This window comes from Runella sp. CRIBMP, from assembly GCF_009905605.1.
GTDB lineage: Bacteria > Bacteroidota > Bacteroidia > Cytophagales > Spirosomataceae > Runella.
In genome coordinates this window covers 519,042-576,712 of record NZ_JAAAKZ010000001.1, presented here as the reverse complement: position 1 = coordinate 576,712, position 57,671 = coordinate 519,042, and the positions used below count along the sequence as shown (strand labels likewise).

The window sequence follows — 57,671 nt, the reverse complement described above, 5'->3', positions numbered from 1 at the left end:
GACAAAGCGGAAGCGCTGAATGTGCTCAACGAGCGCTTGTTCTACTACGAAGATGCCATGAAGAATATCTTCACGGCGCAGTAGTGGAGGAGTATTAACTGGAGTGTCCACGCTGACAAAAACAAAAACGAATGCTACAACTGAATTTTATCCGCGACAACCGCGAACTTACCATTGCTGGTTTAGAACGCAAATATTTTAAAGGAGCCACCGAAGCCGTTGATAAGCTTTTGGGGTTGGATAAACAACGACGCGATACACAAAGCGAACTAGATGCCACTTTATCACAATCCAACACGCTAGCCAAGCAAATCGGGCAGTTGATGAAGGAAGGCAAAAAGGAAACTGCCGAAGCCGCCAAAGCCCAAACCGCCACGCTAAAAGTACGCGCTAAAGCCCTGGAAGAGAGCCTCAAAGAAGTAGAAGAGCAGTTGCAGGCTACCTTGGTTCTGTTGCCCAACCTTCCCCACGAAAGCGTACCGCCAGGTCGCACCCCCGAAGAAAACGTGGAAGTGTACACGTGGGGCGAAAAACCAAGCCTTCATGAAGGCTCCAAGCCACACTGGGATTTGATTGAGCAATACGACATCATTGATTTCAAACTCGGTACAAAAATCACGGGCGCGGGTTTTCCCGTCTATAAAGGCAAAGGCGCTCGGTTGCAGCGCGCCATGATTCAGTTTTTTCTGGACCAAGCCGTAGAAGCAGGATATTTGGAAATTCAACCGCCGATCCTTATCAACGCTGAATCAGGCTTTGGTACGGGACAGTTGCCCGACAAAGAAGGCCAAATGTACCACGCCACCGTCGACGATTTATACTTGATTCCTACCGCCGAAGTTCCGATAACCAACCTGTACCGCGACGTCATCGTGGCAGAAAATGACCTGCCAATCAAAAACGTAGGCTACACACCTTGTTTTCGTCGTGAAGCGGGTAGCTGGGGTGCGCACGTGCGCGGTCTGAACCGTTTGCACCAGTTTGACAAAGTAGAAATTGTGCAGGTTCGCAAAGCCGAAGAATCATATCAGGCGCTCGACGAAATGGCCGAACACGTAAAAGGTTTGCTCCAAAAGCTGGAATTACCTTTCCGCATCATCCGTCTCTGCGGCGGCGATATGGGCTTTACGTCGGCGCTTACCTTTGACTTTGAAGTGTGGTCTGCTGCGCAAGCCCGCTGGCTGGAATGTAGCTCGGTTTCTAATTTTGAAACCTATCAGGCCAATCGTCTGAAACTTCGTTACAAGACTGAAGGCAAAACACAATTGCTTCATACCCTCAACGGCTCGGCGTTGGCCTTGCCCCGTATTTTGGCGGCTCTACTCGAAAACAACCAAACGCCCGAAGGCATTCGCATTCCGAAGGCATTGGTTCCGTATTGCGGTTTTGAAGTAATTCAATAAATTGGGGATGAGGCCGGTTGCTCACAACCGGCCTCACTGCTGGTGTCGGTTGCTCACAACCGACACTTTTTTACAGCTTTTTCAACGATTCCAATAAAGAAGATAACACCTTAAATGCCGTTCCGTGGCGTATTCCTTCGGGGAATTTCACTTGGTCAGATACATCTTCCCACGTTTTCAGGTCTTTTGAGCGCACCGCCCCATATTTATGTTGGGTGTATTTGTCGAAGTACACATACACGTATTCTCCCACTTCGATGGCCGTTGGGCCTTCGGCCCAGTAATCACCCGTAATGGGCGCCGAAACCTGCGTAGGAAAAGGCCCTAGCGCGCTGTTGGCCTTTGTGATACGAATATTTTTCTCGGCAGGCTTCGGGTTTTCGTTTTTCAAAAACATGTAGTAATCTTTCCCTTTTTCAAAAATCGTGGCATCAATCACACTAAACTCAGGGTTGAAATACATTTTTGTTTCGCTGAAAGTTTTAAAGTCGGGCGTGGTGACGTAATACATACGGTGGTTTAATCCTTTTTCTTTCTCAGAATCTGCTACATCGGTATGCCGTCCTGGAATAGTAGTCGCCCAAAAAATCAGGAATAACTTTGTTTTTTTATCGTACGCAATCTCAGGAGCCCAACTATTTTTGGCGGTGGGTTCATGCTCCATGACCGAAATGGCTTTTTGTTCTGACCAGTTCACCAAGTCTTTAGACGACGCATAACCCACGATTTTATCCCACCAACCGCTCGTCCAAACCATATGAAAAGTACCGTTTTTATCTTGATAAATACACGGGTCGCGCATGAGTTTATCTTTCCCGATTAGGGGCTGTAAAAAAGACTTTCCGCCTTTTAAGGCCTGCCACGTGAGGCCATCGGTGCTGTAAGCAAAGTGAAGTCCGTCTTCCCCATTTTTTATAAAATACGAAAAAAGATAAGCTTCTTTTTGAGCAATTGCTACAAAAGGAAAAAGCATTAAAAAGACCAAAGACCTGATTTTCATTTGGATAGAGGTTTTAATATCAATTTATTTCGTAAAAATCTTCAGGGTTACTCCTCATAATTCTCCTGCACCGTACTGTTGGTCGTTAGTTTTTAAGTACCAAAACGCCCCCCACGATAATCAGCCCAATACCAAATATTCGCCAAATATTCATGGGATGAACGGCAAAACCCACCCACCCAAAATGGTCAATCAACACCCCCGCCACTAGCTGTCCTGCTATGATAAGACACAGCAGATTGGCGGGCCCGATTTCTTTCACTATCAAAATAACGGTCAGAACGTAGAATGCCCCAAACACCCCTCCTAGCCATTTCCACCAGCTGATACTTCTGAAAGTTTCAAAGCTTGGAATAGAATCTTTGTTGAAAAGCATGTAGCAAACCAACAAAACACATAAACCTGTGGCAAACGAAAGAATGGAAGATAAAATGGGGTTTTGGGTAGCAAGACGCAGTTGTGAATTAACCCCAGATTGAAACGTATTGGTTACGCCAATCAAAAAAGCCAACAATAGAAAAAAGTAATTCATGGGAAGTTAAAGCCAGATGAGTTCTGCAAACTTCCCAAAAAAATGGCGGAATAAAAAACAGTTTACTTGGCTCGAATCGCCTCAACAGGGTCCATACGGGCGGCTCCGAAGGCGGGCACGATGCCCGCCAAAACACCGATTATACTTGAAACACTCAGTCCGAGAAAGATGTTTTTGGGCGAAAGAACAATCTCCAAAGTGCCCAATTGGATAAAAGACATTACGTAAACCAGTCCAATTCCAACCAGCCCGCCGATGAGGCTCAGGAAAATGGCTTCAAACAGAAATTGAAATAAAATGAAGTAATTTTTGGCGCCTAACGATTTTTGGATGCCGATGAGGTTGGTGCGTTCTTTGACTGACACAAACATAATGTTGGCAATCCCGAACCCTCCCACTAAAATAGAAAAGCTACCAATCACCCAGCCTACCAGCGTAATCACCCCAAACAAACTTGAAACTGCCTTTGTGGCGGCCTCTGGGCGATTGATGGAGAAGTTGGTAGTCTGGGAAGGTTTCAAGCCGCGCTTAGTACGTAGCAATCCTACAATTTCGGCCTCTAGCTCTACCAATCCTTCGTCTTCGGGTTTGCCTTTGACCACGATGGATACAGAACTACTGATGCGGTTTTGGAATGATTTTGCAAACGTTAAAAACGGCAACAAAACTTTGGTGTCGGGATTTCCCGCAATATCAAACAGCCCTTTTCCTTTTTTCTTTTGAACACCGATAACGGAATAGTTCAATCCTTTAATTTTAAAGCTTTTTCCGATGGGTTCGGGATCATTGGGAAATAGTGTTTCGGCAATTTCGGCCCCTATAATGGCAACGCTCCGTCCAGCGTCTATTTCTTGCGGTGTAAAATACCGGCCCTTTTCAATTTCTACATCAGAGACTTTGTTGAAGTCATAAGTCATCCCCTGAATCAACGCATCCATGCTATTATTGCCGTTTTTGGCCGTCAATCCGCCTTTAAATCCCATCGCCACTACCGCCTCTGCCCCTTCCATTCGTTCGGCCAAAAATTTGTAATCACTGTAAGAAGTTTCTGGCCACTGAAAATACTTCCACCACTGAAACTCCCCTCCGAAATTCCACGGCCATTTCTGCACATACACTACGTCGGTACCGATGGTTGCCAAACTTTGGCGAATACTCCGCTCCAGTGAATCAACGATGGTAAAAACGCCAATGATGGCAAAAATTCCGACCGTTACCCCCAGCAACGATAAGGTGGTACGCAAAAGATTGGAGCGCAATGCCTGCCAAGCAAAACGCAGACTTTCAAACGTTTGACGGAAAAACTTCATGGCCTTTGACGGTTTATTTTAATCAGTTTGAGGGGATTGACAACAAAAATTCTACATCCAATTCATATTTAACCAACATTTTACATGAATGGCAATCGGCCGGTTTGATTGGTGGCGAGTCAGGCGCGTCATTTACTAACCTTCTGTTGTTCAAAAGATAGCACAACCCTATCTCCATACAAATTCGAGCGTATTTTACCGCCAATTCAGAAATTTAGATTTTCTTTGCAGTAAACTCATAGCATGACTATCAAGAGGTGATTGGAAGGATGAGTTCCTTCAAAAATTTGCCGTTCATTCGGCCCATTCAATCCATAATTTTTGTATGAAAATCAGCACAAATTCGCGTACCGATCTTTTTGTTCATATCAGTCTTGTCGTAGCGCTTGTTGTGGCACTATTTTTGGGGTTCTTCTTTTTGTATTTACCATTTACAACCAATCACGGACAAAGTATTACGGTACCAGACCTAACGGGCATGAGTACGCAACAATTGGAAGATTACCTCGAAGAGCGTAATCTACGCTACGAAGTAGTTGATTGTACGTTTGTTGTGGGTCAAAAACCTTTGACGGTGATTCGCCAAAACCCCAAGTCGGGTTTACGCGTCAAGGAAGACCGCAAAATATACGTTTACATCACGGCCCTAACCGCACCAAACGTCAAAATGCCTCAATTGGAAGACCGTACCTTAAACAGTGCCAAAGCAGAGTTAGGACGGTTGGGATTGCGCTTAGGCGAAATAAAATATGTTCCTGACCCAGCCCAAAACTCGGTGATGGCCCAATTGTTCAACGGAAAACGCATCACACCGGGCACGCTCATTCCGCAGGGTTCCATCATTGTTTTGGAAGTCGGAGATGGCATCGGAAATACTGAATTTGATGTTCCAGACGTTGTAGGTAAAACACTCGAAGAAGCTGACTTTGTCCTAAAAGCCTCCAGCCTCAAACGTGGACTTGTTATGCCCGTAGAAGACCCTACCAAAGCACCAGGAACGGTCATTCGACAAAATCCAGAAGCAGGGGCAGGAAATAAAATCCATGTAGGCGAGGTGATTGACTTATGGGTAGTTGGCGGACAGCCTGATACGCAACCTGAACAACAGAATGAATAATTTTAGCGGAGCAAGAAATAAAAAATTAACCCTTACCAAAAACAGGACTTCCGTTATCGGATATTTCTTAACGAATACGCCTAACGCAGCCTTTTGTGCAAAAAGGCTGCGTTGTATTTTGTTACTTACGCTTTTGAGCTGTACCGCTCATGCCCAACTCATTGGGTTTCCGATTGCTCCAACACAGGCTCCTTCCACTGCCAAAAACGCCCGTACTCAGGCAGTTTCATTGCCTTTTTTTGATGATTTTTCATTGACCAACGGTAGCGCTCCCTCCCCTGCTTTATGGATTGCTGGCGGCGGAACCTACGTCAATAACACAAATACACTCAACCACCCCACGGTCAATGTAGTTACATTTGACGGGGCCAATGCCGCTGGTCAACCGTATAATTTGGTCAACCAAAACGCGCAGGGCAACAGCGACACCCTCACTTCCCAGCCCATCAATCTGACGGGCCTTACCGTTGCTGATTCTATTTATCTCAGTTTCTATTGGGAATTGCGCGGTTTGGGGGAATTTCCCGATGCTGATGATTCTTTACGAGTTCAGCTTTTAAATGATAAGGGAGTTTGGCAAACCATCTGGAAACAAGCCGGCGGAGTACCTAATCCTAACTTTAACTACGTGCAGTTGGCTATTCGAAACAGCGCTTATTTTCACGCAAATTTTCAATTCCGCTTTCAGGCATTTGCGCGTCAATCGGGGCCATTTGATTCGTGGCACGTTGATTATGTATACCTCGACAAAGGCCGGCGTTTAAACAGATACATTCAGGATGTATCCGTCAGCCTGCCCGTCAGTTCTTTTCTGAAACGATATTCGGCCATGCCGCTCAAGCAGTATTTGGCTAATGCTGGAGCCGAAACTGCCGATTCGGTGTTCACCCGCATCAACAATCTTCACAATATTTTTAACTCGACGGCCTTTTCATACACCTTAAAAGACGAACTGAGTGGGCGAACGTTTCAAACAATTCTCCGAGACAATTCTGTATTTATTGATCAGTTCAGTGCCCAAAATAAAAGTGTTAAGCCTCAAGCTATCCGCGTTGACACCAACGTTACCCAACGCCTTTCACTCGTCAATCGCTTCCAAATTCTAACCACCGACGACCGAAATCCTTCCATTCCAGGCATTGATTTACGTCGCAATGACAGTATTTCGGGCAAAACCGTTCTCGATGATTATTACGCCTACGACGATGGCACCGCCGAATTTGCCGTGTACATGAATCGGACGCTGGGCAGAACAGCCGTAAGGTACTTTTTAAACAAACCCGATGTGGTATCGGCCGTAAGAATGAACATTGTCCCGATCTTGAAGGATTTGACGGGGCAATCCATCACCGTTCAGGTATGGAGCAACAAAGACGGGCGCCCTGGCACGGTGCTTCAGCAAAAAGCCTTTCGGGTAGAGTACGCCAAGGCTCGAAACGGTTTTATTGAGTTTCCGTTTGATTATGGCGTGGCAGTTCGCGACACGTTTTATGTGGGCTGGCTTCAAATCGGCACAGATGGCATCGCCGTAGGTTTGGACCGAAATACGCAACATGAAGACCAAATTTTTGTCAATTTAGGGCAGGAATGGGCACCTTATCCTTCGTTCAAAAATGACCCAAATTTGGCGTATTTTCAAGGTAGTTTACAGGTTCGGCCGGTCATGGGCGGCAAGGCTCTGCCTCCAATCACCTCTATAGAGCCCGAAAAAGTAACCGAATGGGAGGTGTACCCTAATCCCTCCAACGGACTGATTCAATGGAAATCTGATGAAATTCAGCGCATTGAAATCTACCATCTCACGGGCGCTTTGGTAAGGCAGCAAACCGTGCAGTCTGCCAACAAAACCATGGATTTATCAGAACTGCCCAATGGACTTTATTTGGTGAGATTATCCAACGACGAGAAAACCGTTGTGAAGAAAATTTTGTTACAACGCTAACACCGCGTACGTATTGAGTAACATTTTTACCATATTTGGCCTTTCAATTCCGTTCCTCTTTATCTATTTTACTTAAAATCAAGCTACCACAATGGATATTACCGTAGAAGAATTAAAAAAACGCATTGAAAGCGGCGAGAAAATCAACCTCATCGACGTACGTGAAGATTACGAATACGAAGATGACAACATCGGAGGGCAGCTTATCCCACTGGGCGAGCTTCCTCACCGAATCCACGAAATTGAAGACCTCAAAGACGAAGAAATTTTGGTACACTGCCGCTCAGGCAAACGCAGCGAAACCGCCCAACGGTTTATGCAAAGCCAAGGTTTTACCAACGTTCGCAACGTCATTGGCGGCATGTTGGCCTACCGCGAATTGGACTAGTTTGGAAATTTAAGTATAGCGTATCAAGTAGTTGGTATTGAGACCTAGGCATTCACTCAATACCAATTACTTGATACTCAAATTCAAGGCTTATACCGACATAATATCCTGCTCTTTAGCGGCAAAGATTTGGTCTACTTTTGAAATAAAACCGTCGGTTAGTTTCTGAACACGCTCTTCACCAATTTTTACTTCATCTTCCGAAACACCTTCTTTGGTCAGTTTACGAATATCGCCGTTGGTGCTTTGACGGATGTTCCGGATATTCACCTTTGCGGTTTCGATTTCTTGTTTTACACGTTTTACCAAATCGCGGCGACGCTCTTCGGTCAGCATCGGAATACTGAGGCGAATGTTTTCACCGTCGTTGTTGGGAGCTAATCCAACGTTGCTGTTCCGAATGGCTTTTTCTATTTCCCCAATCAGTTTTTTCTCAAACGGCTTTATGGTAATCGTACGCGCATCAGGGGTTGTGATGGAAGCTACGTTGTTGAGCGGCGACATTACTCCGTAATATTCCACCTGAATTCCGTCCAACATCGACGGCGAGGCTTTTCCCGCACGGATTTTTGCTAACTCGATGGTCAAGTGCTTGATTGCCCGGTCCATCGTATCTTTGGCGTCTTCGAGATAAAATTCGACTTCTTCCATTGTTACTGTTTTAATTTTTATTCGTTAACTGTGAGATATAGGGGCTATCCCTGATTAGTTTGGTAAAATTAAAGCTTCTTATTCGTTCGTTACCAACGTCCCCACCGATTCGCCATTGATGAGGCGCAGTAGATTGCCTGGTTTGTTCATATCAAAAACGATGATTGGCAAATTGTTTTCTTTGCACAACGCAAAGGCCGTCAAATCCATGATTTTAAGGTTTTTAGCCAATGCTTCATCGTACGAAATTTTCTCATAACGCGTTGCGTTGGGGTCTTTTTCGGGGTCGGCGGTGTAGATTCCGTCCACGCGTGTTCCTTTCAAAACGGCATCGGCGTTGATTTCAATGGCCCGGAGCGCACCTGCTGAGTCGGTCGTAAAATAGGGATTACCCGTGCCCGCGCCAAAAATCACGATACGGCCTTTTTCTAAGTGGCGCACCGCCCGGCGACGAATCATTGGCTCGGCTACCTGCTCCATCTTAATGGCTGAAAGCAAGCGAGTTACCATGCCAAATTTTTCCAGTGAACTCTGAATCGCCATGCTATTGATGACCGTAGCGAGCATTCCCATGTGGTCACCCTGTACCCGGTCAATGCCTGATTTTTCAACCGAGGCTCCGCGAAATATATTACCTCCTCCAATGACCACTGCCACTTGTACGCCAGCATCAACGATTGTTTTTACTTCTTTGGCAAACTGCTGGAGAATGTCAAAATCAATCACCTGCTTTTTGTCAGCACCGCTGAGTGCTTCACCGCTGAGTTTGAGAAGAATACGTTTATATTTAGGTTGAGACATGGTTGATATATTAGTTAGTTTGTATTGTGCAACTTAAGTTCATAACGTTGGTCAATGAACTCATTATTTATTCAAATTCAATCAAGATTTGGTTTTTATCCACCGTATCTCCTTTGTTTATTTTAATACTTTTTACGACTCCTTCTCCTGGTGATTTGAGGGCATTTTCCATTTTCATGGCCACCAATACAAGGACCACATCGCCCGCTTTGACCACATCGCCCACCTGCACTTTGATGTCCCAAATCAACCCCGGCATGGGTGCTTTGAGGTTATTGACTTTATTTTTTGCGGCGCCAGTCATGCCCATTTGCTCCAACAATAAATCAAAACGGTCTTTGGCGGCTACGGTGTAAGTGCTTTGGTTGATTTTGACCTTAAAACTTTTTTCGGCATAATCAGCTTCAATAACTTCGGCATTGTACGAACGACCGTTTTGCAAAATATGAAAACGTCCGTTGTCCAACGCCACCAAGTCCCACTGAAAAGGCTGACCGTTTAGGGTTGTTTGCCCTTTATTAGAATCAATGTCAAAGGTTTGTCGTTCGTTGATGGTTACTTTTAACATAGTAATATTGGTTAAAGAGAAAGGTATTTCGTGTCAATTTTTGGCAATACTAAGCCGCTCTCGACGATTGACCAGATAAATGCCCGTTAGGATAATGGCCATTCCGAGATATTGTTGAAAACTAATCCGCTCACCGTCAAAAAGCCCCCAGCTGATGGCCACAATCGGAATTAAATACGTAACCGACGCCGCAAACAGGCCAGAAGCCAATTGCACTATCCGGTTAAACAACACCGACGCCAAGCCCGAGCCTACCAACCCCAACGCCAATAAAATAAGGCTCGGTTGGAAATTTTCAGCGAGGGTGATTTTGGGAAAGAAATCCGTAAAAAACAAGATAACAAATGAAATAGGGCCCGTAAAAGCAAACGTCCAAGAGGTCATGGCCAAGGACGGTAAATGACTCAAATGGCGTGAAATAGTATTGATATTAATACCATACAACACCGTGGCAAGCAAAATCAAAAACGCGTAGGGATTAGCGATATTTAAAGCCCCCGCCCCTTTGGAAAAAATCAAAAAAGAAGAACCCAACAACCCCAGCAAAATGCCTATAATCTGCACAGGACGACGCGGTTGTGCAAAAAACAACACGCCAATCACGAGTGTAAACAACGGACTCAGGGAATTGAGCATTCCTGACAAAGAGCTGTTTAGTTTTGTGCCCGCTAAGGCAAACAAAAACGCTGGAATGACAAACCCCGTCAGAGAAGATATTAATAAATAAGGATAACGGTCAACGGGAATTTTGCGGCGTGAGCTAACCATGATAGGAATAAAAAACAGCGAAGCCAAAAACAATCGCCCCGCTGCTACTTCCGTTACGCTAAAGGTAATCAGGCTTTTTTTGATTAAAAAGAACGATGTTCCCCAAGTAAGGGCTACTAATACCAACAGTATCCACGCCTGAAGGGGACTTTTAGAAGAATCGTTCACTTTTGAAATGATTAGCGTTAAGACCCACGGCAAAATCGTCATAACTCACAATACATGACATTTTGCCGCTGCAAAAATAGTGGGTTTATTTGATTTCAAAGTGCTTATCGGCAAAGTTCATGTATTGTTGCCAATCATACAGCAGAATATCATGTTTCCCCTCGCGAATGTGATACCCAATGGTTTTTCCAACTGGACTGTTTGGCATGGGCATTGTATTGGTTCCCAAACCCGTTTTTTTGTACAATTGATAGACCTTTTCCGCTTCTACTGCTCCCAAAAACTCACCTTTGGGGTCGGCCCAAATATCTTCGGTGGCACTGGCTACGTACAGCGGACGCGGGGCCATCAGGCCCAGTAATTCGTGCGAATCTACGGGCAACTCCGCCACTGCTTTATTGTATTTTTTGTAGTTAGCACAAAACCAATGCGGAAATTGTGTGTTGAGATGCTCTACCGTTTCGCCAATCCACCGTCGCGACAAGGCCGCCCCACCTTCACCAGAATCGTTGGAGATAACGATCGCAAAACGCGGGTCTTCTGCGGCTGCCCAAAGCGTGGCTTTTCCGATGCGCGAGTGGCCCAAAGCAATCACTTTGTGACCGTCAATCAAGGATTCATTTTTGATTAAATAATCCACCATGCGGCTCATGCTCCACGCCCAAACCCCAATGGCACCCCATTTTTCGCGCTGTTCGGGCGTCAATACTGAGCGAAGGCCCGTTTTCCAACCTTCGGTATGGTCAGCTTCGAGGTCACCGTAGTAAGCGGTGGCAACCGCGTAGCCGCGCGCTACGATGGCTTCCATGGGCCATCTCCGTTCGGCAATTCCGCGAGAGGCATCCGTTGCTCGATTGTTCACAAAGGTTTTATCAAAACCAGAATTCACCCATTTTTCGGTTACAAATACGTCTTTTTCGTACGTAGTGGTGTGATTTCCCGTAAAATTGAGGCTGACAAAAACGGGGGCTTTTTTCACATTCTTGGGTAAATACAGCAAAATATCGAGCGTCAACGTGGGGGAAATTTCGGGAAACCGCAAGGTAATTTGCTTAGATATGGCTTTTCCATTCAACGCATTTTCGTTGACGGTTTTCACCTCAGAAGCAATTTTTACCGCCCCCGAAAATGGATTGACCCCGTACACATTTTCTGCGAATAGTTTCAACACCGCTGGCCGGCCTGCTTTCTCCCACACGTCTTTTGATTTGATGGGCTTGCCGTTGGGGAGCACCAAAGGGTCGGGCAATGTATATACGGGCATTTTTGACTCGTCATAATTGACGGGAATCTTTTGGGCAAAACCATTTAGCGACATCATTACACCTAAAACAGTGTGGATTACGGCCTTAATTGTGGATAACTTGTGCATAAGTATCGGTCTTTGGGTATAACTTTTCTTTTTCATAAAATATACCTGCTTTTTACCCAAAAGACGCTGGTTGTATGATTCTATTGTTTGTTGGGTAATTACCGAAAAAATTGACCTGTTCTCTATTAATCAAAACTTTTGTAAAGCTCCTATTAACCCGAATAGTTGGTAACTTTGCGCCTTCGTTTTGCGTTACCAATTCATGGACAATCACAAACCTACCCTTACAGACATTGAACTCACTGGCCACGACCTCATTGAGGTCATGGGTGCCCGCGAGCACAACCTTAAAAATATTGACGTCACCATTCCGCGCAATAAACTCGTCGTGGTGACGGGCATCAGCGGCAGCGGTAAGTCTTCCTTAGCATTTGACACCATTTATGCCGAAGGACAGCGCCGTTACATGGAAAGCTTTTCGGCTTATGCCCGTGGTTTTCTGGGCAATATGGAGCGCCCAGATGTGGACAAAATCGACGGACTCAGCCCCGTGATTAGCATTGAACAAAAAACCACGTCACGCAATCCGCGCTCTACGGTCGGCACCGTGACCGAGATATACGACTTTTTACGCCTCCTGTACGCTCGCTCCGGCGATGCCTTCAGTTACGTGACGGGACGACCCATGGTGAAGCAATCGCAGGACCAAATCATTGACCAGATTCTGAATCAATTTGAGAATCAAAAAGTAACGTTATTAGCCCCCGTCGTCAAAGGGCGAAAAGGTCATTACCGTGAGTTGTTTGTTCAAATTGCCAAACTCGGCTATACAAAAGTCCGCGTAGACAACGAGGTGCTGGACATTACGCCCAAAATGCAGCTCGACCGTTACAAAATTCACGATATTGAAATTGTAGTGGATAGGCTCATTCCCAAAGCTGATGCCGGGGACTCGCAGTCACGTTTCCGCTTGAGTCAATCGGTCGGCACAACCCTGAAGCAGGGCAAGGGCGTGATGATGTTGCTGGACAAAAAAAATGAGGTGCATTATTTCTCCCAAAACCTCATGGACCCCGTCGCGGGTATCAGCTACGACGACCCAGCGCCCAATAGTTTTTCGTTCAATTCCCCTTATGGTTGGTGCCCGACCTGTCAAGGCTTGGGCGTGGTAGAAGAAATTACGCCCGAAAGCGTTATTCCCGACAAAAGCCTCAGTCTGAGCCGGGGGGCCATTGCGCCCATTGGCGAATACCGCGATCTGTGGATTTTCAAACAATTGGAAATTCTGTTAAAGCCCTTCAAAGTAACCCTCAGTACTCCCATTGATAAGTTCCCGCCCGAGGCCATAGACCTCATGCTCAACGGGACCGATGAGCCCGTGCCCGTTCCTTCCAAAAAATACGAAGGCACCGAATGGAACACCAAATACGAAGGCATCATTACGTTTTTGCGCCGCCAGCAGGAAAATGGCTCGGAGAAGATTCAGGATTGGCTCAAAGATTTTATGACCATCAACACTTGCCCCGATTGTCAGGGCGCGCGTTTGAAAAAAGAAGCGTTGTGGTTCAAAATTGATAATAAAAATATCGCTGATTTAGCCAATATAGACATTCGGGAATTGGCTAATTGGCTCAATGGTCTGGAAGACCGTATCACCGAACGTCAGCAGTTGATTGGTCGAGAAGTGTTGAAAGAGATTCGCAAGCGCGTCGGATTTTTGTTGGATGTTGGCTTGGATTACCTAACGTTGAACCGTCCGCTGAAAACGCTTTCCGGCGGGGAAGCGCAACGCATTCGATTGGCCACGCAAATCGGTACGCAGCTTACGGGCGTGTTGTACATCATGGACGAGCCAAGTATCGGACTGCACCAGCGCGACAACGTGCGCCTTATTGATTCCCTGAAAAAATTACGTGATTTGGGTAATACTGTTTTGGTCGTCGAACACGACAAAGACATGATGCTCGAATCCGATTACATCCTCGACATCGGCCCCGGTGCTGGCCGCCACGGCGGGCAGGTAGTAGGGTACGGTACACCCGAGGTATTTTTAAAAAACGGCTCATTGACCGCCGATTATTTGAGCGGTCGAATCGCCATTGATGTTCCTAAAAAACGCCGCGAAGGCAACGGAAAAACCATTGTTTTAAAAGGGACAACGGGCAACAACCTTAAAAACGTTACCCTTAATCTGCCCTTGGGTAAAATGCTCTGCGTAACAGGCGTGAGCGGAAGCGGCAAGTCGTCGTTGATCCACGAAACGCTGTTTCCGATCCTGAACCGTCATTTTTATAACTCCAAACGTGAACCACTGCCCTACAAAAGCGTGGAAGGGCTGGAGCACATCGACAAAGTGATTGAAGTAGACCAATCACCCATCGGGCGTACGCCGCGCTCCAATCCCGCTACGTACACCAATCTTTTTTCTGAGATTCGGTCGCTGTACGCCGAACTGCCCGAAGCCAAAATTCGGGGCTACAAGCCGGGACGTTTTTCGTTTAACGTTAAAGGCGGCCGCTGCGAAGATTGCGAAGGCGCAGGCATGAAAAAAATCGAAATGGAATTTCTGCCCGATGTATACGTAGATTGCGACACCTGCAAAGGAAAACGTTTCAACCGTGAAACCTTAGAAGTGCGTTTTAAGGGAAAATCCATTGCCGATGTGCTCGACATGACCGTGGAGCAGGCGTTGGAATTCTTTGAAAGTATCCCTAAGATCTTGCGTAAAGTATCAACCCTCAACGACGTAGGCCTCGGCTACATTACCCTCGGCCAACACGCCACCACCCTCTCGGGCGGTGAAGCGCAACGGGTGAAACTGGCCGAAGAACTTTCCAAAAAAGACACAGGCCAAACCCTCTATATTCTCGACGAGCCCACCACCGGGCTGCACTTTCAAGACATCCGACATTTATTGGATGTGCTGAACAAACTCGTCGACAAGGGCAATACCGTTTTGATTATTGAACACAATATGGACGTTATCAAAGTATCTGATTACGTCATCGACCTCGGCCCCGAAGGCGGCAATGCCGGCGGGCGTATCGTTGCCGAAGGCACCCCCGAAAAAGTAGCGAAGGTGATGGAGAGTTTTACGGGAAAATATTTGAAATTGGAATTGCAAGCGTAGAAAAATGTAATTTTGAAAAAAACAGGCAATAGTTATGGAATCAACCTTTGTGCTGCGTCGCGACGAACTTACGAGCGAGTTTATCGAAATTATCAAAGCCCTTTTCAAAAATCAGGAAGAGTTACAAATTACCGTAACCGCCTCACAAGACTTTGGTCTAAATCAACCCGAAGATAGAGAAGCATATTGGGCACGTTTAAAGAATGCCGCCGCTAATGTTGAATCAAGAACTCAAGTAGTGGAAATCTCGGAAGTTGAATTGGATGACCTCGCTAATCGGTTTTTGCAAAAATGAGAAAATTACTATTTGACGCCGATGCTTTTGATGACCTTGCTGATTGGGGGATATATAATCGAAATACATTCAAACGAATCTATGAACTCTTAAAAGATATTCGTCGTCATCCTTTTGAGGGAATCGGTAAGCCGGAACCGCTGAAAGGCGACTTAAAAGGGTATTGGTCTCGTAGAATTACCGATGAACATCGTCTGGTGTACAAAGTAGAATCTGACGATTTGATTTTAGTTATTTCAGTTAAAGGACATTATGGAGATAAATAACCTAACAAAACAAAGGGCCGAAAATTTCGGCCCTTTGTCGCTACTCACCATCCTCTACGTTGACCATTGCGACCGTAGTCGTCATAGGTCGAACGCTCATTATCCCGTTTCTCATGGGTTATTTCACGGTTAAGCGCCGCCAAATCTGCGGTTAACTCACGACGTTCGCGGGGGTTGAGCACCCGGTCACGCCAGAAGATTTGCTCTTTGCGCTCAATACGCTCCACATCACGCATTAAATGTTTTGCCTCCCGAGACGATATAGACCCTTGCGCGATTCCGTCGGCTATCCGGCGACGGGCTTCGCGCTGAAAATCATCAATGCGGTCGCCCATATTTCCGCCCCTTCCGCTGCGGGAGTCATAGCCACGATTGTCATCACGATTACCATATCCTCGGTCGTCGCGGCGGTTATCATATCGGTCATCGTACCGGCGGTCGCGGTCATTGTTACCCCATTGGGCATTGGCACTTCCGAAGGCTACTAAGATCATGGCGGCTGCAAGCACTAACTTTTTCATGGCATTTATTTGGTTTAATGGTACAATGATTTTGCTTATTTTACTCTTAGAACGCAGAAAATCGTAAAGGTTTATAAAGGCTTGGTTAATGATTGTTAACACGTTTTTAAAAGATTTTAGTAACTTGCTACACCAACCTGAACTACTGCGAAAAACGCTCTTAAAATGCTCAATTGGGGCTTTTTTATGTTTTTTCAGTCAATCCGGCCAATGCTGAATTTCTTTTAAACCTAACTAACGCTCATCAACTTTCTCCCTTATGAAACACACCTTTATGGCAGGCAGCCTGTTGCTTTGCGGCCTGTATGCCCACGCCCAAAAATCCATCAGTGGTTTTTCGGTTGCCAATCAATCGAAACAAGAAAAGGTCGAACAAGAATACCGGACCAAACAATCTGCCGAGCGTTTTAAAAACCACCTTCAAAAACTCACCAGTGTACCACACTTGGCGGGCACGCCCGAAAATGAGAAAGTGCGTGATTACATCGCCGATGTGATGCGCAAGGCAGGGTTACAGGTCGAGATTTTTCCCCACGATATTTATCTTTCCAAAACACCCGGCGAAAGTCTGGTGGAAGTAGTGGAACCCATTCGGATGCCGCTCAACAACCGTGAGTTTATCATCAAAGAAGATAAATATTCAGCTGACGCGCGCCTTACTCCTGGTTGGAATTCTTACTCAGGCTCTGGCGATGTTACCTCAGAAGTGGTATATGCCAACTATGGCCGTATCGAAGACTTTGAGAAATTGAAAGCGATGGGCATTTCGGTCAAAGGCAAAATCGTGCTGGCGCGTTATGGCGGCAATTTCCGTGGTTACAAAGCCAAACACGCCGAAGCCGCTGGAGCAGCGGGCGTCATTATCTATACCGACCCCGCCGACAATGGCTACATGAAAGGTGTAACTTTCCCTGAAGGCTCCCAACCCAACGACAACACCATTCAGCGCGGTTCATTATTGACCGTCGATTATACTGGCGACCCATTAACTCCTTTTGAACCAGCGCTACCTTTGGATGGCCCTAAAAAAATCAAACGCCTCGACCCCAAAGATGCGGCATTTCACAAAATCCCCGTCACACCCCTGCCGTGGGGCTCGGCCGTTGAAATCCTGAAACGCATGACGGGCAAAGCCGTTCCAGCTGGCTGGCAAGGCGGATTGCCATTGGCCTATCGTTTAGAAGGTGGCTCGGAGTTGAAAGTTCGGTTGAAAGTAAAACAAGACAAAGAGTTTGTACGTATTTATCAGGTAGTAGGTACGCTGACGGGGAGCGAATTTCCTGATGAATGGATCATTGCAGGCTGCCATTATGATGCATGGTCATTCGGTTCTACCGACCCCAACAGCGGCACTGCTATGCTCTTAACTTTGGCTGAATCTTTGGGGAAATTACCTCAAAAACCGAAACGTACGGTCAAAATCTGCCACTGGGATGCGGAAGAACACGGCGTAATCGGCTCAGCAGAATGGGTGGAGCAAATGCGCGATGAGCTAAGCGCCAAAGCCGTAGCCTACATGAACTACGACGCGGCGGTTTCGGGGAAAATATTCGGCGGCAGTTCTTCTCCTTCGCTGAAAAAATTACTCATTGAAGCTACGCAAGCCGTTCAATATCCCGATTCGAACAAAACCGTTTATGAACACTGGATGGCCCAAAAAGGAGGCAAAAGAGGTAGCACCGTAGGCATCAACAGCGCCGCTCCCGTAGCCGTAGCCGATGAGCCAACAATTGGCAACTTAGGCGGTGGCTCAGACCACATTGCTTTTTATATGCACGCAGGCATTCCTTCATTGAGCGCTGGCGTAGGCGGGCCTACGCTTTACCATTCGCAATATGATGACCTGTTTTTCTACAATAAATTTGTGGATTCTACCTACACAATGGGTCCGATGGTAGAGCAAGTCGTAGGTACAATGTCACTGCGGTTAGCCAATGCCGATATTTTGCCGTATGATGTTTCTCGCTACGCAACGGATTTAACAACGCACCTCAAAACCGCTGAAAAGGCCATTAAAGCCTACCAACCGGCGTATTCGATTGATAAATTATTGGCGCAAGTAGAAACCCTGAAACAAAACGCCGAGCAGTTTGAAAGCCGCATAAAAACCCTATTGGCTTCTGAGCAACTTGACAAAGTTAAAGTGGCGGCCATTAACAAAGAATTGCGAAATTTGGAAAAGGCTTTCCTAGACCCCAAAGGCATGGCTTACGGTTCGTGGTACCGCTCGTTGTACGCTTCTTCTGACCCGTACAGCGGCTATGCATCGTGGATGTTGCCCGCATTTCAGTATGAAGCATCGCTCAAATCAACGGCCAATTTGCCCGATATTGAAGGGAGACACGCCAAAGCCATTGAAACACTGAATACGAAAATTGTAACAATGAACCAACAATTAGGAGGAAGTCCCTCCTCGTTGGGAGGAGCCAAAAATTAAGATTGGCAAATCTAAGACTTTGAGTATCTTAAGCTCATTTCTGCCTTATTAAGTAGAGTGATTTATAATCTTATGTAACGCATGAAATGGCCCAATAATAAGGTCTTACTGAGTGTATCAGCGCTGGTTTTTGTCGGGGCTTGGTTAGCCATTGGCCCCAACAATCACGTTGATTTCAACACGGAGGTAAAACCGATTCTCAATAAAAAGTGCATGGCTTGCCACGGAGGCGTGAAAAAAGCGGGCGGTTTTAGCCTGTTGTTTCGGGAAGAAGCCCTCGCCAAAACGAAATCGGGCAAGCCTGCCATCATTCCCGGCGACGCCGACGGTTCTGCTTTCATTCAAGTGCTGACGCATTCCGACCCCGAAAAACGGATGCCCAAAAAGGGCGACCCACTCACGGATGAGGAAGTCGACATTCTGCGAGACTGGGTAGACGAAGGAGCCGCATGGGGCACACACTGGGCATACAGTCCCGTAGAAAAACAAAGTGCTCCACAGCCTAGTTGGTGGGATAAACTTTTTCAAAAAACACCCTGGGGTAATTCCGAGATTGACCGTTTTGTGTTTGAAAAACAACAGCAACAAAACAGCGATCCTCTGCATCCTTCGCCCGAAGCCGACCGCGCTACGCTCCTGCGCAGAGTTACGCTTGACCTTACAGGCTTGGCCCCAACGGCTGCGCAATACGACAAATTCTTAAATGATAAAAGCCCCAAAGCCTACGAAACCATGGTGGATTCGCTGCTGGCATCTCCCGCGTTTGGCGAACGCTGGGCGGGTATGTGGCTTGATCTGGCCCGGTATGCCGATTCGAGAGGTTATGAAAAAGATGATGTCCGCAATATTTGGCGTTACCGCGATTGGGTCATCAAAGCATTTAACGAAAATAAGCCTTACGATAAATTTATCACCGAACAGCTCGCGGGTGATTTATTGCCTAATCGCACTGAGAACGAACTCATTGCTACGGGATTTCATCGCAATACCATGAACAACGACGAAGGGGGCACCGACAACGAAGAGTTTCGCACCTCCGAAGTGCTCGACCGCGTCAGTACCACTTGGGAAGCATTGCAAGGGACCACGTTTTCGTGCGTACAATGCCACAGCCACCCGTACGATCCCTTTCGCCACGAGGAATACTATAAATTCATGGCTTTCCTCAACAATACCAGCGACCAAGACGTCAGCGACGAAGCTTCTTTCTTACGGTTTTTCGAAGAAAAAGACCAAAAGAAATTGGATGAGCTGACCGAATGGCTAAAGAAAAATACCACACCACAAAAGGCCGAGCAGTATACGCATTATGTTCGTACGCTGGAACCTAGGATTTACTTTCACCTGTTTGACCAATACAAAAATGGCACGCTAGAACCTACCGCCGCCGCTATGCTGCAAAACAACGGCTCGCTTCGCTTGAAACAAGCCCCTGTCAAAGGCAAACGAAAATTATTACTTTACTACCGTTCAAGGCAACCCGCAACCGTAGTCCGTATCAGCACCGACAGCCTCAACGGGCCACTTGTAGCCACGACAAAACTCGATACATCCCGGAGTTTCCAAATTGCCTATATTGACTTACCGCCGTTTTCGACCCGCAAGGATTTACATTTTTCATTTACCAATGCCAAAGTTAAAGACCAAAAAGACGATATAGCGGCGCTTATGTGGGTCGCATTTTGGGCCGAAGATTTTCCTGGAAAAGGAAAACTTGGCTACGAAGAGCAGTATGCCAACTTCCAAAAGTTACTGGTGACATCGGCCGAAACGATGCCCATCATGCAAGAAAACCCTCCCGAATATGCCCGCGTGACGCGCGTATTTGAACGTGGCAGTTTTTTAAGCCCCGCCGCCGCCGTTGCGCCCGATGTTCCCAAATCATTGCACGCTTTTCCTAAAAATGCCCCCCGCAATCGTCTGGGCTTGGCCCAATGGCTCACGTCAAAACAAAACCCCCTGACCGCCCGCGTGGCCGTGAATCGTTTTTGGGAACAACTGTTTGGAACAGGACTCGTCGAAACCCTTGAAGACTTTGGTTCACAAGGCTTTACGCCCACTCACGTTGAATTATTGGATTATTTGTCGTATAAATTCATGCACGAGTATAATTGGCAAATGAAACCACTATTGAAAGAAATCGTGCTTTCGGCTACCTATCGACAAGATTCCCGCGCCACAGATGCGCAGATTGCCCAAGACCCCACCAATCGTTGGTTAGCACGTGGGCCAAGGGTACGACTCACAGGCGAGCAGATTCGCGACCAAGCACTCATTGTCAGTGGGTTATTGAGCAATAAAATGTACGGAAAACCCGTTATGCCGTATCAACCGCAGGGCGTTTGGCAAGTGGTGTACAGTGGCATTAGTTGGAAACGAAGCGAAGGAGAAGACGCCTACCGACGCGCCATTTATACCTTTATCAGGCGGTCAAGCCCGTACCCAAGTATGCTCACCTTCGACGGCTCCAACCGCGACGTGTGTTTAGCCCGACGCATCCGGACCAATACGCCTTTACAGGCATTGGTCACCCTCAATGATTCGGCCTTTGTAGAAATGTCCATCAAATTTGCGGAACGTATGGAAAAAGAAGGCGGCAAAAATGTCTCTTCCAAACTTCAACGCGGCTATTGGCTCATGACGGGCCGCCCCCTGCCTCCTGCAAAACAGAAAGTATTGGTAAACCTCTACACCGAGGCAGTGCGTCGATTTGAAAAAGAAAGAGCAAAAGCAGTACGTTGGATTGGCCGAGAGACGGCTACCCCCAACGACGCAGCTCTGGCTTTTGTGGCCAATACAATGTTGAATATGGACGAGTTTATTTCAAAGCAATAATATGAAGCTAAACGACGAACTTCGATTGGCGCAGGCGCAATTTGAAACCCGCCGCCATTTTTTAAAGCAATGCACTTCGGGAATTGGCATGATGGCGCTAGGCAGTATTCTGGGAAATTGCACTAGCGATTCCAAAAAAACGGTGGCCTCAGCTCCGCTTGATCTAAACCCGCTGGCGGCACGTATTCCGCATTTTGCTCCCAAGGCCAAATCGGTGATTTTTATGCACTTTTGCGGCTCGCCTTCGCAGTTGGAATTGTGGGACTATAAACCCGAATTGGCAAAATTGGACGGAAAGCCCTGCCCGCCGTCATTTCTGGAAGGAAAACGTTTTGCCTTCATTCGTGGCGTACCCGACATGCTTGGCTCGGTGGGAAATTTCAAACAACATGGTCAATCTGGTGCGTGGGTTTCTGATTATTTCAATTATTTCCCATCGGTCGTAGATGAAGTTTCATTCCTGAAAGCCATGTACACCGATCAGTTCAACCACGCACCCGCCCAACTGCTCATGCACACTGGCAGCGCCCGCCTGGGACGCCCGAGCATGGGAGCTTGGAGTACGTACGGACTGGGTTCAGAAAATTCAAATTTACCAGGTTTTGTAGTGCTAACTTCGGGTGGAAAAACTCCCGACGCAGGCAAAAGTATCTGGGGGAGTGGATTTCTTCCTTCTGTTTATCAGGGCGTTCAGTGTCGTTCTGAAGGCGACCCGGTGCTGTTTTTAAGCGACCCTAACGGCCTCGACCGCGACCTTCGGCGTAAAGCCATTGATGCATTGACGGAGGTCAATCGCCAACAATACGACGAATTTAAAGACCCCGAAACCCTCGCTCGCATTGCGCAATACGAGATGGCTTTCAACATGCAAATCTCTGTACCCGAAGTGATGGACATCAGCAAAGAGCCTGCCTACATTCACGAGCTTTACGGCACCAAGCCTGGCGAAGCCAGTTTTGCCAATAATTGTTTGTTGGCCCGAAAATTGGTCGAAAAAGGCGTACGCTTTGTGCAATTGTACGATTGGGGTTGGGATACGCACGGCGACGGAGAAGGCACATCGTTGGAAGTAGGACTTCGTCGAAAAACCGAAACCATCGACCGCTCCATGACTGCCCTGTTGATGGATTTAAAACAACGCGGGCTACTGGACGAAACCCTAGTGGTATGGGGAACGGAATTTGGCCGCACACCCATGCGCGAGAACCGCAACGGCAAAGTAATGCCTTTCAAAGGCCGCGACCACCACACCGACGCGTTTACGTGCTGGATGGCGGGCGGCGGTATTCGTCAGGGGTATTCGCACGGCGAAAGCGATGAATTTGGCTACCACGGCATCAGCGGTCGCACGCACATCCACGACCTTCAGGCCACCATCATGCATCAATTAGGCTTTGACCATGAGCAACTTACCTACGAATTTCAAGGCCGTAATTTTCGCCTCACTGATGTAAGTGGAAAGGTGATAAAAGAAGTGATTGCTTAAACGGCTACAAGGGCGGCTCTAATGGGCCGTCCTTGTGGCTAACTATGTTTTTATACAAATTTGTGCTCAGGGTTTCTCAAAACCGAACCCCAAATTTGCTTCTAATCTTCAAACAAATTACCCAAGCCGCCCAATACCGAGCCACTTTCTTTGCGAGATTGTGGTCCGTAAGCCGACAGGCGGTCAACCAATTTAGAAATTGGCATCGACTGAATCCAACAACGCCCCGTTCCCTGAAGCGTGGCTAAAAAGATACCTTCTCCCCCAAAAACCATGGATTTAAGACTTCCAGAACGCTGCACACTGAAATTGATCGAGGGCTCATAAGCGACCACGCATCCAGTGTCCACGCGCAGGGTTTCGTTGTTGAGCTGACGCTCAATCACTACCCCACCAGCATGGACAAACGCCAATCCATCACCTTGTAATTTTTGCAAAATGAAGCCTTCGCCGCCAAACAAGCCGCTCCCAAGACGCTGGTTGAAGTGAATATTCAATTTTGTTCCCATGGCAGCGCAAAGGAATCCGTCTTTTTGGACAATCAACGAGTTGCCGTAAATCTTCGACAAATCAATAGGCATCACCGTGCCAGGGTACGGCGCCGCAAAAGCAACTTTACGCTTTCCATAGCCACGGTTGGTAAAATGCGTCATAAACAAAGACTCTCCCGTGAGCAGGCGCGAACCCGCCTGAAAGATTTTGCCCATGAGACTCTGGGTAGCATTTGACCCGTCGCCCATTTTGGTTTCAAACTGGATGCCATCTTCCATAAATAACATCGAGCCCGCTTCGGCAATAACCGTTTCGTTGGGGTCTAATTCGATTTCGACGATTTGAATGTCTTCGCCAATAATCTTGTAATCAATTTCGTGTGAATTCATTTTTTCAGTTAGTTATTCTTCGGGGTTTTCATTTAAATCATCGCGCGAACGAAGCTTTTTATCGTCCACGTGTTTATTCAAAAACTGATTGATTTTATCAATATCAATCGTGGATGTGATTTCGCCGAATGAATTGATTCGAATGTCAAAGCCATCCAAATCTTTGTGTACTCGCGGCTTTTCGGCGCTTTCGGGAGGAGTTGTTTTTTTCTTCGTCATATCCGTCGATTTTTTTACGAAAATAAGTACCTGCTTCACCATTCGCAACCCTATCTGACTAAACGGTGACTTTTAGATTTTTTTTGGTCAAAAAACGGGGCGAAAGGTTTATCAAAAATAGTTACCAACTTGGCATCGGTATTCGGTAAAACGTGGTGGGGCCCATTCTCATTGCTTTGTTTTTTGTTGGCCGGTGTCGGAATTCTCCTACGCTTTGACCCCATTTTCAGGCCTCAAAATGAGTTGTTACTATTATTATTGCCCCTAGCCTGGGGGAGTGTTTCAGGCACTATTAAATGCTTCCGCCCCGATTTAACCGTCATTACCCCCAAAAACTTCATGTTGTTTGTGTGGTTTAACAAGCTCGTCATCATTCCTTTAGAAATTCTTGTGGTGGGCAACATGATTCCTGTTGAATATCATCTTAACCAGGATATTTCTACCGAAATCTGTATAACGCTGGTTTCATTCGGGGCTTTTGTTGTTGGTTGGAGTTGCTTTTCACAAAAACAGATTCTCCGACCCGTTATTGTTTTCTCATTTCTGACTACATGGGCCAGTATTTATTTTCTGGTCGCGCTTATTTCGCTCTCTTTATTTTATGGTTCGCTCGAAAATTACTTATCAGGCGCGATTTTTACGTACATAACCCGAGAAATCGTTGAGCAAAATGCAACCTCTATGGGATTTTTGGCAAACATAGGCCAACGATTTTGGGCTTTTGGTGTACTGCTTATGTGGTATAAGTGGAAAACTAAAAAGGGTAAAATCCATTGGTTACGGCAACTTCCATGGTTGTTACTTTGTTTGGCAGGCACACTGAGCAGCAATCGCTCCAACATTCTATATCCACTACTGACGTTGATGAGCGTTATATACGCAGGTTGGAAAACACGCCATCCTTTTTGGTGGGCTTTGCTATTTTCAGCACTCCTTCTGCTTCTACTTTTCTTTGGCTATGTTCGAGTACAACCCTCCTTAGATTTCGAGGTGCTGAAAATACTTTTCGACGAATATTTGAATCGCTGGGAATATATTGTTCAAGCACACCAACTCTACGTTGGGAGTCCTTATCAAATTACGCCGCTACTTTCCATCCAACCGTCATCGTTTACGCTGATTGCTTCTCTTTTAGAACCCATTCCCATTGTTGGAAAAGCCTTTCGGGAGCAAAGCGGCCCGTATATTTATAATTTGGCGTACTTTCAGTCCTTGGTCTCGCAAGACAAAGTAATTCCAGTGGTGGGTGAGTTGTACTATAACGGTGGCTATCTTTTGGTAGGATTAGGGTCTGCAGTTATTGCAGTAGTATATAAATGGCTGGATGCTGCTTTTAAGCGTAACGTGCCAGTAAATCCACCTTTAGCCGCAGCCTTTTTTTATGTAATGTTGCTATTTAGTGCCACATTATTGCTCAGTTTGTCGGTTTTAATGCAGTTTTTAGTCTACAATGCCGCTCCTGCATTATTGGTTATTGCTGCAAATTGGTCACGAATACGTAAGGCTTCCTAAACATAGTTGGTTATATTTGCATCCTCAATTTAGTCATCACTATCCCAATTTTAGTCGCTCACATGGAAAAAATCAAAGTCGCAAACCCCGTCGTTGAACTGGACGGCGATGAAATGACCCGCATTATCTGGCGTTTTATTAAAGATAAACTTATCCTTCCTTATTTAGACGTTGATATTAAATACTACGACCTTGGTGTTGAATACCGCGATGAAACCAACGACCAGGTAACCATCGATGCCGCCAACGCCATCAGACAGTACGGTGTAGGTATCAAATGCGCCACCATCACGCCCGACGAAGATCGCGTAAAGGAGTTCAATTTGAAACAAATGTGGAAATCACCCAACGGTACCATCCGTAACATCTTGGACGGTACGGTTTTCCGTGAGCCTATCGTTTGTCAAAATGTTCCGCGTTTGGTAACCAACTGGGACTCTCCCATCATCGTAGGTCGTCACGCATTTGGAGACCAATACCGCGCTACCGATTTCGTGACTAAAGGAAAGGGAAAACTCACCATCAAGTTTGAAGGCGAAGATGGAAACGTGATTGAGCACGTAGTGTACGACTACAAAAGCGACGGCGTAGCAATGGCGATGTACAACACCGACGAATCTATTCGCGGTTTTGCCCGTTCATGTTTTCAGGTAGCAATGCAGAAAGGCTGGCCTTTGTACCTTTCTACCAAAAACACCATCCTCAAAAAATACGACGGTCGTTTCAAAGATATATTCCAAGAAATTTACGAAGCCGAATTCAAAGCCTTGGGCGTACACTATGAGCACCGCCTCATCGACGACATGGTAGCTTCTGCCCTGAAATGGAACGGAAACTTTGTGTGGGCGTGTAAAAACTACGACGGCGACGTACAGTCGGATACCGTAGCACAAGGATTTGGTTCATTGGGCTTGATGACTTCCGTATTGTTGACGCCCGATGGAAAAACAATGGAAGCTGAAGCCGCTCACGGCACCGTAACGCGCCACTACCGCGAGCACCAAAAAGGACGGCCAACGTCTACCAACCCCATCGCTTCTATCTTTGCTTGGACTCGTGGCTTGGCCTTCCGTGGCAAACTTGATGGTAACCAGCCACTTATCGACTTCAGCGAAGCCTTGGAGCAAGTATGCGTTGAAACCGTAGAAAGCGGCAAAATGACCAAAGATTTGGCCGTTTGTATCCACGGAAACAAAGTAAACCACGGTGAGCACTACCTCTATACCGAAGAGTTTTTGGATGCCATCGATGCTAATTTGAAAGCAAAATTGGCGAAGTAATCATACGTATAAAGTAAAAAAGGAAGGGTGAGACAAACGTCTTACCTTTCCTTTTTTTAAAGAACAGGTTTGCTTTTATGGAGTCAATGATGGGAAAAGTCCTTCGCGTATTTTTGCTTTGCACTTTCTGCTTTGTTGTCAACTCACTAAAGGCGCAACGACCGCAGGGGCGCTTTCTGACCGACAGCATTGAAATCGGCAAGCCTTTTCAATACGCCCTGAGTTTTCGACATTCTCCCAAAATCGAAGTTTTTTTCCCCGATACCAGCGCTGATTTTCGCCCTTTTCAAATTACGAAGTCTGATTATTTCCCTACCAAGACCAACGAATCGGGCAGTTTGGACAGCGCCGTCTATACCTTACTTTCGTTTGAACTGGACAAAATCCAAACGCTGGAAGTCCCCGTTTGGATACTGACCTCGCGCGACTGCACCGCCGTTTATTCCGCCAAAGACTCCATCTACTTAAAGGAACTCATCAAAGAAGGTGCTTTGGATACGCTTGATTTGAAAGCTGATACGCAGATTATCCCGCTCCAAAACCAGACCAACTTCCCTTTTATTCTGCTCGCTTCTCTATTGGTTTTATTGATAGGAACGGGCGTTTATTTACTTTTTGGAGAAACCCTCACGCGGCAGTGGGAGCTGTTTTTGATGTTTCGCCGCAATCAGGAATTTCAACGAAACTTCTCACGGCTCACTCGCGATGTGACCGGCAAAAAAGGCATCGACAACGCCGAAAAAGCCGTGATTCTTTGGAAAATGTACCTCCAACGCCTCGAACGTAAACCCTACGCTACCTACACCACCAAAGAGATTACCGATAACCTTTCCAATGCGCAGTTGGCCGATGCCCTCAAATCCATCGACGGCGTTATTTACGGAGGTCTGGCCTCCTACAATACGGCCGATTCCCTCAACGTTTTGCGCGACGTAGCCACCCAAAGTTACCGAAACCGACGCATTGAACTGGCGCAGGCTCCTACGGCGGCAGGAAGGCGGTAGGGTAATGCAAATGGTTGTCCTATTGGACTATACCCCTGATTATTTTTTGAAACTACTTGACTTTTACGTTAAATTTGATGTGTAATTTAACGAAAGCCATCAGCAAACTACTCTGAAGCAATTATTAACAATAAAGAAATGGTGCTTTGGTTAATGGACGCTTTTTAGCTACAATGAGGATTTAACTTTATTTTGCGCTTAGTCATGAAACAGGTAAAACTCAATATTCCCGAAAATAAATTTGCTTTTTTTATGCAGTTGGTTCGTTCGCTGAATTTCATACAAGTAGTTGATAATGAACCAAAAGACAAATATGATTCTGAATTTGTCAACCAGATTCAAAAGAGTCGGGAAGAGTATAGCGAAGGCAATTTTATAAGCGTTGAAAAAGAGGATATTAAAGGATTTTTAGGGATAGAATGAGTTACCGCCTTGATTTTACAAAGCAAGCCCAAAGCGATATTGACTTTCATAAAAGGTCGGGCAATAAGGCGGTTCTTAAAAAACTACTTACACTACTGGAAGAACTTTCGGAACACCCATTTACCGGGACAGGCAAGCCCGAAGCCTTAAAATACGATTTGGCAGGGCTGTGGTCTCGGCGTATTAATCATGAGCATCGCCTTATTTACGAAGTGGCAGGCGATACCATTGTCATCATTCTGGCCGCAAAAGGACATTATCAATAAAGACCAAAGCCCCATCACCGGGGCTTTTTTGTCAATGGTAATCCCCATTTCAAACCGCCTGAAATGGAAAACGTAGCTCCCTAAAGCTACCGCAATCGACGAATCGAACTGTCACAGGCCCCTACGGCGGCGGCGCGGCGGTAGGGTAAATGGTTTTCCTATAAGCCAATTTTTTAGCCAAGAAGCTAATAACAACTATTTTTTTCTAATACGATTAACAGAGCCAAAAGGTGTGTCCATTTCATATGTATAGGATTCTTCATCAAGGGAGTTATAGGTTTTCCTATTCCATTTTTTGTTCATATTATATATTCTTAAAACAAGAAATGATAAATCTAACCACTTCTTTTCCAACACTATTTTATAGTGATGACTATACTCTTTTCTTTTTATAAACTCATTATAATAGAAGTCAAAATATACTTTCGAAGAGTCTGTATTAAAAGCCTTTTTTTGTAATTCGCTCATAACAAAAGACAAATTACCCGGTTCATAACGTACAGGTAACTTCATCCTTGCTACAACTAATTGAGGGCTCATTATTCCTCCAACTACTACATTATTATCAATCACAACAATCATATTTACCCTTTGTGTAAAATCTTGTGCAAAAGAAAACCCAAATGATAAAATGAAAACTGCGGAGAAAATTTTCACAGGGTTCCTCCAAATTCTGTATCTCCACATACCTTATGCGTTAATAAAATTATAAATCAACCTTTTAGCAAACTTCTCTACAAATCCACTCCAAAGTCCATATCTCCACCGACCTTGCACGTTTTTATTTTATAAAGACTTTTCAACAAGTTTGCAAAGACACAGATGACGGTGAATAGACAATTCAAATCTCTCTCACTCCAACCGTTTCTCATACTTATCAAAGATCAAATCAAAGCGGTCGTTGAGGATTTCGGCTAAGTGGCGATGGTATTCGGGAAAATCGGGCAGGTTGTTGTGCCCACCGCCGTAGATAGGAATCAGGCGCGACGATTGCGGCACCAGATTGGCGAGGCGTACGCTCGACCGAAATGGAATCAGCACATCTTTAGTACCATGAATAATGTAAATAGGGCACTTGACATATTTGATCCAAACATCGGTACGAATGGAAAATTTGAGGATGTAAGAAACGGGCAAGAAAGGCAGAAAACGCGTGGTCAAACGCGTAAAACTGTAATAAGGCGCATCCAGAATCAGCATTTTAGGGTGGTTGACCGAGGCAAGTTTGGTCGCAAAGCCCGAGCCTAACGAACGCCCATAAATGATGATTTTTTCTTCAACATATCCATACTTGGAGCGCATTTTATTGTAGATGTACTGGGCATCGTTTTTGATACCATCTTCTGTTTGCTTGCCTACGCTTTTACCAAAACCACGGTAATCAATCATCAACACATCGTAGCCGTGCTGCGTAAAATCCTTGGAGTATTTGGACCAACCTTTGATGCTGCGCGTATTGCCGTGAAAGTAAATCAATAATCCGCGAGAGGCTTCTTCCTGATAAAAACGCAGCGCGTTGATGCGCACATTGGGTTCGGGGTCAAAAAAAAGCTCTTCAAACAAATCCTCGTATTTGTATTCAAAATCCTGCGGGAGCTTCTCGGGTTTGAAGATAAATTTCCCCTGAATCAAATACGCAACAATGCACAGGACGACATAAATCACCCCAATCCAAATCAGGCGTTCGGTGGTAAAAAACTCAAGCATCGGTTTTAACCTATTTTTTCTACGAAAATAGCAATAAAGACGTGGGAAGTGAGAGTAAGGAATGAGAATTTTCACTGCCTCTACTTTTATTTCTTTGCTCCTTAGCGACTTTGCATGAATGAAAAGCGCTTAGTGCTTACCTTTGCCGTGATTTTAAGTAAAATCGGCCATTTTTCGCTTTTTTGCATATTAACTTACCATAACTTATTTACCTGTGAAATACCTTTTAGGCTACGACGTAGGCAGCTCGTCCGTAAAAGTTGCTTTGTTGGATATAGAAACGGGCAAAGCCCTCGCCACGGGCACCTCGCCCGACCAGGAAATGGGAATGATTGCCCACGAAGCGGGCTGGGCCGAGCAGCACCCCGACAGTTGGTGGCAGGAAGCCGTCAATGCCACGCACAAGTTAAAAGCCAAATACCCCTTCGACCCCGCGCTGGTAGCGGGCATTGGTATTTCGTACCAAATGCACGGCTTGGTGGTGGTTGATAAAGACTTACGCCCCCTACGCCCTTCCATCATCTGGTGCGATAGTCGCGCCGTTGAAATCGGCAATCATGCTTTTGATGACTTAGGCAATGATTATAGTTTGCAGCATTTGCTCAATTCACCGGGCAATTTTACGGCGTCAAAGCTCAAATGGGTAAAAGACAAAGAACCACAGATTTTTGAGCAAATTCGGTATTTTATGCTGCCCGGCGATTATCTCGCCCTGCGCATGTCGGGTACGCCGCAAACCACCGTTTCGGGGCTTTCTGAAGGAATTTTCTGGGATTTTGCCGAGCAAAAAGTTTCACAAAAACTCCTCGATTTATACGGGTTTGATTCGTCATTGATTCCTGAGATAGTGGATACATTCTCTCCCCAAAGTCAGCTTTCAGCTTCGGCCGCAGCAGAGCTAGGCTTGAAAGCAGGCATTCCCCTCGCCTACCGCGCCGGCGACCAGCCCAACAATGCGTTTTCGCTCAACGTGCTGAATCCGGGCGAAGTAGCTACTACGGCGGGGACTTCGGGCGTGGTGTACGGCATCAATGCTCAAGCTACCTCCGATCCACTCTCACGCGTGAATACCTTTGTGCACGTCAACAGTACTCCCGAAGAGCAACGTAACGGCGTATTGCTTTGCGTGAATGGAACGGGAATTCTGAACAGTTGGGTACGTCGTTTTGCGGGCGGTATTTCGTACGATGAAATGAACCAGCAGGCGGCGCAAACGCCCGTCGGTGCCGAAGGACTCACGTTTTTGCCTTTTGGCAACGGAGCCGAGCGTGTGCTCGAAAACCGTTTGTTGGGTGGTCAGTTGCAAGGAATCAACTTCAATACCCACACGCCCGCGCATGTGTTCAGAGCGGCGCAGGAAGGTATTGTCTTTGCGCTTCAGTATGGTTTACAGGTAATGAAAGAAATGGGGGTCCAAACGCATACCGTACGCGCGGGTCACGCCAATTTGTTTTTAAGCCCATTGTTCCGCGAAGCCTTTGCCAACACCACGGGCGCTACCATTGAGTTGTATGATACCGACGGAGCGCAGGGAGCCGCCCGGGCGGCGGGTATTGGTACGGGGGTGTTTGATTTCAAATCAGCCTTCAATGGTTTGACGCAAATTGCCACGGTGGAGCCGTTGGCCGATTTACAAGAAAAATACGCCAACACCTACGCCGTTTGGGAAGAAGCATTGAAAAAAATATAACATTTCGCCCCTTTGTCAAAGCGCTGTACTTTGACAAAGGGGGATTTATCCCTAACTTGCAGCGTTATTTCTTAGGCAATCACTCACAAAAACAACGTTTTCACATGGAAGCGCATCAAGAACAGGAAGTTCACTGGGGTTGGCTACTGGCCTACTTTTTGGTTATTATCGTTTTGTTGTTCGTATTTGGCGATGTATTCGTTGCCCTTCTCGGCACCCTCATTCAGGGAATTATTTTTGCAGGATACCACAACGAGTTACATAAAGAAATCTAGCTCACCTTTGAGTTAAAAATACAAAGCCGACGAGTGTCGGCTTTTTTTGTGGTATTTTGGACAACAACCTTTTATTGATGTCATAACAAACCAAGCCAGATTTACGTTTTTCTACAAAACCAACCCAACTTACTTATCCATGAAGAAAGTCCGCATTTCTCTTTTCCTGCTGTTTTTGTCAATGCAGTTACTAGCTGGTACCAATCCCGATGCCTGTTTGGGTACTTGGCTTACTGGCTCCAAAAAGGGCCATGTCCAAATTTATAAACAGGGTGATAAATATTTTGGAAAAATTGTGTGGCTCAAAGAACCCAATGACCCCGCAACTGGTAAACCCCTCACCGATTCCAAGAACCCAGATGTGCATAAAAAAAGTCGGCATTTATTGGGTTTGGTCAATCTACATGATTTTAAATATGAAGGCAATAATACTTGGGAAGACGGCAAAATTTATGACCCCGAAACTGGCAAAGAGTACAGTTGCAAAATCAAGCTCACCAATGCCAATCAACTGGATGTACGCGGCTTCATTGGCGTGTCGCTAATTGGCCGCACCGATAGCTGGGTGAGAGTAAAATAAACGGCTCTACTCCTCAAAACCCACTATATAAATCACATTAAATGAATACGCTCTTTCCTATTTTTCTAAAACTTGAACAACTTCAAGTACTCATTGTGGGCGGCGGCTACGTCGGATTGGAAAAACTTACGGCGGTATTGGCCAATGCTCCCAAAACCGACGTAACGCTCGTTGCACCCGAAATACGGGCCGAAATCCACGAATTAGCGCAGCAGCATCCTTATGTTAAACTCGTGGTTGATGTATACAGACCCTCTTTTTTAGAGGAAAAAGATTTGGTGATTGTGGGTACCAATGATAAGAGTGTCAATCGGAAGATACAGGAAGATTGCAAAGCCAAACGCCTACTCGTAAACGTAGCCGATACCCCCGACCTCTGCGATTTTTATTTAAGCTCAGTCGTCAAAAAAGGAGATTTAAAAATTGCGATTTCAACCAACGGCAAGTCGCCGACTTTTGCCAAACGATTCCGTGAAGTATTGGAAGAAATCCTGCCCGATACTTTGCAGGAAACATTAGACAATTTACAACAAATCAGAAATAAGCTGAAAGGAGACTTTCAGGAAAAAATGGATAAACTGAATGAAATCACAAAAGTAATGAAGTAAGGTAGAGCCGGCAACGCTTACTTTTCAGTCTTAGAAAAGATTGAAATTAAAAGGCTTATCTCTCAGGATTAAGAAGTAAATCAGGCCCGCCAATACGATATAGCTAACGATAAGCCATTTCTTCTTTTGTTCAAACTCACGGTGATGATGATAGTAATCATAATACATCGAAGCCGATAAGCCAAACACCATTAGCATCACGCACATGATGGCACAATGGGTGCGGTACATAATAAATTGATGCAGAAAAGGCGCTCCCATCAAAATATAAAGTAACCACGTCCCGAATCCCATTCGGTATAAATAAACGCTCAAACGGCGATCATTTTTAAGATCAAAGAGTTTATCATTCATCTGACTAGGAGGCTGGTTTTCAGTAAAATTAGTTAGTTTTGTACTAAAAGTCAAATTCTTCCAACCCTTATACGTTTTATGTCTCTGAAAGTGTTGATTATTCGTTTTTCTTCCATCGGGGACATTGTTTTGACCACCCCAGTTGTTCGTTGCCTCAAAACACAGCGCCCCGATGTGGAAATTCATTATTTGACCAAAGCTTCTTACAAATATCTGCTCAATGACAACCCTTATATCGACCAGTTACACCTGTTGGAAGGAAGCATTTGGGGCATTGCAAAGCACCTTCGGAAGGAGAAATTTGACCTCGTCATTGACCTTCACCAAAACCTCCGAACCCTTCAAATCAAAGCCGTACTTGGCGTGCAGGCGATTAGTTTTAACAAGCTGAATTGGGAAAAATGGTTGTATGTCAACTGGAAAATAAACGCTTTACCCAATGTCCATATTGTAGACCGTTACCTCCACACACTACAAACATTGGGAGTAGTCAACGATGACCGAGGACTGGATTATTTCATTCCTTACCGCGATATTATCGAGCCTGATTGGCTCCCCGAAAGTCACCAAAAGGGGTTTGTGGCCTACGCTATCGGTGGCCAACACGAAACCAAAAAACTCCCTCTCAACCGTATGATTGAACTGTGCGAAAAAATCAATTTTCCCGTCGTTCTTTTGGGTGGAAAAGAGGATGCCGCCAACGGCGATATGATTGAGAAAGCCATCGGTAAGCATTTTATCTACAACGCCTGCGGTAAGTGTAATTTTAACCAATCTGCTTCGCTGATTCAGCAATCCAAGCTGGTATTCAGTCACGATACGGGTCTGATGCACGTGGCGGCGGCTTTCAAAAAGAAAATTTATTCGATTTGGGGCAATACCGTTCCCGAGTTTGGTATGTATCCGTACCAAACGCAGTTTGTCATGCTAGAGAATCGGCAGCTTACCTGCCGTCCATGCTCCAAAATCGGCCACAAACGCTGCCCGCAGGGTCATTTCAAGTGCATGAACGAACTGTCGTTTTCATTTGAAATCAAGGAGTTAAAACGACAAAGCTGGCAGTAGAACGGTTTCCCTGCTAAATAATCACAACAGCCCTTCCACCAATTTCACAACGGCTCCCAATCCTTGTGCATCCACGGTGCTGAAATCGTCCAATTGGTCACTGTCAACATCCAACACCATTGCCACGCTCCCGTCAGGGGCAAAAACAGGCAATACAATCTCCGATTTGGACGCCGAACTGCATGCAATATGCCCAGGAAATTGTTCCACGTCGGGTACAATAATGGTTTCTTTACGGGTGTAACACGCCCCGCACACGCCTTTATCAAACTGGATACGCGTACAGGCAATCGGTCCTTGAAAAGGCCCTAACACCAATTGCTGGTCTTTTTTGAGGTAAAATCCAACCCAAAAAAAGCCGAACGCCTCGCGCAGTGCCGCCGAAATATTGGCCAAATTGGCAATTAAATCGTTTTCACCTTCAATAAGCGCCGCAATCTGCGGCACCAGACTATCATATAGCAAAGCACAGTCGGTGGTAGCGGGAAGATATAAGGTTTCGGCCATGAATTTTTAATGGTTAATGAAGCTAACTACTTTCTGAACTTTAAACTTATTCCACTGATATTTTTAGATTTGTATTCTTTCCTACCTTGATACTCATCGAATGTTCAGCCATACAGTATCCACTTTTATGCTCAAACACCGTCTTGGTCTCTTGGTGGCCTATATCGGCCTGACGGTCTTTATGGGGTATCAAGCCACCAAAGTTCGCTTTTCTTACGAATTACCCCAAATTTTACCCGAAAGCACCACTGATTTTCAATTGTACGAATCGTTTAAAGCACGCTACGGAGACAATAGCAATGTGTTGGTCATCGGCATTGCTACCGACCAACTGTTTACGTTCCCCATTTTCAGGGATTGGTACGAGCTCAACCATAAAATCAAAAAGATTAGCGGAGTCAAAGACGTTATTTCCAGTGCCAATTTAGTGGAAATCGTTCGCAACGACAGCCTTAAACGATTTGATTTCAGGCAAATTATACCCAACAAACCCATTACCCAGGCCGAAGTAGATTCGATAAAAGCCAAAATCAGCCGTCTGCCTTTTTACCAAGGATTCATCATCAGCGAGGATGGGAAAGCCCATTTGATGGCCATCATGCTTGAGCAAGACGCCCTCAATCACTCACTAAAGACACCTATCGACCAAATCAAGCGAGAAGCACTGACTTTTGAAAACCTCCACGGTCTGAAAGTACATTTATCGGGCATGCCCTACATCCGTACCGAATACGTCGCTAAAGTGCGTCAGGAAATCGTACTTTTTAGCATTTTAGCCGTCATCGTCACCGGACTCATTCTGCTTTTTTTCTTCCGTTCGTGGGTGGTGATGCTTATTTCGTTGGGTGCGGCCTTGGCCGGAGCGGTGTGGAGTGTGGGGTTTATGGGCCTCTTGGGGCACGAAATCACCCAGCTTACCAGTCTCCTACCTTCTCTGATGGTAGTGATTGGCGTATCTAATACCTTCTTTTGGACAAAAAAATACCACGAAGAATTTGGTCGATTGGGCAATCAACGCCAAGCTCTGCAAAGTACTACCGAGAGAATCGGCGAAACCACTTTTTGGACCAACCTTATGGCCACCATCGGGTTCGGTATCTTTTCACTAACGGGCAGTAAGTTCTTGGCGGAATTCGGTCAGATTGTAGCTTTGAGTCTGCTAGGCACCTACTTCATTGGGCTGGCGCTTCTTCCCATTCTTTACAGTTATTCCTCCGCTCTCACCGAAAAACAGCTTCGACGCCTAGAAAACAAAAATATCGGCTTCTTTCTGAAAATAATTGATGGATGGGTACATCATCGCGCCCCCGTTATTTATGTTTCAGTAGCGGCGTTGCTTATAGTGGCCTTGGTGGGGCTCACCCAAATCAAAAACACGAGCTTTAGGTCAGACAATCTCCCCCAAAACGACCTGCTTATGAATGATTTAGATTTTTTCAAAAGATATTTTAAAGGAGTAATGGCGTTTGAAATAAACATTGACACTGGCCGCCCAGGACGCGTTTTGACGCCTCAAACGTTGACAAAAATTAATCTTTTGCAGAAAGAGTTTGCTCAGTATCCCGAGTTTACCAAACCGCTTTCGGTAGTTGAAGCCACCAAATTCATTTACCAAAGCTACCGAGACGGCCACCCCAAGTATTTTGTATTGCCTGATGCGCTCGAACTCAGCAAATTGGCTGAATACGCTGGCAATTTCAAAAGCAACGATAATCGTCTAAGTAGTTTTATGGACAGTACACGGCGGTATACCCGAGTCAGTTTTCAAATTAACGACGTTGACACCCATCGGATTGCCGCGCTGTGCGCGCTTCTCCAACCCAAAATTGATAGTTTATTCAATATGGATACCAATACTGGCAAACAAGTTGAGAAAGAGGAACGATACGAAGCGAAAATCACGGGGAGTGGTGTAGTGTTTAGCAAGGGTAATGATTATTTATTACAAAATTTGGTCGAAAGTACCTTGTTAGTTATCGTATTGATTGCAATATTAATGGTGGTAGCTTTCGGTCATTGGCGCCTGATTTTGATTGCCCTAGCTCCGAGCGGTCTTCCTTTGGTTATGACGGCAGGAATCATGGGTTTTGGAGAAATACCTCTAAACGCTACCACCACGCTTGTTTTCTGCATTACTTTTGGGTTTTCTTCTATGAGCGTCATCCATTTTTTGACCCAATACCAAGACCAATTTCGCAACAATAAAAAGAGTGTAAGCGAAGCCATTTCCTCAACAATTCAGTTTGCGGGAATAAGTATGTTTTACAATGCCATCATACTGTTTGCAGGATTTACTATTTTTACAGCTTCAAGCTTCAAAGGGACCGTTGCGTTGGGAATTTTGGTCGCCATTACGTTGTTAATGGGAATGTTGTCCAATTTAATCCTGCTACCAACGTTTTTACTTTGGATGAATAAAAAGTTAGTTAATGGCTAAATAGTAAAAAAACACCAATGGTTAGCTTTAACAGGTAATCTCCCCAAAACAATGAAAATACTTTTTAACATACTCCTCATTTTCATCTTCTTTGTAGCCTTCGTTCCTCCCTTCCGGCGCTTCATGTTTTGGTTGCTGGTGGGACGTCAATTGGTAAAAGAGCAGAAAAAAGCAAATCAACCCTCCCAACGCCGCGAAGGCGAAATCAGGGTAGAACCAAAACCCACTAGCTCCGACCAATCGCGGTTTCGGGGCGGCGAATACGTTGATTACGAAGAAGTAAAAGATTAAGTGTTGGTCGTTGTGCTACAGAAAAGTCTTTCTTCCCTCTGTAAACCATCGACTTCTGACCAGTAATAAACATGTGGGATTGGTTTTCTGTCGAATGGTTTTCACTCGCTAAATTACGTGCTTTCAGCTGGGCACATCCTTACTTTTTGTACGGAATATTAGTGATTCCCATTGCTTTTTGGCTGCGACAAGCGTTTCATGCAGGTGCTTTTCAACGCTTAGGAATTACGTTTGTGAATACTGCCCCCCCCAAAAGTTTCTCGGTGTGGCTGCGGTTACTCTTTCCTATTTCGGGCTTTTTGGGGTTAAGTTGTCTTTTGCTGGCGCTGGCCCGCCCGCAATCTATCAACACCCTCACCGAGCGTGACGCCGAAGTTATTGACATCATGCTGGCTTTGGATATTTCTGAATCAATGCGCGACAAAGACCTGCCTCCCAGCCGATTAGCTTCTGCCAAATCGGTTGCCAAATCATTTATCGGTGGGCGCTTACAAGACCGTATCGGTATTGTTTTATTTGCGGGAGAGGCATTCACCCTTTGTCCTTTAACCAACGATTACGAATTACTCTACAGTTTTTTGGACGACGTCAGTCATGACCAAATTACCATTGCAGGAACCGCCGTTGGGAGCGCCTTAGCGGTATGTATCAACCGATTGCGTGAAAGTGCCTCTAAATCAAAAGTGGTCGTTTTATTAAGTGACGGCGAAAGTACGGCGGGTAATTTGGACCCTATCACAGCTGCCAAACTGGCCAAAGCCTACGGCGTACGTGTCTATACCATCGCTATCGGCCGCACTATGCCTAAGCCACTTGTGAGCAATTCGCAGCGCAACTCAGACTCTCTCGCTCTTACATCCTCCCAAACCGCCCCCGACGAAGGTACATTACAGCAGATTGCGAGAACCACCAATGGCCAATTTTACCGCGCTACCGACAATACCACGCTTAAAAACATATTCTCACAAATAGACAATTTGGAACGCGTCAAAGTCAAAAATCGCCGTTATCAGGAAGTTAAAGACTTCTATCGCGTGTATCTCGACTGGGCCTTGGCTTTCTTTCTGTTGATGATGTTTTTGAAAGTTATCTTTATTGCTAATGTGTTAGAAGACTAGCCACTGTGGTGTATTGACTACTCACACGGGCAATGGGATCGCCAGCTCCATCGGGATCATTGATAGCCGAGCCAAAAGTAGGAACCGCCTTGCCACGAATCAGTAAAAGTCCAGCCACGTGCGGAGCCGCCATGGAAGTACCCGACAAAATCGCATAACGCCCGTTGGCATAAGTAGAGAGGATTCTGACGCCATAAGCGGCTACGTCAACCACGTCGTTTCCGTAATTGGAAAAGCTGGCAAAACGGCCCGTACTATCTACGGCCGACACCGTAAACACATTGGCATGATTGAGTCTGCCGGGCGAAAAGCCATTGGCCAATTTTTTGTCATTGCCAGCCGCAATTGCAAATAAAATCCCTTTGTCGGCCGCTGCCTGCACTTGGCGGTCCAGCGTGCTTGAAATTCCATCTAATCCCAAACTCATATTCACCACGTCGCCTGCTTTTCCGTTTTGACTCAAGTACGCTACCGCCGCCACCACACTCGAAAGGCGTCCTTCGCCAAGTTGGTCAAGGGCTTTCAGCGCCACTAATTTGACCCCAGAAGCTACGCCCACAGTGCCGATGGTATTATTGAGCGCACCAATAATTCCCGCCACGTGGGTTCCATGGCCATTATTATCGTCGGCCGAGGTTTGCCCAGTAATAAAAGATTGGCTGCGTTGGGTATCGACGTTCAAATCAGGGTGGTCGAGGTCAACGCCCGTGTCGATAATCCAAACGGTTTTTTCGGCAAAATTTTGGCCATTCCCATACCCCGTTTTCCGAGTACTCCACGTAACCGAAGCGGGGGCTACCACGTCTACGCAACCACACACACTTACTACCCGGTCGGGTTCAATCGCTTCAATGGCTGGGTCTGTTCGGAGCGTGTTTACCTCTATTTTAGAAAGTTTTGCGACAAAACCACGCGTTTTTCCCGTAAACGCAGTCCGAATGGCCCCAGAAGATAGATGGTGTTTGCTCAGAAGTTGCTCCGAAAATGCCGCAATTCGCGCATTTGTAGCGGTCGAACTTAACGCCGATGTTTCCGCATTTTCTTTTAAAGTCACAATGTACTCTCCTTCAATTTCTTCGCCGCGGTGAGCAGAGGCCGCCACCAAACAATCGGCGGCTGGTTCAAGTGAGTTTTTGCTTTCGCAAGCGGCTATCCATACCAATCCTAAGATAAAAGATACCTTTTTCATTTGCAGTCAGTTGATTTTGAGAAAAAGGTAGAAGGTAGGTCATGGAGGAGATGAGTGTTAAATTCGATACATTTAACGCAGGCAAGTAGGGCGAAATTGTTTTGATAAAAATAAAATTGTCAGCATACAGCCGCTACTTTGCAACTGCATACTGACAATCTGAATTCGCAAACCGACAAGCTTATTTTTTAGCTTTTGCGGCTTCTTTCTCTTTGTATTCTTTGTTAAGGCCTTCTACCATCTTTTTGGTCACGTCCAGATTGGCATCGGCAAAAAGGATTCCGCCACCTTTGCTGTAGCCAAGCACAAATTCGTAGCCGTTTTCTTTGTTATAATTCTTAATGTATTCGAAGATATTACCGTAAAACTCTTCGGTTTTTTTGATACGCTCTTCATCCAGTTTACGCAATTGATCGTCGCGGTATTTGGTAATATCCTGCTCTTCTTTGGCCAATTGTGACTGAGCCGCCTGCGCTTGGTCTTGCGACAACGCTCCTTGCTGAGCACGCTGCTGGAAGAAGGCCACTTTGTTTTGGAACGAACGCCCTTTATTGGCTAAATCGTTTTCTAACTGAAACCCTTTGCTTTCAAATTCTTTTTGAAAGTCTTTGTAATATTCATAGTTTTTAAGGAGGCTGTCGGCCTGTACATACACAATTTTCTTGCCTTTCGAGGCGTCCGAAATGCTTCCGCCTGCACTGTCAGATGAATGATGTGAGAAGTGCTGATACCCTAAAAAAGCCACCGCCACTGTCAAAACCGCATTCCAAATAAGTAGTCCGTTTTTCACAATAAAAAGATTTTAAATTTTGATAAAAGTTAGTTATTAATGGTAAAGAGTTAATTATTATACGTAAAGAACTGATAACCAAATTCATACTGATAGATTATCGAATAACGATTTACGTTAACGATTGTACGGGCAAAGTTAGAAATAATACTGTACCTTTAAAAAAAAAGTCGCTTACTTGTCGGGTTAACCAAACAAGTAAGCGACTTCCTTTCGATACCCCTCAGCTACGTTTTTTTACTGTTTCCACCGAAGAGCATTGATATTCTGACCAATCTTCCGTCCTTCCTTCAAGCCAGTATCATTGTCCTGAAAAGTATGGATTCCGCCCAAAAATCGCGATTTTGCAGATTCTTCGGCCGCCGCCCAAAGTGATTGAAATGAGCGTGGCTTAAAATCTACACTACGCTTGGTATCGCGCACCCGATTGACGTGGGAGTCGTCAACAAAGGCGAAATCTGGACCAAAGACCGCCTCCAGCGCCACAGCCGAAGCCGAAGACTGCGTAGAATGGCCCGAAGAATACCCAGGGAAAGGAGGCGCGGGCCAAAAAGGAATCCATTTGGGGTCTATGGCCCGACGCACAAAAGTATATGGACGCTCGTTGTTAAACGCAAATTTACATTTCCAGCACAGCGTAAAGGCATCAGCAACGGCTATTCCTGTACGTGCCAAGGCCTCAGCAGCTTTGTCTAGTTTGGCATTGCTGTTTTTGATAGCTATCCGGGCAATGTTATAGGAATGGCCTGGAGGCGTAAAGGTTTCACTAGGATCATCGGCCCACCACACGGCGATTTCTTTTTCGAGCTGCGTTAAGGCAATGTTCTTCTTGTAAACATCGTAGTATTGTTGAAAATAGGGGGAATTAACCTGAGTTGATACCGTCAAAGGTAGCGGCATAGGCATCGAAGAATTTACCGCCAAAAAGGTGCGATTTTTGCCCCAATAGGGTTGCATCGGAATCGTTCTGCCGTTTTCAGTGGGTTGCCAAGAGCCAGGGGCAGTAGGAGCTTTATAATCGGCAGGAAAGTTTCGCGTAAACCCTTCGTGCCCACCATCTGATTTGGACCACTCAAAAATTGCTTTGGCCACTTCATTGCCAAAAGCCTCGGAACGCTCAATGACCTCTTGGTTACTCTCCGCCAAAAAACTGGTTCTTAAAGCTACCGCCAAGGAATCTACCATCTTTTTGGCTGCTTCTGGAGCGTTGGACCAGAGGTTTTTGGCCATAAAAAGCTGCGCCGCATTGGCACTTGCCGCCCAATGATATTCTTTTCCAGCCTCTGGTTGTGGAAGCGTTTTCAAACCATTTAGTTGCCCAGCAAGAGAACGATTTGATTTGATACCCGGTACCACCGATTCATAAAGGGTTAGGCCAGCATACCCCAATGCCCTTGAAGCAACGGGTGGCGTAAAACCAGGACTTTGCCGAATTAATTTTAGGCTCATTTCCGACCATTTGAGAGCCACTTCCGCACTATATGTCTGCGTTTCTTTTGAATTATCGGCAGGATTTGTAGGGTCATTCGGTGTTCTACAACTGTATATTGTAAAAGCCAACAATACCGCCACTACGGCATGATAGCCCCCTTGGTAAAGCAGTTGGGATAAAGTTTTTTTCATATTAACTGATATAAATTAGCGACTTTAGAGGAAGAGATACTACGAAATTACCTCAAAAATAATGCCAATTTTAAGATGGTAATTGATAGCGAGTCTGGAAGTTTCTTTGCTACCAAAAGGAGGGTTAGCTAATCATGGGAAACTCTCCCGAAGCATGGCGTTGACCCATCGCTACATAATGAGCCGCACTTTCTAATAAACGAGCCGACATAGACTCGGGAAGCTGTTTTACTACTTTACCGGGAGTTCCGAGGACCATCGAAAAATCGGGCACTTCCATGCCTTCCGTAACCAATGCATGGGCTCCGATAATGCAGAATTTGCCAATTTTTGCATTATTCAAAATCGTAGCCCTCATCCCAATTAGCGAGCCCTCACCGACTGTAGCACCGTGGACGATGGCCCCATGCCCCACCGTGACGTCGTCACCGATGATGGTCGGTGAGCCCTCATCGGCGTGCAGCACGGCAGTATCCTGAATATTGGTGCGGTGACCGATGATGATTTTCTCCACGTCGGCCCGAATCACGGCTCCGTACCATACGGAGGCCTGCTCACCAAGCGATACCTGCCCCATGACCGACGCAGAGGACGCAATAAAAACGGCCTTATGGTTGTCCATAAAACGACAAACGTTTATTGGTTAACTTTGAATGGCTTCTTTGATGTCATCAATGATTTTTTGGGCTAAATGATCCGCCGTAGAAGCAGTTTCTGATTCTGAATAAATCCGGATAATGGGCTCCGTATTTGATTTACGCAGGTGAACCCATTCTTTATTGAATTCAATCTTCACACCATCAATGGTATTGACGGGATTTTTAGCATATTTTTTGCTGATTTTTTCCAGTACACCGTCTACGTCAATGTCAGCAGTCAATTCAATTTTATTTTTTGAAATGTGGTAACTCGGATAAGTGCGGCGTAAAATAGAAGCTGACTTGCCAAATTTGGCCAAATGGCTCAAAAATAAGGCAATGCCCACGAGGGAATCACGACCATAGTGCAAATCGGGATAAATAACGCCACCATTGCCCTCTCCCCCAATGACTGCGTCGTTTGCTTTCATCATTTCGACCACGTTTACCTCTCCCACTGCCGAGGCAAAATAAGCCCCTCCTGCTTTCAATGTTATGTCACGCAGTGCGCCCGTAGAAGAAAGATTGGAAACGGTATTGCCCACTTTGTTTTTCAATACATAATCAGCAACAGACACCAGCGTATATTCTTCGCCAAACGGTTGCCCATCTTCACAAATAAGCGCAAGTCGATCCACGTCTGGGTCTACCACTACACCCAAATCAAAATCTCCCCGGGTCATTTCACGACTGATTTCGATTAAATTTTCGGGAAGCGGTTCTGGATTATGGGCAAAGTCGCCCGTGGGTTCGCAATTGATAAGTTTAATGTTTCCTTTTTCAATGCCCAACGCCTCCAAAAGCATCGGAACGGCAATCCCTCCCGTAGAGTTTACAGCATCGACGGCAATTTTAAAGTTCTTGGCGACGATGGCCTCTTTATCCACCAACGGCAACGCCAAAATCATTTCGATATGTTTCTGAAAATAGGAGTTATCTACCCGATAAGAACCTAGTTTGCGGACTTCTACAAAATCAAAATCTTCGCTTTCGGCCAATGCAAGCACTTCCGCACCGTCTTGTCCGGAGATAAATTCACCTTTATCATTCAATAGTTTCAAGGCATTCCACTGAATAGGATTATGGCTAGCCGTGAGGATAATTCCACCAGCAGCGTGTTCAAGGGTTACGGCGATTTCAACCGTTGGAGTGGTTGAAAGCCCCAAATCAATTACTTCAAAGCCTATTCCTTGCAATGTAGAAGCCACCAATTTGGCCACCATTTCACCCGAAAGCCTCGCATCACGACCAATGACAATTTTTATATTAGCGGGATTTTTGCGTTTTAGCCATGTTCCAAAAGCGGCTGAAAATTTAACAACATCAATTGGCGTAAGGGAATCTCCTGTTTTCCCCCCAATCGTGCCACGAATACCAGATATAGATTTTATTAATGCCACTTGTTTTTTAGCTTTTTAACAATGTGAAAACCGTTTCAAAAGTAGCAAAATTTAGGCACAATCGACTTAATGTTGTAAAATTGCCCTACTTTTACGATGGATGGCTACAGCTCAGATTGGTATATTATGTTTGTTCAGATCAGGATACTATTCAATTATAATGCTATTCACCATTTTTTTTCTCCCCAAAAATCTATTAGTTAGTACTTTATTAACATCTAACTTATAATACAATTATGCGTAAGTGGTTATTCCTCATCATCTTTCTCCTCATTGTAGGCGGTATCCTATATTATGTCTCCTTTGGTTCGTTCAGTGAAGGAACAAGGGTAGGCTCGCTGGTCAAGCTCAGCCGTCGCGGGTATGTATTTAAAACCCACGAAGGGCAATTGATGGTGGGCGGAATGTCGGACGGTACCGGAACCTTTAATTCAACTACCTGGGATTTTTCGGTACATGACAGTAACAAACAGGCCATCGAAGCCCTTAATCTTTCGCAAAGAACAGGACAGCGGGTATCGCTCCACTACGAGGAGAAGTTTTTTCAACTTCCTTGGAACGGTGACACCAAATACTTTGTGGTCTCGGTTGAATTGATTCCACTTCAAAATTATCAACGTCCTGTTGTACCCGTACCTGCCCCTCAAACGACTCCCGCAGATACAGGTAAAGCACTATAATCGCACCCCCAAAGTATCATTTCTTTGCCGTGCCTCTTTAAACATGCGTCTTCATTGGTTCAGTATATTCATATTATTGACGGCCAGTCTGGTGCTGGTTCACTATTTGCCATTTTGGAAAGATGTCGAGTTTGGCGATGAAACTACCTACCTCGGGTCCGGTCTTTCTTTTTCTATTCCGTTTAAAGGCGGCGTTCAATGGGGACCGCTTTATGCGGCATGGTATGCATTTTGGCATTTTTTTATCCCAGACACCTTAAATTTATATTATTTTAACTGGGCACTTTTGAGTGTTTTAGCGGGTATTTCCGTCTTTATTTTTGTACGTTCTTTGGGGGTATCCTTGGCGGCAGCTACGTGGATTGCGGTATTATTTTTATTTTCTGACCAAAACGTACCCCTCAACCCCAAAATTTCTATTGCTCCTTTCTGCTTAATTTTGGGCGTATTGGCGCTGATTCAGCTGCGGTCATGGTCCAATTCCCGTCGTTTTTTGGTCATCAGTTTGGTGGGGTTATTGTGCGCGTATTGTCGTCCAGAGTTCTACATATCCTTTTTATTAGCCCTCATTATCGCCGTTTTTTGGTTATGGAAAGAAAAAGGTATTCTTCAACCTACCCTCATGCGTTGGGCTGGGGTATTCGTTATCCTTGCCGTTGGCCTTCATTTACTCTTTGGGAACCCCCTTTTTACAGGCGACGACAATCGCAGTACGGTAGCGTTTCAACAGCACTTCGTCGTCAATTATTCAGCTTGGATGAATCAGCCTGAGCCAAGCACCATTGAGGCCCAACTCCAACTTTTCCATAAGGTAATGGGCGAAAATGTTCATACCCTAACGGATGCCATTAAAATGCAGCCTCAATGGACCTTCAAGCATATCACGACCAATATCGTCCATACAGTTACCGCCAACCTGACCAATGTAGTCAGTATATTTTACCAAACCTTGTTTCGAGGGTGGTATTCTCCTTGGCGCATGGGCGTGGCTGTTGGTATTTTGTTGGTATTTTTGTTTTTAATAGACTATAAAACGACGGCACGAAATTTCCGTAAAAAACCAGTTGATGGGTGGGGTTTCGTCGGCCTGATTACGTTGCTTATTCCTACATTGATTGCCACTGTGCTTATTTATCCACGCACCCATTACTTGATTTTTCATTTAGTGCTGGTCTTGTGGGTAATTGCATTTGTACTGAGTCGTTTATCTTTGCGCAAGGTCAAAATTATGCAACCGTTCTCGGCAGCTTTTTTAGCCCTGTTAGTTTTATCCATTTTTGTAACAGTCCGCGTTCCTGAGTATCACCGTAAAGCCCCTACTCCGACCGCCGACAATGTCCGGTTTATTACTCAATTAACCCCCAAAGAACGCCTAAGGGTGTTGGAACGGGACTGGTACCGGGTTTTTTTGAAGGATGGTTCTGACTGGATACACGTTGAAGAATATACAGACGGTGATTTTGCCAAATTTGTCCGAGACAAAAACATTAATTTTATTTTGATGACCCAAGATATGCAAAGCTATTTTGGCAAAGACGCAGGTTTTGCATCGTTCTTAAACCAATATAAATCAGAGGGTTTTGTTAAATTGCCAACAAATTCGGAAGGCGCTTATTTATTCATCAAACAATCACTTTTATAATGAAGTTTTTCCTGCTACTTGTTGCCTTTTTTATCGTTTCTCCGCTGTTTGCCCAATCGGAATGGATAAAAGAAAATTACACTAAAGTTGAGTATGACATCGCCATGCGTGACGGTACCAAGCTGCACACCATCGTTTACTCACCCAAGGATGCCTCTGCTTCTAAAACGTACCCGTTTTTAATGCAACGTACCTGTTATAGCGTGGCACCGTATGGTGAAGGCAAATTTCCTGGGCAATTGGGCCCCAATAAATTTTTGATGCAGGATAAGTACATTTTTGTCTATCAGGATGTTCGCGGGCGTTATCTGAGCGAAGGTACTTGGACAAACATGACCCCGCAGATTGCCAACAAAACCACCAAACAGCAGGTAGACGAATCTTCTGACACCTATGACACCATCGAATGGCTCATAAAAAATATCCCAAATCACAACGGAAGAGTAGGGCAATGGGGCATTAGTTATCCTGGGTTTTATACCGTTGCGGGGGCATTGAGCCAACACCCCGCCTTGAAAGCATCGTCGCCGCAAGCCCCCGTTTCTGATTTCTTTTTCGATGATTTTCACCACAACGGGGCCTTTACACAAGGCTATTTTTTAACATTTCCAGTGTTTGGGATTCAGCACCCTAAGCCCACTACCGACAATTGGTGGCTCTCAGGATTAATCAATGCCAAAACCAAAGATGGCTACCAGTTTAACCTTGACTTAGGTCCGCTCAAAAATTTCGATGCTTACTACAAAGACAATTTCTTTTGGCAAGAGCACAAAGACCACCCCAACTATGACGAATTTTGGAAAAAACGTAGCATTATTCCTCACCTTAAAAACGTAAAACATGCGGTGATGACGGTGGGTGGCTGGTTTGACGCCGAAGACCTTTACGGGCCATTAACCGTTTATAAAACCCTCGAACGCAACAATCCCGGCACCTACAACACGCTCGTGATGGGCCCGTTTGGCCACGGTCGCTGGTCGCAAGAAACAGGGCACACGCTACACAGCAATGTTTACTTCGGCGACAGTGTAGCGACTTTTTACCAACGAGAAATTGAGACTAAATTTTTTCAACACTTTCTGAAAGGAACCGGCGACGGCAAAACAGGGCTGCCCGATGCTTATTTGTTTAATACGGGTAAGAAAGCCTGGGAAACATTTGACAAATGGCCTGCCGCCAATGCCGAAAAGAAAATGTTATATTTTCATGCCAATGGAAAGCTGTCTTTTGAGGCACCCAAGACCGCCCGAGCATTCAGCGAGTACCTAAGTGACCCACTCAAGCCAGTGCCTGATATTGAGGACAACACCCAAACCATGGGCTTTACTCCTTTCAACTATATGTCGGAAGACCAACGTTTTGCGGCCCGCCGCCCCGACGTTTTGGTGTTCCAGACGGAGCCCTTGACGGAAGATATCACTTTAGGGGGCGAAATTATGGCCAAACTGAATTTCAGCACGACGGGCAGTGACGCCGACTTTTTTGTAAAACTGATTGATGTTTATCCAGGAGATGAGCCCAATCATGCTTACTTGCCAAACAAAAACATTACCCTGAGCAACTATCACCAGATGGTGCGCAGTGAAATCATGCGGGCACGTTTTCGTAATTCATTTGAAAAACCAGCGCCGCTCATTCCCAATAAAATCACTCCACTGAATTTTCGTTTGCAAGATGTACTGCACACGTTCAAAAAAGGGCACCGTATTCAGATTCAGGTACAAAGCACGGCATTCCCACTTTTTGACCGTAATCCCCAAAAATACGTTCCTAATATTTATCTCGCTACCGAGCAAGATTTTATCAAAGCTACCCATCGTGTTTACCATCAGCCAGGTGCTTTAAGCGGCGTAGAAATAGAAATCTTAAAGTAATGGCAACGGAATTAACCCAAAATTGAGAAAAAAAATGGGGAAAGAAAATAAAGCACCCCCAATTTTCAGAACAAAAAGTATATCATTTTAAAACAAAAAAATGCCCACTAACTTAATGATAGTGAGCATTTTTTTTGTTTTTGTTTGCAAAAAAAGATAATTTATTTCAATTTTATATATTGTTTTGGAGTCATAACGACCTAATAAGTATATTTTACCCTATCAATACCAACTAATTACCCTACTTTAGATTGAAATTATTATTTTTTTTCTCGAATTGTGGCTTCGCAATTCGAATGGCGATTTGGTATATATGCACCTATTGTGTTGTATATAATTGTGCATTTGCGCAATCCAACGCTATTACGGTCAAAACCATTGTTTGCCCCAACCCGTGCAAAGGTGAATCAACCTATCTACTTGTATTTGAAGCTACTTCGGGTAAGGTTTCAACCAATCGTGGGACGATTCGAAACGATACAATTAGGGGGATTTTGCCCGAAAATGACTTTAAAGTGACCCTTACTTATACTTCCGTTGATTCATTGGTTTCTACCCAAATCGTTCCCTTACCTATTTGTGACCCTATTCTTCCCCTCCCTCCGCTTGTAAACAGTCAAAGTCTGTGCGCTGGTACTTCCATTACCCCATTCAAGGCTTTTACCGTGGATGGCGCTACGGTTGATTGGTACGATACCCCCCATAGCAAGATTCCGCTGAAGTCAGAAACGTTGCAATTTATCCCTCCCCAGGCAGGCACTTACTACGCCCGTTCGCGATTTACCACCACGGGTTGTACCAGTATAGCGTTTACGCCAGTGGTTGTGGAAATAAAAAGGGCGGTGTGCCCCATCATGAGCATTAGAAAAGTAAGCAAGTAAGGCTTTAGTTGACATCCAACAACTAAAGCCAAATGAAAGCCCTCCTTTGCAAACAGTACGGCCCGCCCGAATCTCTTGTCGTAGAAGAATTGCCTGCGCTGCAACCTCAAAAAAATCAAGTTGTAATCGCCGTCAAAGCCTGCGGGGTTAATTTCCCCGATACGCTTATTATTCAGGGAAAGTATCAGTTCAAGCCGCCTTTTCCTTTTTCGCCGGGTGGAGAGGCGGCTGGTGTGGTAAAAGAACTCGGAGAAGAAGTAAAACACCTGAAAGTAGGAGATAATGTGTTTGCCATGCCAGGATGGGGCGGTTTTGCCGAAGAACTGGTCGTAGATGCCAACCGTGCTTTTAGGATGCCGCCCTCAATGGATTACAACGTTGCAGCCTCACTCATGTATACTTACGGCACCTCCTACCACGCCCTCAAAGACCGCGCACAGTTGAAGGCTGGAGAAACCCTGCTGGTACTCGGAGCAGCAGGTGGAGTAGGTTTGGCCGCGGTCAATTTAGGAAAGATAATGGGTGCAAAAGTCATTGCAGCCGCTTCAAGCGACGAAAAACTGGCATTGTGTAAAGAATATGGCGCCGATGGACTCATTAATTATTCAAAACAAGACTTGCGCGAAAGTCTAAAAACACTTACGGGCGGCGGAGTCGATGTGGTGTATGATCCCGTAGGGGGCTCCTATGCTGAGCCCGCTTTGCGCGCCCTAAACTGGAAAGGCCGCTATCTGGTGGTGGGTTTTGCAGCAGGACAAATCCCTGCTTTGCCATTCAATTTAGCCCTATTAAAAGGCAGCTCTATCGTGGGCGTATTTTGGGGGGCGTTTGCCGAGAAAGAACCCAAAGCCAACTTTCAAAACATCACAGAGTTGTTTGAATTTTATCAAAAAGGAACACTAAAACCGTATATTCAAAAAACGTATTCATTGGCTCAAGCGCCGCAGGCCCTCAACGACATGCTCGAACGGCGCGTAATGGGAAAGCTGGTAGTGACACCCTGACATAACAAAAATGGGGCTCACGCCCCATTTTTGTTACTATTTATTCATTTGATTATTTTTTATCCCACCATACACGAGTGTATTGATCATCAGCGCCTTGGCTAGTAACAATGGCATCGTAGTTGGTTTTATTCAACGTAGGTGCCGTAGTCGGATAAGCCATACGACGTGGAATTTCGGTACCACCGTTCAATGGTTTCTCCGCAGGTTTCAACACTGGGAATCCTGTTCTACGCCATTCTGCCCATGCTTCACTATTCTGGTAAAACAAAGCAATCCAACGTTGGGTTGCAATTTGCTCAATAGCTTTAGCACTTGTAAATGCCACCTCGGGTTGTGCGATGTACTTATCAAAACCATCGGCCGTATACACGCCCCACTGCTCCATAGAAGCTTTGATGGCCGCTTCATACAACGTCTTGGCATTGCCAGAAATCCAACCCAACTGGGCAGCTTCAGCCTGCGCAAAAAGCACCTGAGCATAGGTCAACACGTTAACTGGTGAATTCTGCTGACGCATGGTCGCGGCCGCTAGAGATACATCCTGCGCTTTCCAAGTAGGCGGAAAAACGCCGTAAGGTACGCCACGGTATGCTCCATTGATATTTTTATCGGCAATGGCTGGCAAACGCGGATCGTTCACTTTGTTCAAATAATCAACAAACGTACTCGCCACTGCAAAGTCTTTACGGTTGGTTGTAATGTAGTTGTTGTACAAAGGATGCTCATTGTTGGCTTCTGATAAATACCCGTACTTTACGTTATCGGCATTGGAAGCAAGCAATCCATCAGCTACCGCCGCTGCAAACTCCGCTTTGCCTTTGGCAGGGTCTACTTTAGACAAACGTAGGGCTGCAATGGCGCGAAGCGAGTTGGCGAATTTTTTCCAACGTGCAATATTTCCACCCAACAAAATATCCCCTTGTACGGTTTTTCCACCGTCAAATTGTGCGGCAGCTTCCTTCCATTCTTTAAACAAATCAGTATAAATATCCTGCTGCTTATCAAATTTGGGGTTAAAATCTCCCGCCGCCTTTAAAGCTTCAGAATAAGCAATGTCTCCCCAACGGTCAGTCAGAAATTGAAAGAAATACGCTTTCAGGATACGGGCTGTCGCAATTTGGTTGGCGTTTGAACCCGTAGCGGCCGCATTACTTTTGGTAGCTGCATCGGTATTCTGCTGAATAATAAACTGTAGGTTCATCAAAGGCCCAGCATAGAATCCGTTATAATCAAAATTAACAGTTTTGTACCGCGATTCCTCAATGTAGGTTACATCACCGAAATGCTGTACGTAGAGGCCAGGCTGAATTCCAGTCACGGCGACACCTACGTTACGCAGTGCGCCCGTCAGAATACTCGCCGTATTGGGGTTCGATGGGCTGTTTGGGCTGATGTTCATCGTCCCAAAATTATCGCCGCATGAGGTAGCTACCGATAATAAGGCCGCTACGATGAAGGTATTTAAAATATATTTTTTCATGATTCAAATGCGTTTAATGCTTACAAACTCAATCTCAGGTTTAAACCAAACGAACGTACAGGAGGCAACTGACCACCTTCTGTCCAAAAAGTTTCAGATTCTGAAATATCCAGACCACCACCTACTGCGCTGTAAATCAACAACGGGTTACGAACGATGAATGAAATATTGGCAGATTTTACTTTTACCCGCGACAACAGCGACTTTGGTAAGTTATACCCTAAAGCAACTTCACGGAGTTTGACGTAAGTTTGGTCGTAGGTCCACTGGTCATTGAGCGCAAAGAATTTATCTTCGTACAATTCTTGGGTTTCTACGCGGGTGGTGTTTGGCTTGCCATCTTGGGTTACAGCATCCAACAATACGCCACCGCCTTTAGAAACTGGATCACGTTTTGGATTACCTAATTCGTTCAAACCAGCAGTTTCAGCGGCCAAACCTGCATACGCATTAAACATACGGGTGGTTGAGAAAAATCTTCCGCCAACGATAAAGTCAGTATTGACGCGCAACGACAAATTACGGTACGTAAAGCTGTTCAAGAAACCACCTTTAAAGGTTGGTAACACCGAACCAAGTGATTTTTGGTCATCTACAATGTAGAAACCATTGGCATCTACCACTCTTTTACCATCTAATGTGCGGATTTTTTTACCAACCAACAATCCCCAATCTTCACCTTCACGGGCATTGACGGTGAGGGTACGCCAAGTTGGTCCACCCAATTGATAGTTGGTTAGGCCGTCTGCCAATTTGATTACTTTCGAACGGTTGCGGTCTAAGTTAATATCAAAATCCCAGTTGAAGCCACGTTCTGACTTAACAGGGTTGGCAAAAATGTGCAATTCTAATCCTTTGGTTTGAATCAAGCCTGCGTTGATGATGGCGTTGCGATAGCCACTGGTAGGATCTACAGGAAGCGGAATAATCTGGTTCTTGTTGTCGTTTTGGTACCACGTAAACTCTACTCCAAAGCGGTTGTTCATGAATTTCATGTCAAGACCCGCTTCATATGAAGAAGACAAGCCGGGCTTCAAATCAGCATTAGGTAGCAATGTTGGCAAATACTGAGTGGCATTTGAACCGAAGGCATTGCCAGTAGTGTACGTTTGGAAAATCTGGTACGGGCCTACATCGGTACCTACCTGTGCGTATCCAGCGCGCACTTTCGCATAAGACAATATCGGGTTTCTGGGCAACAACTCCGTCAAAATTACCCCACCCGAAAGCGAAGGATACAAGTAAGAATTGTTGGCAACCGGTAACGTAGAAGACCAGTCGTTGCGGAGAGATGCCTCCAGAAAAACGATGTCTTTGTAACCCAAACTCACGTTTCCATAAAGACTGTTTACCCGACGCTCAAAACGGTTGTTGCTGATTGCAGGGCGGTCTTTTGAAGCGGCAATATTGTAAAAGCCTGGGCTTGTCAATCCACCTGAAGTAGCTTGAGAGTAGGTCTCCACTAGGTTATAACGAATGTTTCCACCAGCGTTGGCAACCACCGAAAGTTCACCAAATGTTTTATCGAAACTCAACAATCCTTCGTAGTTATTTTCACGCGAATTTTCTACATAATTAGCAAAGGCCCCCAAGCCTCCTGCATTTAGTGTTCCATATGCTACACGCCCCTGTTGATTGTACTGGCGCTGGTCACGACGGGCCGTAACAGAACCTTTCAAGTATTTCGAAAATTGATAAGTTAGGCCAAAATCACCGAACAAACGGGTATCCAAACGACTATTAGTACTTTCGTACATCTGGGTGTAAGGGCTGTCCCAATATTTTGGTTTAGGATCAAGCGGCCCTCCAATGTTCCAGCTACGGAACGTTCCGTCGGGGTTTTTGTAGTTTTTCAGGTCTTCGATTCTAAGCTGACGCTGAAACCATTGGTTAAAAGACCCTATCGTCTGGTTAAATCCACCTAGAACCCCACCCGAAGAACCGTAGTTGTCGGCAGGCACATTGGTTCCACGGGTTGAAGTATAATTGATGTTAAGGTTTGCTGTCAAATTTTTCAGCAGCGTAATTGTATTTTTAGCGCTAAGAAAATCCTTGCTTTGCTTAGAATTAGGAATGATACCATTGGTACTGATATGCGTATAAGATACCCGCGCCTGGAAGTTTTCTCCTCCTTTTGAAAAAGCAATGTTGGTGTTGTTGCTGATTGGCTTATTAAAAAAGTCACGTACGTTGTTTGGTTGGGCCGAATACGGGGTTAATTGTCCAAACTCTGGCCCTTGCTGCCACGAGAAAGCCGAACGGTGCGGCGAACCATCAATTTTTGGTCCCCAGCTTTCATCGGCTGAATAGTCTAGGATTTTTTGGCCGTCAAAAGATTTCCAATCGGCGGGGTGAATGGCAGGGTTGAAGGAAAATGTCTCCCAGTCTTGTGAATAACCCCCGCCATATTCGTTTTGGTATTTTGGCAACATACCAATCATGTCCAAAGTGGTACTATGATTGATGTCTAGCTTTGCCTCGCCTGATTTTGCTTTTTTGGTAGTAATAACCACCACACCACCCGAAGCACGGTTTCCGTAAAGTGCGGTAGCAGAAGGTCCTTTCAGCACCGACAATGATTCTACATCATCCATGTTTACTTGACTGATGTCAGTGGGAGTACCGTCTACTACGTAAAGTGGATCTCCACCCGTCAGTGAGTTTACGCCACGAATACGAATATTGGGTGTACCGAATTTGGCGGCCGATTGCCCTAATACCTGTACCCCAGCGATTTTACCCGCCAAAGCATTGGCAACGTTGGGGTCGCGAGCGGCGGTGATTTTGTCACCTTTTATTTCCTGCACTGAGTAGTTCAATGCTTTCTTGTCGCGGGGGATACCGAGAGCCGTTACGACCACTTCCTGAAGCTGCGTAGCATCTGGCATTAATCGAACGTCAATCACATTTTGTGTACCTACTGTTACTTCTTGATTGGTAAAACCAATGAAGCTAAATACGAGCTGGGAACCTGTGGGAACGGCAATTTTGTAGCTTCCCTCTGAATCTGTGGTGGCGCCGCGTGTAGTTCCGCGAACTGTGATACTTACTCCTGGGAGGATGGAGCCGTCGTCGGCAATTACTTTGCCCGTAATAGTGCGGTCTTGAGCAAACAGTGATATACTGCAAAGCAGCATTATCACCGCCGCTGGCAGTGTAAACCTTCTTTTCATACTTGTGATTTTTAGTTTAGATTAAGAATATCTATCTCAAAGATATGCCAATAACCACAAATTTTATGTAACGCGGAGAAATAAAACAAAAAAAATGCGACAAAGTATAACTTTCTGAATACAAAAGGCCACTCCAAAGAGCGGCCTTTTGTTAAATTTATACGTCAAGCTGAACCCTTATGGATTTGCATTATCCCAGTTAACTTCCGCCACTGGACGTTCGAGTCTTTCGAGCACTTTCATGCCCGCTACGGGCAAATATATCTCGCCCAACTTCTCATAACGACGCATATCTACCCAACGATGACCTTCGTAAAACAGCGAATAAAGGCGCTCTTTCAGAATGCTGTTGATAAGCGCATCTTTGGTGGTAAGCCCTTTATAATCGCTTAAACCAGCCGCTTTTCTAACAATATTGATTAACCGCGTTGCTTCGGCGGCATTTCCCTGCTGCGCTGCAATCTCAGCCGCAATGAGTACCAATTCTTCGTTGCGAATAATCGACACAGGGTCGTTGGCCCCAGTGTATACACTCGTCAGATACTTTGAACTGTAGGTTACACCTGACGTATATGACAGCGGAGCCGCTTGTTCTTTTACTTTGGCCGCTACCCTAGCGTCGCCCGCTTCAGCATCTTCAATCAGTTTTTGAACCGCTACAATCCGCACCGTTGAGGTGTTCAACAACGGATTCTGCACATCTGGTGGAGTGGCATTGAAATTGTGTTTGGGGCCCGCATTCAAGTCGCCCGTGGCATTATAAAAAGTTTGCGGCAACAGCGCGGCGGCTTTGGTAAAGTCTTTTTGATACAGCGCCACCCGCAAGGCTATGGCGCGGTTAAACCTCTTGAAAGTGGCAGGCGTTGTAAAACCCGCGTATCCCGAAGGTAAAGCAAATGGGAAAGCCGCCCCTGCGCCGTCCAGCTGAGTTGCGCCTTCATCAAGCACTTTAGCAATCCCCGCCAATGACTCGGTATAGCTCACCGCTTTACTGGGCTTGAAAGGGTCTTCAATGTTTAAACGAATACCATTGGTATACTGCACATTAAGTTGATACAACATCGCCAATCCTTTAAACGTGTTTGCCAACCCGCGGTAGCCATTTTTTTGCTGGTCAGACACCGACGTAGTGATGTTGAGAGAAGCAAGCGTAATGTTGGCATGACGTATCGGCAATCCGAACGCAGTGGTGGCTCCATTGTAAAAAGCCGAGTTGTCAATCGGCCGCAGGCCATTCAGCTCGGTCATCCACCGCGACTCGGTCGAGTTAAAGTTAAATATCTCTTTGCCGAGCGTACCCACTACCTGAAGGTACGTAGCCAATCCATCGCGTGCTGTGGCTATTTGACCGATGGCCAAAGCATCTAATTGCGCTTTGGTGGCATTATTTTGTACTGAACCTACGCTGGGGAAGTTAGGGTCTTCGACAATATCCGTCTTGAGAACATTGCAGGAGTTGAGGCTCATGGCCGTCAGTCCAGCGATTATAAAGGTATATCTTAAATTTTTCATTTTCATTTTGAGGTTATTTGTTAAGAACAAAAAGCCAACGGCGCTCATGAGTTGATTCGCCCGTACTACTGCCCATTAACTCATTGCTAAAAATCAACCGACAAATGGAACATCATACGACGAACGAGCGGCGAACTTCCAATATCTACCCCGCTGCCCAGCGCTGCCGAACCAAAGTTAGAGTTTTCAGGGTCATAACCTGCTTTGTAATCCGTCCAACGCAGCACATTATTGCCAGAGATTCCTACCCGAACCCCTTCAACGACATTCCCAAAGGCACTTTTCAAAACCGATTTCGGCACGCGATAATAGAGCGCCACCTCACGCAGTTTCAGAAAACTTACCACACTTGGATTGTAACCAGGCTTAGGAACCCCATTTTCATCAACGCCATTTACATTTTGGCGATAAATTCCGTTGGGTGTTTTACCATCGCTACCCACTTCATCGGTTCCGTTCCAGTCAGAGGTGTTACCGCCTTCATCCCACAATACGCGGGCAAGCGAGACCACCGTGAATTTGTGACGATAATTGAGCAATGCCGAAAACTCAAAATTTTTCAGGAATGAGATACGCTGATTGAGCGAGAATTCAAATTTAGGCTGCTGATCTCCGTACACCGTCCACGAGGTTGC

General features: G+C 45.6%; 53 protein-coding genes (2 of these 53 cut by a window edge). 29 read left to right on the top strand and 24 right to left on the bottom strand.

All coding sequences use genetic code 11. From position 1 onward, the window contains the following. Together GVN20_RS02420 and serS are read left to right on the top strand one after the other, a co-directional pair. A protein-coding gene (locus GVN20_RS02420; protein WP_166556794.1) for an aspartate kinase crosses the window boundary here: on the top strand, positions 1 to 84 show its end. 1,275 nt of this gene lie to the left of the window's left edge; 84 of the gene's 1,359 nt are visible here — the last part of the coding sequence; its start codon lies off the left edge, out of view; its stop codon occupies positions 82 to 84. A 47-nt stretch (positions 85 to 131) separates the two neighbouring features. Next, the gene (gene serS / locus GVN20_RS02415; RefSeq protein WP_166556793.1) at positions 132 to 1,403 is read left to right on the top strand and encodes a serine--tRNA ligase; all 1,272 of its coding nucleotides are present in this window, start codon (positions 132 to 134) and stop codon (positions 1,401 to 1,403) included. A gap of 70 nt (positions 1,404 to 1,473) precedes the next feature. Here serS and GVN20_RS02410 read toward each other — a convergent pair whose 3' ends face one another. The 3 genes from GVN20_RS02410 to GVN20_RS02400 form a co-directional block, all read right to left on the bottom strand. Then, complete coding sequence (locus tag GVN20_RS02410; RefSeq protein WP_166556792.1) at positions 1,474 to 2,403, bottom strand: glycoside hydrolase family 43 protein; 930 nt, start codon at positions 2,401 to 2,403, stop codon at positions 1,474 to 1,476. An 85-nt stretch (positions 2,404 to 2,488) separates the two neighbouring features. After that, positions 2,489 to 2,935, bottom strand: coding sequence for a DMT family transporter (locus GVN20_RS02405; RefSeq protein ID WP_166556791.1), 447 nt, complete (start codon positions 2,933 to 2,935; stop codon positions 2,489 to 2,491). A gap of 62 nt (positions 2,936 to 2,997) precedes the next feature. After that, the gene (locus tag GVN20_RS02400) at positions 2,998 to 4,245 is read right to left on the bottom strand and encodes an ABC transporter permease (RefSeq protein ID WP_166556790.1); all 1,248 of its coding nucleotides are present in this window, start codon (positions 4,243 to 4,245) and stop codon (positions 2,998 to 3,000) included. Between the two features lie 325 nt (positions 4,246 to 4,570). Between GVN20_RS02400 and GVN20_RS02395 the strand changes: the two genes are divergently transcribed. From GVN20_RS02395 to GVN20_RS02385, 3 genes are all read left to right on the top strand, one after another. Then, positions 4,571 to 5,362, top strand: a complete 792-nt coding sequence (locus tag GVN20_RS02395) for a PASTA domain-containing protein (RefSeq protein WP_166556789.1) — start codon at positions 4,571 to 4,573, stop codon at positions 5,360 to 5,362. Continuing rightward, positions 5,355 to 7,304, top strand: coding sequence for a T9SS type A sorting domain-containing protein (locus GVN20_RS02390; protein ID WP_166556788.1), 1,950 nt, complete (start codon positions 5,355 to 5,357; stop codon positions 7,302 to 7,304). The genes GVN20_RS02395 and GVN20_RS02390 overlap by 8 nt, the downstream gene beginning before the upstream one ends. Positions 7,305 to 7,395: 91 nt before the next feature. Next, a complete protein-coding gene (locus GVN20_RS02385; protein ID WP_114067637.1) occupies positions 7,396 to 7,692 on the top strand; it encodes a rhodanese-like domain-containing protein in 297 nt (98 codons plus the stop codon). 90 nt (positions 7,693 to 7,782) lie between these two features. Here the strand turns inward: GVN20_RS02385 and frr are convergent, their stop codons facing one another. From frr to GVN20_RS02360, 5 genes are all read right to left on the bottom strand, one after another. Further along, positions 7,783 to 8,343, bottom strand: a complete 561-nt coding sequence (gene frr, locus GVN20_RS02380; protein WP_114067638.1) for a ribosome recycling factor — start codon at positions 8,341 to 8,343, stop codon at positions 7,783 to 7,785. A 78-nt stretch (positions 8,344 to 8,421) separates the two neighbouring features. Then, positions 8,422 to 9,144 carry a UMP kinase gene (pyrH, locus tag GVN20_RS02375; protein ID WP_166556787.1) on the bottom strand — a complete coding sequence of 241 codons (723 nt, stop codon included), beginning with the start codon at positions 9,142 to 9,144 and terminating at the stop codon, positions 8,422 to 8,424. A gap of 67 nt (positions 9,145 to 9,211) precedes the next feature. Further along, the gene (locus GVN20_RS02370) at positions 9,212 to 9,712 is read right to left on the bottom strand and encodes a biotin/lipoyl-containing protein (protein ID WP_166556786.1); all 501 of its coding nucleotides are present in this window, start codon (positions 9,710 to 9,712) and stop codon (positions 9,212 to 9,214) included. 33 nt (positions 9,713 to 9,745) lie between these two features. Beyond that, on the bottom strand, positions 9,746 to 10,648 hold the full coding sequence (locus GVN20_RS02365; protein ID WP_310586801.1) for a DMT family transporter: 903 nt from the start codon (positions 10,646 to 10,648) through the stop codon (positions 9,746 to 9,748). A gap of 85 nt (positions 10,649 to 10,733) precedes the next feature. After that, the gene (locus tag GVN20_RS02360; protein WP_166556785.1) at positions 10,734 to 12,020 is read right to left on the bottom strand and encodes an acetylxylan esterase; all 1,287 of its coding nucleotides are present in this window, start codon (positions 12,018 to 12,020) and stop codon (positions 10,734 to 10,736) included. A gap of 202 nt (positions 12,021 to 12,222) precedes the next feature. Between GVN20_RS02360 and uvrA the strand changes: the two genes are divergently transcribed. The 3 genes from uvrA to GVN20_RS02345 are packed head-to-tail and all read left to right on the top strand — an operon-like array spanning position 12,223 to position 15,651. After that, positions 12,223 to 15,090, top strand: a complete 2,868-nt coding sequence (gene uvrA / locus GVN20_RS02355; RefSeq protein ID WP_166556784.1) for an excinuclease ABC subunit UvrA — start codon at positions 12,223 to 12,225, stop codon at positions 15,088 to 15,090. A 34-nt stretch (positions 15,091 to 15,124) separates the two neighbouring features. Further along, positions 15,125 to 15,385, top strand: a complete 261-nt coding sequence (locus tag GVN20_RS02350) for a hypothetical protein (RefSeq protein ID WP_166556783.1) — start codon at positions 15,125 to 15,127, stop codon at positions 15,383 to 15,385. Beyond that, positions 15,382 to 15,651 carry a Txe/YoeB family addiction module toxin gene (locus GVN20_RS02345; protein WP_166556782.1) on the top strand — a complete coding sequence of 90 codons (270 nt, stop codon included), beginning with the start codon at positions 15,382 to 15,384 and terminating at the stop codon, positions 15,649 to 15,651. Before GVN20_RS02350 ends, GVN20_RS02345 begins: the two co-directional genes overlap by 4 nt. A 44-nt stretch (positions 15,652 to 15,695) precedes the next feature. Here the strand turns inward: GVN20_RS02345 and GVN20_RS02340 are convergent, their stop codons facing one another. Further along, positions 15,696 to 16,172 carry a hypothetical protein gene (locus GVN20_RS02340; RefSeq protein WP_166556781.1) on the bottom strand — a complete coding sequence of 159 codons (477 nt, stop codon included), beginning with the start codon at positions 16,170 to 16,172 and terminating at the stop codon, positions 15,696 to 15,698. Positions 16,173 to 16,431: 259 nt separating this feature from the next. Here GVN20_RS02340 and GVN20_RS02335 point away from each other — a divergent pair, with 259 nt between their 5' ends. From GVN20_RS02335 to GVN20_RS02325, 3 genes are all read left to right on the top strand, one after another. Beyond that, positions 16,432 to 18,609 carry a M28 family peptidase gene (locus GVN20_RS02335; protein ID WP_166556780.1) on the top strand — a complete coding sequence of 726 codons (2,178 nt, stop codon included), beginning with the start codon at positions 16,432 to 16,434 and terminating at the stop codon, positions 18,607 to 18,609. An 81-nt stretch (positions 18,610 to 18,690) separates the two neighbouring features. Then, positions 18,691 to 21,444, top strand: coding sequence for a PSD1 and planctomycete cytochrome C domain-containing protein (locus GVN20_RS02330; protein ID WP_166556779.1), 2,754 nt, complete (start codon positions 18,691 to 18,693; stop codon positions 21,442 to 21,444). Between the two features lies 1 nt (position 21,445). Beyond that, positions 21,446 to 22,930, top strand: a complete 1,485-nt coding sequence (locus tag GVN20_RS02325; RefSeq protein ID WP_166556778.1) for a DUF1501 domain-containing protein — start codon at positions 21,446 to 21,448, stop codon at positions 22,928 to 22,930. Between the two features lie 101 nt (positions 22,931 to 23,031). Here the strand turns inward: GVN20_RS02325 and GVN20_RS02320 are convergent, their stop codons facing one another. Both GVN20_RS02320 and GVN20_RS02315 read right to left on the bottom strand, forming a co-directional pair. Further along, positions 23,032 to 23,811 carry a TIGR00266 family protein gene (locus tag GVN20_RS02320; protein ID WP_166556777.1) on the bottom strand — a complete coding sequence of 260 codons (780 nt, stop codon included), beginning with the start codon at positions 23,809 to 23,811 and terminating at the stop codon, positions 23,032 to 23,034. A gap of 12 nt (positions 23,812 to 23,823) precedes the next feature. After that, positions 23,824 to 24,030: a hypothetical protein gene (locus GVN20_RS02315; RefSeq protein ID WP_037325831.1), complete on the bottom strand. Its 207-nt coding sequence runs from the start codon at positions 24,028 to 24,030 to the stop codon at positions 23,824 to 23,826. A gap of 129 nt (positions 24,031 to 24,159) precedes the next feature. On the opposite strand from GVN20_RS02315, the gene GVN20_RS02310 reads away from it, so the two are divergent. From GVN20_RS02310 to GVN20_RS02290, 5 genes are all read left to right on the top strand, one after another. Beyond that, entirely contained in the window at positions 24,160 to 25,542 is a 1,383-nt protein-coding gene (locus GVN20_RS02310) for a hypothetical protein (protein WP_166556776.1), read from the top strand. Between the two features lie 62 nt (positions 25,543 to 25,604). Then, positions 25,605 to 26,822 carry an NADP-dependent isocitrate dehydrogenase gene (locus GVN20_RS02305; protein WP_114459724.1) on the top strand — a complete coding sequence of 406 codons (1,218 nt, stop codon included), beginning with the start codon at positions 25,605 to 25,607 and terminating at the stop codon, positions 26,820 to 26,822. Between the two features lie 77 nt (positions 26,823 to 26,899). After that, positions 26,900 to 27,826, top strand: a complete 927-nt coding sequence (locus GVN20_RS02300; RefSeq protein ID WP_166556775.1) for a hypothetical protein — start codon at positions 26,900 to 26,902, stop codon at positions 27,824 to 27,826. A 204-nt stretch (positions 27,827 to 28,030) separates the two neighbouring features. Further along, positions 28,031 to 28,249, top strand: coding sequence for a DUF2683 family protein (locus GVN20_RS02295; protein WP_229598945.1), 219 nt, complete (start codon positions 28,031 to 28,033; stop codon positions 28,247 to 28,249). Continuing rightward, the gene (locus GVN20_RS02290) at positions 28,246 to 28,515 is read left to right on the top strand and encodes a Txe/YoeB family addiction module toxin (RefSeq protein ID WP_166556773.1); all 270 of its coding nucleotides are present in this window, start codon (positions 28,246 to 28,248) and stop codon (positions 28,513 to 28,515) included. Before GVN20_RS02295 ends, GVN20_RS02290 begins: the two co-directional genes overlap by 4 nt. Before the next feature lie 195 nt (positions 28,516 to 28,710). On the opposite strand, the gene GVN20_RS02285 is transcribed toward GVN20_RS02290, so the two are convergent. Both GVN20_RS02285 and GVN20_RS02280 read right to left on the bottom strand, forming a co-directional pair. Beyond that, a complete protein-coding gene (locus GVN20_RS02285; RefSeq protein ID WP_166556772.1) occupies positions 28,711 to 29,202 on the bottom strand; it encodes a hypothetical protein in 492 nt (163 codons plus the stop codon). 165 nt (positions 29,203 to 29,367) lie between these two features. Next, positions 29,368 to 30,222, bottom strand: coding sequence for an alpha/beta hydrolase (locus GVN20_RS02280; protein WP_166556771.1), 855 nt, complete (start codon positions 30,220 to 30,222; stop codon positions 29,368 to 29,370). A gap of 214 nt (positions 30,223 to 30,436) precedes the next feature. Here GVN20_RS02280 and GVN20_RS02275 point away from each other — a divergent pair, with 214 nt between their 5' ends. From GVN20_RS02275 to GVN20_RS02260, 4 genes are all read left to right on the top strand, one after another. Continuing rightward, the gene (locus GVN20_RS02275) at positions 30,437 to 31,912 is read left to right on the top strand and encodes a xylulokinase (RefSeq protein WP_166556770.1); all 1,476 of its coding nucleotides are present in this window, start codon (positions 30,437 to 30,439) and stop codon (positions 31,910 to 31,912) included. After that, positions 31,885 to 32,187 (top strand): hypothetical protein, encoded by a 303-nt coding sequence (locus GVN20_RS02270; protein WP_114461829.1) that lies wholly within the window; start codon positions 31,885 to 31,887, stop codon positions 32,185 to 32,187. Before GVN20_RS02275 ends, GVN20_RS02270 begins: the two co-directional genes overlap by 28 nt. Positions 32,188 to 32,326: 139 nt before the next feature. After that, the gene (locus GVN20_RS02265) at positions 32,327 to 32,767 is read left to right on the top strand and encodes a DUF2147 domain-containing protein (protein ID WP_166556769.1); all 441 of its coding nucleotides are present in this window, start codon (positions 32,327 to 32,329) and stop codon (positions 32,765 to 32,767) included. A gap of 41 nt (positions 32,768 to 32,808) precedes the next feature. Continuing rightward, positions 32,809 to 33,375: a bifunctional precorrin-2 dehydrogenase/sirohydrochlorin ferrochelatase gene (locus GVN20_RS02260; RefSeq protein WP_166556768.1), complete on the top strand. Its 567-nt coding sequence runs from the start codon at positions 32,809 to 32,811 to the stop codon at positions 33,373 to 33,375. Between the two features lie 30 nt (positions 33,376 to 33,405). Here GVN20_RS02260 and GVN20_RS02255 read toward each other — a convergent pair whose 3' ends face one another. Beyond that, entirely contained in the window at positions 33,406 to 33,729 is a 324-nt protein-coding gene (locus GVN20_RS02255; RefSeq protein WP_114067660.1) for a hypothetical protein, read from the bottom strand. A 78-nt stretch (positions 33,730 to 33,807) separates the two neighbouring features. Here GVN20_RS02255 and GVN20_RS02250 point away from each other — a divergent pair, with 78 nt between their 5' ends. After that, entirely contained in the window at positions 33,808 to 34,794 is a 987-nt protein-coding gene (locus tag GVN20_RS02250; RefSeq protein WP_166556767.1) for a glycosyltransferase family 9 protein, read from the top strand. A gap of 21 nt (positions 34,795 to 34,815) precedes the next feature. On the opposite strand, the gene GVN20_RS02245 is transcribed toward GVN20_RS02250, so the two are convergent. Further along, the gene (locus GVN20_RS02245; RefSeq protein WP_166556766.1) at positions 34,816 to 35,301 is read right to left on the bottom strand and encodes a GAF domain-containing protein; all 486 of its coding nucleotides are present in this window, start codon (positions 35,299 to 35,301) and stop codon (positions 34,816 to 34,818) included. A 127-nt stretch (positions 35,302 to 35,428) separates the two neighbouring features. Here GVN20_RS02245 and GVN20_RS02240 point away from each other — a divergent pair, with 127 nt between their 5' ends. The 3 genes from GVN20_RS02240 to GVN20_RS02230 all read left to right on the top strand — a co-directional run bounded on the left by GVN20_RS02240 (position 35,429) and on the right by GVN20_RS02230 (position 39,147). Further along, positions 35,429 to 37,738 carry an RND family transporter gene (locus GVN20_RS02240; protein WP_229598944.1) on the top strand — a complete coding sequence of 770 codons (2,310 nt, stop codon included), beginning with the start codon at positions 35,429 to 35,431 and terminating at the stop codon, positions 37,736 to 37,738. 51 nt (positions 37,739 to 37,789) lie between these two features. After that, the gene (locus GVN20_RS02235) at positions 37,790 to 38,029 is read left to right on the top strand and encodes a DUF4834 domain-containing protein (protein ID WP_114067664.1); all 240 of its coding nucleotides are present in this window, start codon (positions 37,790 to 37,792) and stop codon (positions 38,027 to 38,029) included. Positions 38,030 to 38,100: 71 nt separating this feature from the next. Then, positions 38,101 to 39,147, top strand: a complete 1,047-nt coding sequence (locus GVN20_RS02230; RefSeq protein ID WP_166556764.1) for a VWA domain-containing protein — start codon at positions 38,101 to 38,103, stop codon at positions 39,145 to 39,147. On the opposite strand, the gene GVN20_RS02225 is transcribed toward GVN20_RS02230, so the two are convergent. From GVN20_RS02225 to glmM, 5 genes are all read right to left on the bottom strand, one after another. Beyond that, entirely contained in the window at positions 39,128 to 40,336 is a 1,209-nt protein-coding gene (locus tag GVN20_RS02225; RefSeq protein ID WP_166556763.1) for a S8 family serine peptidase, read from the bottom strand. The two genes, GVN20_RS02230 and GVN20_RS02225, sit on opposite strands and share 20 nt — an antisense overlap. A gap of 181 nt (positions 40,337 to 40,517) precedes the next feature. Then, positions 40,518 to 41,126 carry an OmpH family outer membrane protein gene (locus tag GVN20_RS02220; protein ID WP_166556762.1) on the bottom strand — a complete coding sequence of 203 codons (609 nt, stop codon included), beginning with the start codon at positions 41,124 to 41,126 and terminating at the stop codon, positions 40,518 to 40,520. Between the two features lie 237 nt (positions 41,127 to 41,363). After that, positions 41,364 to 42,749 (bottom strand): vanadium-dependent haloperoxidase, encoded by a 1,386-nt coding sequence (locus GVN20_RS02215; RefSeq protein ID WP_166556761.1) that lies wholly within the window; start codon positions 42,747 to 42,749, stop codon positions 41,364 to 41,366. Between the two features lie 124 nt (positions 42,750 to 42,873). Further along, the gene (locus tag GVN20_RS02210; RefSeq protein WP_166556760.1) at positions 42,874 to 43,371 is read right to left on the bottom strand and encodes a gamma carbonic anhydrase family protein; all 498 of its coding nucleotides are present in this window, start codon (positions 43,369 to 43,371) and stop codon (positions 42,874 to 42,876) included. Positions 43,372 to 43,392: 21 nt separating this feature from the next. Next, the gene (gene glmM / locus GVN20_RS02205; RefSeq protein WP_166556759.1) at positions 43,393 to 44,787 is read right to left on the bottom strand and encodes a phosphoglucosamine mutase; all 1,395 of its coding nucleotides are present in this window, start codon (positions 44,785 to 44,787) and stop codon (positions 43,393 to 43,395) included. A 236-nt stretch (positions 44,788 to 45,023) separates the two neighbouring features. Between glmM and GVN20_RS02200 the strand changes: the two genes are divergently transcribed. The 5 genes from GVN20_RS02200 to GVN20_RS02180 all read left to right on the top strand — a co-directional run bounded on the left by GVN20_RS02200 (position 45,024) and on the right by GVN20_RS02180 (position 50,868). Continuing rightward, complete coding sequence (locus tag GVN20_RS02200; protein ID WP_166556758.1) at positions 45,024 to 45,467, top strand: hypothetical protein; 444 nt, start codon at positions 45,024 to 45,026, stop codon at positions 45,465 to 45,467. Between the two features lie 43 nt (positions 45,468 to 45,510). Then, the gene (locus tag GVN20_RS02195; protein ID WP_166556757.1) at positions 45,511 to 47,109 is read left to right on the top strand and encodes a hypothetical protein; all 1,599 of its coding nucleotides are present in this window, start codon (positions 45,511 to 45,513) and stop codon (positions 47,107 to 47,109) included. After that, positions 47,109 to 48,983, top strand: coding sequence for a CocE/NonD family hydrolase (locus tag GVN20_RS02190; RefSeq protein WP_166556756.1), 1,875 nt, complete (start codon positions 47,109 to 47,111; stop codon positions 48,981 to 48,983). The genes GVN20_RS02195 and GVN20_RS02190 overlap by 1 nt, the downstream gene beginning before the upstream one ends. A gap of 296 nt (positions 48,984 to 49,279) precedes the next feature. Continuing rightward, positions 49,280 to 49,864, top strand: a complete 585-nt coding sequence (locus GVN20_RS02185) for a hypothetical protein (protein WP_166556755.1) — start codon at positions 49,280 to 49,282, stop codon at positions 49,862 to 49,864. Between the two features lie 32 nt (positions 49,865 to 49,896). Then, positions 49,897 to 50,868 (top strand): NADPH:quinone oxidoreductase family protein, encoded by a 972-nt coding sequence (locus tag GVN20_RS02180; protein ID WP_166556754.1) that lies wholly within the window; start codon positions 49,897 to 49,899, stop codon positions 50,866 to 50,868. A gap of 52 nt (positions 50,869 to 50,920) precedes the next feature. Here GVN20_RS02180 and GVN20_RS02175 read toward each other — a convergent pair whose 3' ends face one another. From GVN20_RS02175 to GVN20_RS02160, 4 genes are all read right to left on the bottom strand, one after another. Next, positions 50,921 to 52,351: a SusD/RagB family nutrient-binding outer membrane lipoprotein gene (locus GVN20_RS02175; protein WP_166556753.1), complete on the bottom strand. Its 1,431-nt coding sequence runs from the start codon at positions 52,349 to 52,351 to the stop codon at positions 50,921 to 50,923. Positions 52,352 to 52,371: 20 nt separating this feature from the next. Then, positions 52,372 to 55,524, bottom strand: coding sequence for a SusC/RagA family TonB-linked outer membrane protein (locus tag GVN20_RS02170; protein ID WP_166556752.1), 3,153 nt, complete (start codon positions 55,522 to 55,524; stop codon positions 52,372 to 52,374). Positions 55,525 to 55,701: 177 nt separating this feature from the next. Further along, positions 55,702 to 57,036, bottom strand: a complete 1,335-nt coding sequence (locus GVN20_RS02165; protein ID WP_166556751.1) for a RagB/SusD family nutrient uptake outer membrane protein — start codon at positions 57,034 to 57,036, stop codon at positions 55,702 to 55,704. Positions 57,037 to 57,122: 86 nt separating this feature from the next. Further along, positions 57,123 to 57,671, bottom strand: partial view of a SusC/RagA family TonB-linked outer membrane protein gene (locus GVN20_RS02160; protein WP_229598943.1) — the final stretch only. 2,469 nt of this gene lie beyond the right edge of the window; 549 of the gene's 3,018 nt are visible here — the last part of the coding sequence; the start codon falls outside the window, past its right edge; the stop codon is at positions 57,123 to 57,125.

What these genes read in the sequence shown, in the direction of transcription:
- GVN20_RS02185 (WP_166556755.1), top strand. Translation starts at nt 49,280, where the DNA reads ATGGCGATTTGGTATATATGCACCTATTGTGTTGTATATAATTGTGCA.
- GVN20_RS02255 (WP_114067660.1), bottom strand. Translation starts at nt 33,729, where the DNA reads ATGAATGATAAACTCTTTGATCTTAAAAATGATCGCCGTTTGAGCGTT.
- GVN20_RS02330 (WP_166556779.1), top strand. Translation starts at nt 18,691, where the DNA reads ATGAAATGGCCCAATAATAAGGTCTTACTGAGTGTATCAGCGCTGGTT.
- GVN20_RS02195 (WP_166556757.1), top strand. Translation starts at nt 45,511, where the DNA reads ATGCGTCTTCATTGGTTCAGTATATTCATATTATTGACGGCCAGTCTG.
- GVN20_RS02280 (WP_166556771.1), bottom strand. Translation starts at nt 30,222, where the DNA reads ATGCTTGAGTTTTTTACCACCGAACGCCTGATTTGGATTGGGGTGATT.
- GVN20_RS02300 (WP_166556775.1), top strand. Translation starts at nt 26,900, where the DNA reads ATGGAGTCAATGATGGGAAAAGTCCTTCGCGTATTTTTGCTTTGCACT.
- GVN20_RS02395 (WP_166556789.1), top strand. Translation starts at nt 4,571, where the DNA reads ATGAAAATCAGCACAAATTCGCGTACCGATCTTTTTGTTCATATCAGT.
- GVN20_RS02325 (WP_166556778.1), top strand. Translation starts at nt 21,446, where the DNA reads ATGAAGCTAAACGACGAACTTCGATTGGCGCAGGCGCAATTTGAAACC.
- GVN20_RS02230 (WP_166556764.1), top strand. Translation starts at nt 38,101, where the DNA reads ATGTGGGATTGGTTTTCTGTCGAATGGTTTTCACTCGCTAAATTACGT.
- GVN20_RS02250 (WP_166556767.1), top strand. Translation starts at nt 33,808, where the DNA reads ATGTCTCTGAAAGTGTTGATTATTCGTTTTTCTTCCATCGGGGACATT.
- GVN20_RS02405 (WP_166556791.1), bottom strand. Translation starts at nt 2,935, where the DNA reads ATGAATTACTTTTTTCTATTGTTGGCTTTTTTGATTGGCGTAACCAAT.
- GVN20_RS02360 (WP_166556785.1), bottom strand. Translation starts at nt 12,020, where the DNA reads ATGCACAAGTTATCCACAATTAAGGCCGTAATCCACACTGTTTTAGGT.
- GVN20_RS02410 (WP_166556792.1), bottom strand. Translation starts at nt 2,403, where the DNA reads ATGAAAATCAGGTCTTTGGTCTTTTTAATGCTTTTTCCTTTTGTAGCA.
- GVN20_RS02180 (WP_166556754.1), top strand. Translation starts at nt 49,897, where the DNA reads ATGAAAGCCCTCCTTTGCAAACAGTACGGCCCGCCCGAATCTCTTGTC.
- GVN20_RS02315 (WP_037325831.1), bottom strand. Translation starts at nt 24,030, where the DNA reads ATGACGAAGAAAAAAACAACTCCTCCCGAAAGCGCCGAAAAGCCGCGA.
- GVN20_RS02390 (WP_166556788.1), top strand. Translation starts at nt 5,355, where the DNA reads ATGAATAATTTTAGCGGAGCAAGAAATAAAAAATTAACCCTTACCAAA.
- GVN20_RS02400 (WP_166556790.1), bottom strand. Translation starts at nt 4,245, where the DNA reads ATGAAGTTTTTCCGTCAAACGTTTGAAAGTCTGCGTTTTGCTTGGCAG.
- GVN20_RS02170 (WP_166556752.1), bottom strand. Translation starts at nt 55,524, where the DNA reads ATGAAAAGAAGGTTTACACTGCCAGCGGCGGTGATAATGCTGCTTTGC.
- GVN20_RS02340 (WP_166556781.1), bottom strand. Translation starts at nt 16,172, where the DNA reads ATGAAAAAGTTAGTGCTTGCAGCCGCCATGATCTTAGTAGCCTTCGGA.
- GVN20_RS02225 (WP_166556763.1), bottom strand. Translation starts at nt 40,336, where the DNA reads ATGAAAAAGGTATCTTTTATCTTAGGATTGGTATGGATAGCCGCTTGC.
- uvrA (WP_166556784.1), top strand. Translation starts at nt 12,223, where the DNA reads ATGGACAATCACAAACCTACCCTTACAGACATTGAACTCACTGGCCAC.
- GVN20_RS02175 (WP_166556753.1), bottom strand. Translation starts at nt 52,351, where the DNA reads ATGAAAAAATATATTTTAAATACCTTCATCGTAGCGGCCTTATTATCG.
- GVN20_RS02235 (WP_114067664.1), top strand. Translation starts at nt 37,790, where the DNA reads ATGAAAATACTTTTTAACATACTCCTCATTTTCATCTTCTTTGTAGCC.
- GVN20_RS02385 (WP_114067637.1), top strand. Translation starts at nt 7,396, where the DNA reads ATGGATATTACCGTAGAAGAATTAAAAAAACGCATTGAAAGCGGCGAG.
- GVN20_RS02295 (WP_229598945.1), top strand. Translation starts at nt 28,031, where the DNA reads ATGAAACAGGTAAAACTCAATATTCCCGAAAATAAATTTGCTTTTTTT.
- GVN20_RS02350 (WP_166556783.1), top strand. Translation starts at nt 15,125, where the DNA reads ATGGAATCAACCTTTGTGCTGCGTCGCGACGAACTTACGAGCGAGTTT.
- GVN20_RS02190 (WP_166556756.1), top strand. Translation starts at nt 47,109, where the DNA reads ATGAAGTTTTTCCTGCTACTTGTTGCCTTTTTTATCGTTTCTCCGCTG.
- serS (WP_166556793.1), top strand. Translation starts at nt 132, where the DNA reads ATGCTACAACTGAATTTTATCCGCGACAACCGCGAACTTACCATTGCT.
- GVN20_RS02260 (WP_166556768.1), top strand. Translation starts at nt 32,809, where the DNA reads ATGAATACGCTCTTTCCTATTTTTCTAAAACTTGAACAACTTCAAGTA.
- GVN20_RS02305 (WP_114459724.1), top strand. Translation starts at nt 25,605, where the DNA reads ATGGAAAAAATCAAAGTCGCAAACCCCGTCGTTGAACTGGACGGCGAT.
- frr (WP_114067638.1), bottom strand. Translation starts at nt 8,343, where the DNA reads ATGGAAGAAGTCGAATTTTATCTCGAAGACGCCAAAGATACGATGGAC.
- GVN20_RS02370 (WP_166556786.1), bottom strand. Translation starts at nt 9,712, where the DNA reads ATGTTAAAAGTAACCATCAACGAACGACAAACCTTTGACATTGATTCT.
- GVN20_RS02245 (WP_166556766.1), bottom strand. Translation starts at nt 35,301, where the DNA reads ATGGCCGAAACCTTATATCTTCCCGCTACCACCGACTGTGCTTTGCTA.
- GVN20_RS02285 (WP_166556772.1), bottom strand. Translation starts at nt 29,202, where the DNA reads ATGTGGAGATACAGAATTTGGAGGAACCCTGTGAAAATTTTCTCCGCA.
- GVN20_RS02320 (WP_166556777.1), bottom strand. Translation starts at nt 23,811, where the DNA reads ATGAATTCACACGAAATTGATTACAAGATTATTGGCGAAGACATTCAA.
- GVN20_RS02265 (WP_166556769.1), top strand. Translation starts at nt 32,327, where the DNA reads ATGAAGAAAGTCCGCATTTCTCTTTTCCTGCTGTTTTTGTCAATGCAG.
- GVN20_RS02345 (WP_166556782.1), top strand. Translation starts at nt 15,382, where the DNA reads ATGAGAAAATTACTATTTGACGCCGATGCTTTTGATGACCTTGCTGAT.
- GVN20_RS02240 (WP_229598944.1), top strand. Translation starts at nt 35,429, where the DNA reads ATGCTCAAACACCGTCTTGGTCTCTTGGTGGCCTATATCGGCCTGACG.
- GVN20_RS02210 (WP_166556760.1), bottom strand. Translation starts at nt 43,371, where the DNA reads ATGGACAACCATAAGGCCGTTTTTATTGCGTCCTCTGCGTCGGTCATG.
- GVN20_RS02290 (WP_166556773.1), top strand. Translation starts at nt 28,246, where the DNA reads ATGAGTTACCGCCTTGATTTTACAAAGCAAGCCCAAAGCGATATTGAC.
- GVN20_RS02335 (WP_166556780.1), top strand. Translation starts at nt 16,432, where the DNA reads ATGAAACACACCTTTATGGCAGGCAGCCTGTTGCTTTGCGGCCTGTAT.
- pyrH (WP_166556787.1), bottom strand. Translation starts at nt 9,144, where the DNA reads ATGTCTCAACCTAAATATAAACGTATTCTTCTCAAACTCAGCGGTGAA.
- GVN20_RS02215 (WP_166556761.1), bottom strand. Translation starts at nt 42,749, where the DNA reads ATGAAAAAAACTTTATCCCAACTGCTTTACCAAGGGGGCTATCATGCC.
- GVN20_RS02165 (WP_166556751.1), bottom strand. Translation starts at nt 57,036, where the DNA reads ATGAAAAATTTAAGATATACCTTTATAATCGCTGGACTGACGGCCATG.
- GVN20_RS02200 (WP_166556758.1), top strand. Translation starts at nt 45,024, where the DNA reads ATGCGTAAGTGGTTATTCCTCATCATCTTTCTCCTCATTGTAGGCGGT.